We start from the raw sequence: 57671 nt of genomic DNA on the forward strand, positions 1-57671 counted from the left end.
CGTGTATTTAATTGACATATCTATTCCTTTTTGTACTAAATATTTAACTACTTCTTTATGCCCCCCATAAATTGCTCCAAAAAGCGGATTTCTCTTCGCTAAGCTCACATCTAGTTCTGCTCTAGATTCTATTAAATACTTTACTATCTCTAAATTGCCAGACCCAGCTGCTAGATTTAACGCAGAAGCATCAAATGTCCCGCCTTTCGCATTAACGTCAATTCCTTTTTCAACTAAATACCGGACGATTTGAAGGTTCTCTTTTTTAACCGCTACATGTAACCACGTACCAAATACAGTCATGGTATTTAAAACCTCTATATCATCACCTATTAATTTTTTCACTACATTGATATCGCCAGTTTTAATGGCATTTCTTATCGCTTTCTTACTATAGTTTCGGTCCACTATGCAAACTCCTTCATTATCATCTACTCAAATAGGATCATTCGGAAATTCACTATCATATTTCGCAATTAATGCTTTATCATTTTCTTCACTTGGTTCTTCACCTAGATATTTACGTTTCCAAATCATCATTTGGTCACTAAAACTATACTTTGTATCAAACCAATTCGTATAATCATAGTGCAAGTTAAACTTCCCGCTACTATCTACAGACATTGTAAATGAATACCAAAGCTCTTGATGATTATTTTCAAAACTGTTTCTTAATTGATCGCTCAATTCAAACAGCTTTCTTTTACATTTTTTAAATTCTTGTTTATCCACATGATACTCAAACGGGATTTTCAAACTATACGTAAAGTTTTGTGTATTCTGAGGTGTATTATAAAAAAATAAGTGCCTCCTCCAGTTTCTGATATTTGAGCATAAAAATAAAACTTTTCCCATTCTTCTGGTATCATTTCATTCACTGTTTCAGCTATTTCTTTATGTAATTGCTTCATTTCATTTTCCACTTTTAGCAACCTCCGATACATTTGGCCTTAATGAAACACCAACAAAATGGCCTTCTCTGCCCGCTATCTTTGCATTCCTTCATTTCGCTCAAATGCTATAACTCATTGATTATTACTGTTAAAACCTTCTTCATATCTTTTCATTTTCATCATTTGTTCTTTATCTTTTTCATCCGCTAATTCTCTACTTAAATATTTGTACTCAAAATACTCAATTCGATCTGAAGGTCCAAATTGTGAGTCATTCCAGTTTACATAACTAAAATGCACCTCTAATTTTGTTTCATCATTTACTATCATTGTAACTGAATACCAAGGTTCTTGTTGATTCTCAATAAATACTTTTTGTAATTGAACCGTTAAATTAAATAATTCATGAAGAGAATGATTGTACGCTTTTTTTTCAACTTGATATGTTCGAGGTATCAAATGTGAATATTGATATTCGTTTTCTTCTCCTACAGTTGTATAAAAGAAGTATACTCCACCTTCTCCGTCTTTCACTTCACCATTGAAGTAAAAACCGCTCCATTCAACAGGAATCATATCGCTTACCTTTTGAGCAATTTTACGATAAAGTGTATGAAGTTCGTTTTCAAAAGACATATTATTCCCCCTGCTTCATTTAAAATTTCACGTATAACAATACGTTTTATAGTCTATCATGAAGGAAGTAAGTCTCACTGACTGCCAGCTGCACATCGATTCCATTTTCACTGACTCTTTTTATTCAGTATCATCATTAGACATTAAGCTATCCACTTCTTCCCGATCTTTTGCAACGTCTTCTATCGTTTTGATTGAATTTTTTACCATTTTAAGTGTAATCTCTTCTTCATCTTCATAAATTTTGATACTTGCTCCCATTAGAAGTAATTCCTCAGCAGACGCTACTAAAAGTTCCAATTCTTCTGCATCATAATAATCACATTCAATCACAGGGTTTCTCATACTGATATTTTGTTTTATGTCGCTTATAAATTTAAATGTTTTTTGTCTTAACAAAGGAATATATTTATTAACATTTGAGTCATTAAGAACTACTAAACTAATGGTGTGCATATGTGCTATTCCCTCCACTCAGTAATCAAAAGATCCATGGTCACTTGCTGATGTAGTATTTATACATTACTTAATAAAACAACTGAATTCGAAAGCACTATTAATAGATAGTTAGCTATCAAATTACAGACTTTCTATTAACATTAAAAGGATCTACATTACTTTCTTCTAACAACTCTTCAAATTTTTCCGCTCCGTATTTTTAAAAAAAATCATATTCAGCCTGAGAAATAAAGAAACCTAACAAGACTTTCCCCTTTTGTTTTTTGCTCTCAGTATGTAGCTCATGATATTCTTCGGGAAAAGCAAACGGTTCAGTAAAATAAACTGCATTTTTATTGTACTTTTGGTAAAATGACTGTTCAATACTTTCAATACCACTAACTGCTGTTCCACGCCCTATTTCTATTTCATTACCTAGACAATAAAATAACACATTAGCAAGGATATATCCTGTGCTATTGAATGCTCCTTCAACTACCATTGAAATTTCCATATTATCTCTTAAAACTTCTTCATATTTACTTAATCCTAATGTATTAAAAACTAAACATTCTTCAAAGACATTTTCATATTTTAAAATTTGTATACTGGGAAGCTCTTCATTATTTCTATAAAGTTCTCGGTCTATTGGCTCACCTAAATATTTACTATAATGATCGTAATAAAGTTCTCCGTAGTTAATCATTTTTTGACCTCTCCTCTATATTTCGTATTTATGTCTGTTGCTACTCAAGCTAGGTTCTCTAGTTGATTACAAATTAAGACTTTGAAATTTATATATCCTTAGACAAAAGAAAGCACTTAATACTCATATAGAATATCAAATGCTTTCTATATCTACGTTCTATTAACTTATTCAAATCCTATAACCATCCATTCATCTACTACATCCCAAAAGTTTAAGTTATACTCTGGCTCTTCTTTTGAAGACCACAAAGTAGCATTGTCATCGAGACTGTTTTTGTAGTCAACTACTACATAAGTTCCCATTCCATTACTGAAAAATCCATATGAAGATGCGAAGTCAATTTTCAAATTATGTTCTCCAATTTCATCAACAATTTCCCATTCATAATCGTCTAAATACGTAATATCTTCTAAGGACTCTAACCCCATTGACTTACTTGGATAGTAATAAAATCCATTATGAACATTTTCATAAAAGCTTCTAATTTTATCTGGAATTTTACTCCAGTCTTCTTCAAGCTGTTCGTTGTTAAAGTACTCTTTAGGATTTCGACCTTCATAATATAAAATTTTTCCTCTCGCATTTTTCACCGAATATAATATAGAATACCTATCACCAATAGCCATTAATTCAACATCCACCAAAAATTCCTTCAAAAAAGATATGGTGTTGCTCATTTCATTACTTACAAATCTTTTCCATATGTTTAATATCTTACTTATCTTACTAGATTTATCGTTCTCTTTAAAAATTTCTCTCCATTCATTAAGAATTAAATCCTTTTGGATATGATCAATGTCATTAGGTTCTATTAAGCTTACAGATAGTTTCTTACTTAATGTATACTTATTTAAGAAATCTAATTTATCTTGAAGCATCATTCCTACCAACTCCCTATTCTTTTAAAAATCCAGCTATTAAACCCTGTATTTTCACTTGCAATTCTTTTTCATCAACCCTATTATGGTACACTCACTAGGAGTTCTCGATTCTCAAACAAATTTACCCCTTTACATATTAGCTGATGTAGAGTGAAAAATCTGGAACACATGTAGCCAATCAAATATTTGTTAAAATACTTTCACTTTGTTTTTACTGCTTCCTTCATTTGTTCTACTAATTTATATAGCCACTGTAGAGGAGTTAATTCAGTAGCTGAAAAATAAATTTCTGCACTCTTTTGAATAAGATTTTCTTTCTCTTGTTTGGTTAAGTTACTATTCAAAAGTTCTTCACAATCTCTTATTGTAGACAACAGACATTCTTTACTGACTTCGTTTATAAACTCTTTTAATGCTTGTTCAGGAGAACTGATGTCTTGATGAAATGTCCCTCCTAAAAAACCTTCCACTTCCTCTATGTAATCATAACTTTCATCCATAAACCTTCCACTTCTTTCCATTTAACTCGTGTGCAGCTAAACCATCACCTGGTGCTAAAGAGCTTTTGTCTCCTTGCTTAACGTTTTCTATACCTTTAGAAACAGCCGACATTTTCTCAAACTGCAGAAGACTTGCTCTGCACTGCTCGTCACTAACTTTGCTTCCAGACATCTTTCGTCCGATCCATTATAAAAAACACACTGATTTTTCACAAAAAAGTGTGTTTACTTATAACCTTAATAGTTATTTAAATAGGATTATTTGGATACTCTTTTAAATATTGATCTATTAAACTTTTAGTTTTTTCATCCGTTGGTGCTTCATCTAAATATTTGTACTTCCAAATCTTTTTCTGTGCTACAAATCCGTAATCTGTATTAAACCAATCTGTATAATCGAATGATACAGAGAACTTCCCTGTTTGGTCCAACATTAGCGTAAAAGAATACCATAGTTCTTGGTTATTTTCTTTAAAGATTTCTCTAAGCTGTTCACTAAGATCAAAAAGCTTATCTTCTTCATTATTAAATTCTAGTTCCGATAGGTTAAAGTGTTCCGGTATATCTAGACTATAGTTGTAACTATGATCTCTAATGGATTTATAAAAAAAGTAAGTTCGTCCTCCAGATTCATCAATCTGCGCATAAAAATAAAATTTCTCCCATTCTTCTGGAATCATATTATTAACTGTTTCTGCTATTTCTTGATAAAGGTTCTGTAATTTATCTTCCATACTCATATTTACCCTCCAGATTGATTTCTAATTGTTCTTCTAATTTTGGGTTCACCTTCAATTTGATACTCTATTCTAAATTTAATAGGGCGTATTGAATCCCCTTGATAAGAGGGAAATATTTTTACCGATACTTTTTTAGGAGGGACTTCCTTCAAAGCATTTGCCCAATCTTTCTCCATACTAAACCAGACTCCACCAGAACGATTGTTATCTATTTTACCTGCACTAAGTTGTTCCTCAACATATCACGTCCATTCATGTATTTTCCTAAGCCATTTTGAACAACAAAACCATAGAGGACTTTTTTGGTTTCAATAGATTGAGTTAATTTGTTTCACAATCTCACACTTATAAAAAATGCAAGCACCATCCGTATCTTTTCACACAGATACTTGAACTTTTATCATCCCATGATTTTTAACAAAGCAAAAGATCTTGAAAGGAATATTACCCATCAAGATCTTTTATCATTTCATTTTTTCCATTGATACTTATGACTGTAAAGCTAATTTCAAGTTTATTCTTTTTCATTCATCTTCTGCTTTAAATATTCAGCAATTTCGGTCTGCCCGAACTCCCTAGCATATTCGTAGGCATTCATATTCTTAATATTTTCCCCAGTATATCTAACTGAAATATCTATTCCTTTTTCAACTAAACATTCAACTACTTCTTTATGCCCGCCATAAATTGCTCCAAATAGTGGATTTCTCTTAGCTAAACTCACATCTAATTCTGCGCCTTCCGCTATTAAATATTTCACTATTTCCAAATGTCCTTCTCCCGCAGCTACCCTCAGAGGAGCAGCATCAAATATATCACCTTTTGTATTAATATTAATTCCTTTATGTAGCAAATATTTCACTATTTCAAGTTTCCCTTTTTTAGCTGCAACATGTAACCACGTCCCAAACGGTGTTATTGAATGTAAAGATTGCGGATTGTCATCTATTAAATGTGTTACCTGATTAATATCACCGAGCTTGATAGCATTTCTTATGACTTTATTTAAACTTTTTTCATCCATAACGTTACCTCCCATATTCAACTATCTTGTACTAGCTATATCTCCTAAATCTTTAAGGGCTTCAACAATATCATCAAAGTCTCCGTCCATTTCTTCAACAGCCCTTAATCTATGAACAACAATTTCTAAGGCGTCAATACTATGTTGTCCTACCACAGCATTCGGTGCCCAGACAAGATTTTCTTGCCCAATTATCGGATCAATTCCATATTTTCTTAATATTTCTTGCCCTTCTTGCACAAGCTCTTTTTGCTTTTGACCAAGACCTTTCTTAAATAAAATATGATGAGCATGTGGATTTATCATAGCCTCAGGTGGGCCACCTATTAACCCTGTGAGATATTTTCCAAAATCAATTTTTAAGAGTACTTCATTATATTCTTTTGTAATGCCTAGTTCAGACATCTTTTCATTAATTTCTGAAAGTTCCTCTACATTAAACCTATTATTTTGAATAGCATTTTTAAGCTGATTCATTTTATCCTTATTGACCCTACCTGATGTAGTTATATCATTAAGATATTCGCTCACTGGCTTATCTTTAACAGAAACCTTACCAATCATATGCATCGTCTGCTGCTTCACATTCTGCAAGGTCTCCCTCACCGTCTGCTGGGCAAGTGCCGGACCGGCCGGCACAAGGTCTGGAAGCAGTCTTGGCATGCTGCTATCTAGGATGTTGTTATACGTTTTATGTAGCGACTGCGTCCAAGAGGCTGGCGCGTTTTTGACGCTTTGGTAGGCTTGTTTTGTGACGTTGGCAACGGCGCTTGTGCGAAGCGTGTTGCGCATGTTGTTGAGCTTTTCGGTTCCTTTGGTCACAAGGCTTTGTCCCATTTTCCCCGCTACTTTCGTAGAAAGCGCCCCAGCTCCAGCAATTCCTAATGCTTGCAGAAGACTTGCTTTACGCTGCTCTTCACTGATTTTATTCCCGAACATATCGCGTCCGGTCATGTATTCTCCTAGCCCGTTTGCAGCCACAAGACCGTAGAGGCCTTTTTCGGTTTGCTCCAGGACTTTGAAGGATTTGGCGGATTTGTAGGCGTCTAAGGCGTGATCCGCTGCGCTTAGGCCTTTAGCCGTTTTGTAGATTGCTTTTCCGCCTTTTGCGGCTCTTCCTACCCAGCCGACGACCGGAATGAAGCCGGCTGCTGCCATGGCTCCTGCTGCGACGCGCTGTGAGGTAGAAAGTTTTTCACCCGTAACAGGGTCAACGCCTTCTGCTGCTCGTTTATAATCATAATATCCGCTGACCTCTCCTGTAAAGGTAGAAACCGCGTCCCACGTTTTTTCATACCACGGTTTGTTTGCTTCTTCTTCTTGCTTTTTTTCCAGCTCGTATACTTCTTCTTGCTGCTTGTTGTAGTCAACATACGAAGTCGCATAGTCGTTTAGCTTTGTTTGAACTTTATACAGCTCGCTGTCGTGATACGCTTTTTCGTTAAAAGCAAGCTGATAGGCGCTTCCTCCTTGACTCGTAGCAAGCTCTAAGCCGCTCACTAGCGTATTTACTACCGTATAGAAGTCGTCCATTTCGCTGTATTCTTTTGACCATTCAGCATCAAGCTGGTTCACCGCTTCAATTGTATCGGTGCGTTTTTTCTCTGCTTCTTCTATTTTATCGTTAAACTCACTCGTTGAAAACGCTGAAATAGAGACAATATCATCGATGCCGTTTAAAATACTTTGCAGATCTTCGTGCTGCTGAGCAACCATTTCTTTAGCGTTGCTGTTGACGTTTTTTAACTCTGTTTCTAAAAACGATTCATTTACAACCGTGCTTCCGGCTAGCTTTGCTTTTTCAGCTTTGACGTGAAGCGCTGAAAAATAGCTTTTTTGCATTTTAATTAAGTTTTCCCACTGTCCGGCCGTATCGGCGTGCTGCTTGTAAAAAGATTTTATATTGTCAGCGCCTTTTCCTTCTAAGCTGCCTTCTAAGTCCGCTACGCCCTGCAGTGCTTTTTTCAGTTCACCCAGCTGGCTCAGTAACTCATCGTAGGCATTTTCCCTGTCTTTTGCTACGTCAAACAGCGCTTTTGCATCGTATACCTTTTCCACAGTCATCCCCCCTTGCTGCTACGAATGGATAATAGATTCGTCTTGTTCTTTTAACAAGTCTACATTGGATTTTGTATCTTTTACGTTTTTGTTTAGCGCTTTTATATAAGTAGAAACAAGCGTTTGAATTTCTTCTTCGCGCGCTTCCCATTTCTTTGTAGTATCAAGGCTGTTTTTTCCGAGGTCAGGCATTTTATCGATAGATAAATTTCCAATCGCTGTGCTGACTGCTTCAAGCTTTTTGATAACGTCAGCGTGATCAAGCTTAATTGTCATGAAAACAGCCCCCTTCTAATAGCACTGATTCTGCTTTCTACTTCTTCGTAGGCTTCTTCACCTTTAGCTAACAGAGAATCAGCTTCTCCAATAGCCGCGTTCAAGCCGCTAAAAAATCCTTTTTCGGCTTCTAACAGTCCAATCTTTGTTTCAATTTCACGGATATATCCATCATAATCACCGTTTAAAATGCTTTTTATGTTGTCGTAGGCTGCCGTACGTTTTTCTTCAAAATCATCCGATAACGTACCCGTCCACTTTTCTCCTAGCTCAGGCTTTTTGATGTGTTCGATTTCAGTTAATGAAGTAGCCTGTTCATGCTCAATTTTACTTTTGGCCGTTTTTAGCTTAGAAATCTTTCCTTCTACATCTGAAACTTTTCCAGATACTTCACCCAGCAATCCATCTAATACGCTTCCTAAACCCATATCGTTCCTCCTGTTCCGCACATTTCGAGTTTAATCCAATAATTATAAGTATAAAATTTGTCTCATTATAGCTAAATAGGAAAAAACTCTCTTTTTTATACTTCTAGTTTCATGAATTGAGATAAAAATAAAAAATCAACGAAAAAAGACTCATGTCTAAATACGTTATCCAACAATATACCGTTATCTAAAACAAAGAATAAGTAGAATAAAACCATTTCTTTGTACCCATACCCGTTTTCTGCCATAAATTAAAGATTTTTGCGTAAAAAGACTGATCTACGTTTCACTTTTTTACACAGCAAAAAACCTCTGCACATTCTGCAGAGGTTTTGTTTTATACTTGAACCGGCGTCGGTTCTTCAGCTGTTTGTTCGTGCTGCACAAGTCCGTAGTTTTCCCACGCTCGGCTTTTCCAGCGGAAAAACATAATAACTGCGCGCGTCCATTCATCGGCTGCAATGGCAAGCCAAATGCCAGCGAGCCCCATGTCTAAATGAAAAACGAAGAAATAGCCAAGCGGCAAGCTCATCATGACCATCGACATCGCGCCAATTAATACCGGATACTTAGCATCTCCCGCTGCCCGCAGCGAGTTAATCAGCACAATGTTCATCGTTCTTCCCGTTTCAAGCACAATACTCAGAAGCAGCACCGTCGCCCCAAGCTCAATGATATGCGGGTTATCTGTGAACACGCTAATTAGCTGTGTTCTAAATGTCATCACAAGAACAACCATCATCATCGTTACGGCACTGGCCCACTTGACGCTTTTCCATACGCGATGGTACGCCTCATCTTTTTCATTTCCGCCTACTAAGCGGCCGACAATAATCGCTGTGCCCATTCCGATTGCAATGGCAAATAAGTAAATGAACATCGAAATATTCATCGCGTACTGTCTAGCAGCGAGTGATTCTGCTCCTAGGTACGTGGCATAATATAAAAAGACAATTTGACAGCCTTGATACATGACCTGTTCAAAAGCCGACGGAATACCGATTTTTAAAATTTTACTGATATATTCTTTTGAAAGCGTAATGTAGTATTGAAATTTCACTCTATATTCCATCACTTGATACAGCAGCCAAAAGAACACAATCAGCGCCACGAATCGGCTGAACGCAGATGAAATCGCTGCTCCTTGCACGCCCATTTCCGGAAAGCCGAACTTCCCGAAGATTAAAGCATAGTTTCCTGCAATATGAAAAATGTTCATTCCAAGTGATACAAACATCGCCTGCTTCGTAAAGCCGTGTACGCGAATAATCGCTGCAAGAGAGTTAATAATCGCTTGAAGAAAAATAGCTCCTCCGACGATGGATAAATAGCTTTGTGCATACATCAGCACGTCACCTTGCAAATTCATCGCTTCCATCATATGTCTTGAAAACAAAAGAAAACCCGCGCTAATGACTAGCCCGACTCCTAAATTTAACGTAACGGCCAAAGCAGAAATCTTTGACGCTTCCATATAACGTTTTGATCCTAAATACTGAGACACAACAATTGCGGCCCCGTTACCAATAACCTCTAACACTAAAATCGCAATGTGAAGGTATTGATTGGCTGCTCCGACTCCCGATACGGCATCATCCGACAGCGCACTTAGCATAAAGGTATCAGCAATCCCCATCAACATAAAAAGAAACACTTCTAAAAAGATCGGCCACGTTAAGAAAAACAAATTTAGCTTTTCTTTTGGCCCTTTTTTTGTTTCGACCGCGGTCATCCCATCACCTTCTTTACCGATATCCAATTTCAAACAAGAAGTATCTTACCACACATTTCCTTTGTATACATCCCCTTTTTAGCACATTTTTTATTTTATTTGTTTAGGCATAAAAAAAGCCGTTTCCTTGAAGGAAGCAGCTTTTTTCCGTTATTAAATTGAAATTTTCACTTCTGCGTTCATACCTGGAAGAACTTTATCTGATGCATCATCAATTGAAATTTTCACCGGTACTTTTTGCGTTACTTTTGTGTAGTTTCCTGTGTTTTGAGCCGGAAGCATAGAAGACACTGAGTTTGTTGCGCGGCCGATTGCTTCAACATGACCTTTAAAGACTTTACCTGAATCTCCGTCCACTGTAATGTCGACGCTGTCTCCTTCTTCAATATCACCTAGGTCTGTTTCTTTAATGTTTGCCGTGATATAGATTTTAGATAAATCAGCTGTTTGTGCTAATACATCGCCAGCTTTTACTAATTGATTTTGAGAAGCATTGTTTTTAATGATTGTTCCGTCAATCATAGACGTCACGTCTGTTGATTTTTCGCCTTCTTTTAAGCTTCCAACAGAATCACCTTGAGAAACGCTGTCTCCTTCTTTTACATTCCATTCGCTTAACTGACCGTTAGCTGAAGCAATAACCTGTGAAAGCGGTGCTTCTACCTGCGCTTCATCGGTTTTAACATAATTTGCTTTTTCGTAGAAATAATATCCACCAAAACCTACTAGTAATAAAATCACAATGATTCCAACAATGTTAGTAACCAATAAACGACTTTTACTCATCGGAATTCCTTCTTTCTATAGTTAGTATATTATACAGATGTTTCTTCTGTTTGAGGCGCCGGCAGCATTTTTCTTTCTTCTTGCGGCTCAGCTTTTTCTTGCACCTCTTCTTTTTGAACAAGAATTCTATTTTGACCGCTCCACGCTTTACTTAGTGAAGCAATGAGCATGATTACGCCTAAAATACCAAGCATGAAAAATAAGTTGTGATACGCATGTAAAATCGACGCTTTTTTAGCGCTTGCTACAACAGCTGTCACAGCCGATGTTTTTGCGTCCGCTTGGCTCATTCCCATACCCATATAGCGTTTGATCATTTCAGACAGCTGCAGCTTCACCTGAGGATCTACTGAGCTAATTTGACCTCGAAAATCTTCATAATAAATCGCGTTTTGTCGAACAACAAACCATCCTATTACAGGTGCTATAATGGCTCCTAGTAAATTTCGAATGGAGTGCAGTGAAATCGAACGCATCGAAGCTTGATGTAAATCTCCGGCTAGTGCCGCTCCTAGCGCACCAGATACCAGTGCCATACTAACACCCATACCAAAGAGCATAATGTAAACATATAAACTTACTAGTGATGTATCGGCTGATACGTTCACCCAGCTAAATCCTACAACGACAATGAGAAGTGATCCAATCGCTCCAAGGTAACCTGGACCAAACTTGTCATACAAGAATGTCGTGGCAAATGCTGAAATCAGTACCCCAACAAAAAAGTATAAATAAAAATAAGAAAGCGTGGTGTACGATGCATTTTGCACATTTTGCATGACGCCATTAATGCCTGCAATCGCTAAGATGTATGCCATATGACCGCCAATTGCCATAATTGTACCTGCAACTGGTTTTACGGCTAGCAGCGATTTTAATGGTACTAACGGATTTTCAGCTGCTAAATCAACTAAGACAAAAATGACAACTAATCCTGCTGCAGCTAGTAAGAAAGGCCACACTTGAATAGAAGCGAATCCTTCGTATCTTAGTTCATACAGTGGATACACTAATAAAATCATAATAAGACTAAGAATAAAGATACTTTTCTTATCTACTGGACGCTCTTCTTGCTGACTCGGATCGTGAGCAGGCAATACCTTATAACCAATAAATAGACATATAAGAGAAGCTATTATTCCTAAAACAAAAACCCAGCGCCAATTATCCATGCTAAGAGATACAGCACCTAAAAAGGCTCCAATCGCCGTTGAACCGAACAGTCCGCCGATCGCTAACACTAAAAAGAAGTTTCGAATTTTATTCGGAAACGAGATCAGCGCAGCTGGAATAATGGTTAAAAACAGCATTCCTGAGCTTAAACCTTGAATGAGACGACCAAGGGATAAAAACGCAACGTTTTCAGAAAAAACGTTGATAATCGAACCTGCTAAAAAGACTAAAACGAACGTTAAGTATGCTTTACGCACGCCATATTTTTTCGTGAGCATCGGACCAATAGGTACCCCAAGTCCAAATGCCAAGTTAGAAATAATAGATGGCAATAGTAAGCTTTGTGTACTCGCATCAAATCGATTTTGAATTAATACTTGATTGACCGTGTAGGATAAATTCAAAAAATACTGAGGGCCAATCGAAAATAGCGTTAAAATCGCCATAATTAAGTATTTAGGTACGCTTAAACCTTGTTTGTCGGAGGCTACTGCTGGATTATTCTGACTCATATTTATTCCTCCTTTTATTAAATTCTTTTTATAAGACTAACAATTCCTTACATATTTTATTGTACAAGTTGTATAATGCAAGTTATAGCAGCACTACATATTATACATCTTTTAATGAAGAAATCAACTTCTTTGTTTCAACTTAAAAAGACTATTTTTCAATAGCCTTCTTGTCCATCTATATGTATTCGCTTTAACATCCATTACTGCGCCATTTTTTAAAATCGTGATTCAAGCGGGATAAGCTTTTTTCCAGTGCTAAAATCTCTTCTTCCGACCAGTCTTCCAATACTTCAGCATAGGCTTGTTTACGCTTGTTTTGTACATGCTGCAAAATATCTTTTCCTGAATCCGTCATTTCAATTAAACTAATCCGCCCATTTTCTGGACTTGGAAAGCGGCGAACAAACTGTTTAGTCTCAAGGGCAGATACTTGCCGGCTAGCTGTAGATAAGCTCAGCTTTAAATTTTCAGCTAATGCATTAATCCCGAGCGGACTGCGCTGATCTAGCTCGCTTAACAGTAAATATTCGGACCGATCCAAGCTTCCAAGCTTAGGACTGTGCGTCGTTGTTAGACGAACAAGCAGCGCAATTTCGTGCTCAATGGTTTGCAGCGAGTCTCGCTTCACTTCTATCTCCCCCTTTATCTCATAGAACATTCTGTAATTTTCGATATGTTTACTATACCGCAACCGTTCGCGTGAACCAACCTTTTTTCCGTTTTTCTTCTATTATATAGAAAGAAATCATAGATGGGGTACATTTAATTCTAGCATCACAGGACAGTGGTCGCTTCCCATTACATGCGGATGAATAGCAGCTTCTTGAATAACGTCTTTAATTCTCTCTGATATGATAAAATAATCAATGCGCCACCCAATATTTCGTTCTCGCACTTTGTTCATATACGACCACCATGTATAAGCGCCTTCTCGATCCGGATATAGATAACGAAATGTATCAAGAAATCCGCTAGCAAGAAGCGTCGTCATTTTCCCTCGCTCTTCTATTGTAAAACCAGAATTGCCTCGGTTTGACTTTGGGTTGCGCAAATCAATCTCTGCGTGTGCTACGTTTAAGTCTCCGCATAAAATCACCGCTTTACGACTATTTAATTTTTTCAAGTACACAAGCAGATCATCTTCCCATTGAAGCCTTTCTTCAAGTCTCGCTAAATCTCTTTTAGAATTTGGCGTATACACATTTACTACATAGCATTGTTCAAACTCGAGTGTAATGATACGCCCTTCGTCTTCTGATTCTTTATCCACACCGTATGAAACCGATAAAGGCTTTTGCTTTGTAAAAACAGCCGTTCCGGAATAGCCTTTTTTCACGGCGTAATTCCAGTACTGATAATATCCTTCTAGCTGCAAATCGATCTGCCCCTCTTGCAGCTTCGTCTCTTGAATACAAAATACATCCGCATTCACTTCTTGAAAATAATCTAAAAATCCTTTTCGCACACATGCGCGAATGCCATTTACGTTCCACGAAATCAACTTCATAAACTCTTCACGTTCTCCTCACTCGATTTATGTATCAGTGTTTAGTGTAGACAATTTCTTGCATGAGTTCAAATAATTTAAAGCGTATACTTTTCTTTTCAAGGTATTCCTAATATTTCTTCTTATTTTATTTTCTGTACCTCAAACACTAGATATAAGAGGTGAAAAGCAATGTCAATAAACAATCGATATGACAATACCGAAGAAGTTTCTGCTGTTTCTAAAAAAGAAGAACATCCTGCTAAACAATGTGAAACACAAGATCAAACGGCGCTTACTAAAGAAGATTTTTCTTTAAATGATTCTGCTATTAAGCACTTCAGCAGGTAATCCATAAAAATAAAAACCCGTTAACTGGTAGCAAGACTTGCTGTCCCAAGCTCTTGCTATCCATTTCTTAAAAATAAGGTGGTCGTATGCTAAAAACCATTCAAATGATAGAAGCCATTAAAAAACATTCTATGCCTTTTGCTGATGTCGATGACTTACTGCCGCTTATTAACACAGCAAGCCGCGCTCAATACGTACTTCTCGGCGAAGCATCTCACGGCACATCTGAATTTTACGAAATTCGAGCAGCTATTACGAAAGAATTAATTCAGCATCATGATTTTTCCTTTATAGCAGTGGAAGGAGACTGGCCTTCGTGTTTTGAAGTTAATCGCTATATTAAAGGATATACAACTCAATACGCGAATGCCGAAGATGTCTTAAAATCTTTTAGCCGCTGGCCTTCATGGATGTGGGCCAATCAAGAAATAAAAGAATTGATTGAATGGCTTCGTGATTATAACAACAACTTGCCAGCACATCAGCCAAAAGTAGGTTTTTACGGCTTAGATGTATACAGCCTGTGGGAATCGATGGAAGCTATTATTGAGTACTTAGAAAACAACCACGCTTCTGATGCAAAGAAAGCGAAAAAAGCCTTTGAATGCTTTGAACCTTTTCATCGTGAAGCACAGATGTACGGAATTTCTTCTGCTCTTTACGGAAAAAACTGCATGGTAGAAATCTTAGAGCTTTTACAAACCATTCAGCAAAAGAAAGATACCTATACTCATGAGCCTGAGGCTGCGCTTAGTATGCAGGTAAATATGCTGGTAGCAAGCAATGCTGAAGCTTATTATCATACGATGATTACCAATGACAATGAATCGTGGAATATTCGCGATCGTCATATGGTAGAAGCTTTAAAATATATTCAATCTTACTACAAAGATAGCGCCAAAGGAATTGTATGGGAGCATAACACTCACATCGGAGATGCAAGAGCAACGGACATGAAAAGCAGCGGCATGGTGAATGTAGGTCAGCTTACCCGTGAAGAATACGGACAGAAGCATGTTTACGCCGTCGGATTCGGAACTCATCACGGCACGGTCATTGCTTCTGATAGCTGGGATAATCCTCAGCAGGAATTAACCGTTCCTCCAGCTATGGAAGGAAGCTGGGAAGATACCATTCACCGAGCAGGTGCTTTTGATCAATACCTCATGTTCACAGAAGAAAACCGAATATTTTTTCATTCAACGATAGGCCACCGCGCCATTGGTGTTGTATATGACCCAGAGATTGAACAATACGGAAATTATGTTCCTTCTCGCTTGTCAAAACGATATGATGCTTTTATTTACGTAGAAAAAACACACGCCTTATCGCCACTCATCTTTTAATTAAATAAGCGGACTTCCAACGAAGTCCGCTTATTTTTATTGCAAAAAGCTACGAATCGTATCGGTCACCAGTGCATGGTCTTCTTCTTGTGACATGCCTGATACGGTGATGCTTCCAATTACGCCAACGTTTTTAACCGAAATCGGAAATGACCCGCCTACCGCTTCGAATTCCTGAGGGTTAGCTGCATAAAACTGCGCGTAAGAACGATCTTTTAACTCGCAGTACAGCTTCATATAATACGAGCTGTGATGGTGGCGAAGAACGGTATTTGATTTTCGTTTAATCCATTCTTCATGGTCGGGAATGGCCCCTTCCATCGCATGTTGAAAGAGAGTTTGACCATTTCGTTTAATATTTACTGTAACGGCTTTCCCCTTACTTTTTGCTTCATTAATAATTGCTGTTCCTATCTGCAAAGCTTGGTCATTTGTAAATTGATGAAAGATTAGTTCTTTTTCCTGCTGAACTACTTTTTCAAGTAGTTTCTCTACCGAATGATTACTCACTGTTTCTCGCTCCTTAGTTAAAATAAACCGCTCGTTTTTCTTGGCTGCTTTCAAATGCCGCTTCGATAACTTTAACTACGTCACGAGCTTCTTCTGCTGAAACCGGAAGCTCTTCTCCTCGAAGCAGGCTGTCGGCTATTTTTTGATAATACGTCACATAAGAACCGTGCAGCGTTTGAATTTCTTCCGTTTCGCCTTCGCCTGTTGTCAGCTTCCCGTAGTGCTCAGGGCTGTCAGCTCCCCACGTATCATCCACAGGCTTCTTGCCGGCTCTTAGCATATCTTCTTGGCCGTCAATGCCGTATTTAATATAGCTTGCTTTTGTTCCGTGAACTTGAAAGCGCGGCCCGTTGCTTGGCACAATGGCACTTGAATGTAAAATAACGCGAAGAGAACCGTATCCAAGCACTACGTGGAAGTAATCATCCGCACGTGCATGATCTCGCTGACCAAACACATCAGCTTGAACAAATTCAGGCATTCCAAAAAGGTGTAAGGCCTGGTCAATTAAATGAGATCCTAAATCGTAAAGCGCTCCTGAACCAGGTCCTTCATTCTCTCTCCAGCGGTCTCGAACAGCTGGACGATAGCGGTCAAAATGAGCTTCATACATTTTAACGTCGCCTAATTTTCTTTCTTCAATCAGCTGCTTCACTGTCAAATAATCGTTATCCCATCTGCGGTTATGATAGACGCTTAGTTGCACATCTTGTTCTTTTGCTAATTGAATTAATTCATTTGCTTCTTTTTCCGATACGACCATCGGCTTTTCAATAATTACATGCTTGCCTGCACGCAGTGCGTCTTTCACCATTTCATAATGCATGCCGCTAGGCGTTGTAATAATAACTAAGTCAATGCTGTCATCTTCTAGAAGTTCAGATAGAGTGCTCACTACTTCAACATCTTCTAAGTCACTCTTTACTTTTTCAGGATTTGAACTCATTACTTTTGAAATATGAAATTCGTCTAACACGCTTAAAAGCGGCGTGTGAAAGACCGTTGCTGAAAATCCGTATCCTACTAATCCTACTTTTATTTTCTTCATTGTGTTTCCTCTCCTTTATCAAAATCTGTTACGATAAGCCGCACTTGATTTTGTTCTATTTTTTCTTTTACATCTGCTTCTGGCGCTTTATTCGTAATCAGGATATCAATGTCGCTCATATCACATACTCGGTGTAAGAATTCACGTTCAAACTTTGTATGATCCGCAAGCATAATAACTTGTCTTGCGCATTGAATCATCTGTCTTTTTAAAAACGCTTCTTCTTCACTTGGAGATGTAATACCATCTGCACCAACGCCGCACGTACCTAAAAACAGCTGATCTACTTTGTATTCCTGCAACGTAGAAATCGTTCTTGGCCCGGTGACGTTACGGTTTTTCCCGTTAAACTTGCCCGGCAGCAAAAACGTATCACTTGTCGTATATTGATCCAGCAAATCCACATTATCAATGGAATTCGTAATAACGGTTACATGCTTTACATCCATATACTTTGCCATCAGTGCGATGGTAGAAGACGTATCTAAAAGCACGTCATACCCCTCCGACATTAACGAAGCTGCTTCTTTAGCAATTTGTTCTTTGGCTTTGGTAGGCGTTCGCTCACTGTAATCAATGATATGACTTGACGATAGCGTCGCTCCGCCTTTAACTCTCATAACCTCACCGTTTTCTTCAAGCTTGACTAAATCACGTCTCGCCGTATCTTTTGAAACGGTAAACATATCGCACATTTCGTCTAACGTAATTGTACGGTGTGTATGAAGGTATTCAACAATCGCACTCATGCGCTGTTCTTGATACATTGAAATACCCTCCTTTTTTACTTTAATATGAGCTAATTGTAGCGCAAAGAAAAACTAAAAACCACTAAAAAAACTTAAAATGATTAATTTTTTTAAGTTTTTAACTTAAATTATAAAAGATTATTTAAACAAATTCGAAAAAAAGCATAAAAGTGTACAAACGCTTTTTGGAAATAACTATCTTATTTTGGATAATACTTCTTTTATATCTGATACCCTTTCATGCTTTTCACTAATCTCTTCTAAGCGATTCGGACTTCCAGCAAACGTATATGCAAAAAAAAAGCGGGAATCTTTACGATTCCCGCTTTTTCGTTACATCTTATGTTCAAGCGCCTTGAAGTTTTCTTGAAATTGCTCTAAGCAAACAAGTCCTTCTTCACGAAGGCGTTTGTTTTCTTCTTCGATAGCTTTTGTTTCCTGCATTCCTTTCATAATAATATTCCACGTTTGTTCCATCGTTTCTACTTTTACGCTGGGCGCACCCGACATTTTGGTAATTTTAACGCTTTGCTGTGAAATATTTTCTGCATTTCGAATGAGCAGCTCATTTGTGCGTTTGTCTAATTCGTTCATCGACTCCGCTACTAAATTTTGACGTTTTGCTGCGATTGCGTTAATAAGCCCATTTTTAAAAATAGGAATCGTTGTAATAAACGCAGAATTAATTTTGCCGATCAGCTTTGTATTTCCTCGCTGCAGCATACGGATTTGAGGAGCGGATTGATAAGATACTTGTTTTGCCATTTCTAAATCATATAATCGCTGCTCCATCAGCTCAACCGCATTTTTTAAGGTTTGAAGCTCCATTGCCGCCAGCTGATTTCCACTCGACGCTCTTTCTTCAAGCACCTTTAGCTCTTGTTTTAACTCTTCTACTTTCACTTCGCCCGCTACAATGTATTTTTCAAGCTCCATATAATACTGATAGTTTTGCTCGTAAAGCTGTTCAAGCGTTGTGGTTGAATGCTTCATTTCGGTTTCATATTTTGTAATCTCTACATATACTTTATCAATTTCAGAGCCCATCGTTTCATATTTTTGAAACAGCTTATCCACTATTTTTTGACCGCGTTTAAAAAGCTTAGAGAAAAACCCTTTATCTTCAACAAAATCCTTTGCATCAAATTTATCCATAATCTTTCCAAGCTGCTTTAATAATTGACTTGACTCTTCCATGCTAGACGATTTAATTGTACTAAGCACTTTTCCGGAAAACGAGGAAATTTCATTGGCTGTTTCTTTCCCATACTCAAGTAAAGCTAGCTGATTTTTATAATCAATTTGTTCTGCTAAGCGACGTACTTCCGGCTCTTCTCGCAGTTTTGCTTTTACTTCATTAGGCTTTGTTTCTAAAACTTCTTCGGCTTCGTTTAAATCTAAAGACTGTAATTCGTTTGTTGCCATTTAAAAACCCTTCTTTCTTTAAAAGATTCGTTTTAACCATTTTTGAATGAGCGATGGCTCTTTGAATTCTTCATTAAAGCTAATATCTTCTAGCCAATGTATATCGAAATATTTTTCTTCGACAAACGCTTCTATATCTATTTGACCGGTCGGATTAAAAAGAACAATATCAACGCCAAATTCATTTAACAGAAGCAGTAAAGCTGCATCTTCACGCGTAAACGTTTCATGTTCATTTCCGTGATAAATAATTACCCGAGGGACGTGCTGCGTATAATCAAATTTTTGAAGCATGCGAAGCACGTTGTTTGGAAGCTTCAAAGACTGATTAAACAAGTACATTTGATGCTGATACGCATCTTCATGATCCAACCGAAGGAGCTTTGAATGTGCACAATATCTGGAAATGGCTGCAGCTAGCCCTTGCTGAAGCCCGATAGGCAGTTCTTTATAGCGCCACCAGTTGCTTTCAATCATTTTATCAGGACTGAGCGTTCCATCACTTCCGAGAGCTCCTTGATAGTGAAAGTGATTATTTCCTTCTATTTTTTTGGCAAAAGGAACAGAATCAACAGGCAGAGCTAACTCATTTTCCGTTTGCATGAGCTCATGCACTTTACTCCAGTACTCTTTTCGGTTTTTAGAAATACCAAGTACTTTTGAAAATAGGACCGGCACGTGGACATATGGCTTTGACACTTCAAAATTAGGACGGATAAACGCCCGTTCTCTCATTAATAAAAAGATCTCATCATACGTCGTTTTGAGAGTAACTGAAGTTGGAAAATACGAACGAAATTGCCAAGGTTTATACAGCATGGACTCCTCTGAATGAAGCACTTGCTCAATTTCTTGAGACGCTCTAAATGCTACCGTACCTTTTCGAACCGGTTTATCCGTTGGAAAAGGTACAAGCGAGCTAGTAGAAGGAAACGTATAAACTGTTGTTAAATGTTGATTCTTATCTACTTCTTTTAAATTATCCTTTCCCTCTGGATGAAAGGTAAGGACGTCAAAACCTAGTAAAATTAAATAATAGAGAAAATACTGCTCGCTTTTATTTGCATCTCCGTACCACATGATGCGAGGCACGTGTTCAGGAAATGCTTTATCCAGCAGCCAAGGTTTTACATGATTCCACTGCCACTTTATTAAATCGATTAATACGCGTTGAAAATGCTCGTCCATAAAGCCCTCTGCATGCTGTTCTTTAAAACACGTTAACGTTTCAATAAATTTTTCACGTACTCTTCTATGTATAGCGGGACTTTCTGACTTTACGATCAGCTTTTTTCCTTCTAAAAAAGCAAACAGTCGATTGACAGAAAGGCCGCGTTCTTCTTGATTAATTTTAAGGATGGTTTGTACTTCTTTTAATCTATCATTCGAAATGGACTTATCAAGCTTATCGTGCAGGACAAGGATCGATGATGATGAATGTGCAAGTTCATAAAGAAAAGCTGCGTACTCGTCCGCATCAAGATGAGTGCCTAAATACCTTCCCGCCACTTGCTTATAGGAAGTTTGCTGCTCATTTTGTATAAAGTCACCTCGCAGAGAAACATCTTTAGAAAAAAGAGAAGTTCCATTCTGCTCGTTAAGATTAATGATATGAGGATCAATTAGTTTACTCACGCCTTACAGCTCCTTTCTTTTCAGACATATACATGCTAAAAAGAAAGGGTACTTGTTAAAGCACCCTTTCTTTTTCATTTATCCCATGCCTTTTTTATACGGATAATCCGTAGTTGCGGCAAAGGTCGGCCAAGCCACCGGAAAATCCGCTGCCAATGGCATTAAACTTCCAGTCGTTTCCGTGCTTGTATAGCTCGCATACAACGACAGCTGTTTCAATTGAAAAATCTTCGCCTAAATCGTAACGAAGCACTTCTTCATTTGTTTCAGCGTCTATCAGACGAACAAACGCGTTGGATACTTGTCCAAAGTTTTGTCCGCGAGCATCTGCGTCGTGAATCGTGACGCTAATTCCGATTTTTTCAACGTGGTCAGGAAGAAGGGAAAAATCAACGGCTATTTGCTCATCGTCTCCATCTCCTGCACCTGTACGGTTGTCACCGGTATGCTCCACAGCTCCATTTGGACTTTTTAAATTGTTGTAAAAAACAAACTCCTCTTCATTTACAACCTGACTTGATTTGTTAGCTAAAAATGCACATGCATCTAAATCGAAATCCTGAGATCCAGCATATTTATTTGTATCCCATCCAAGACCTACTATTACTTTTGTTAATCCTGGATTTGTTTTGGTTAGGTCAATGCGCTGACCTTTTGATAAAGAAATTGACATAAAAACATCCTCCGTACGTTTTCTTACTTCAATGATTAGGCGTTTAAACCAAAATCGTTTACAAGTGCCGCTAAGCCACCTTGATAGCCGCTGCCAATGGCATTGAACTTCCACTCTCCACCGTGTCGGTACAGCTCGCCTACCACAACCGCTGTTTCAATCGAGAAATCTTCACCTAAATCATAACGAATTAACTCTTCGTCATTTGTTGCATTTAAAATACGAACGTAGGCGTTGCTTACCTGGCCGAAGTTTTGACCGCGTGCTTCCGCTTCATGAATGGTAATGGTAAACGCGATACGTTCAATAGATTGAGGCACATTTTTCAAATCTACTTGAACCTGCTCATCGTCTCCTTCACCTACGCCTGTACGGTTATCTCCGGTATGCTCAACCGCTCCGTTTGCACCCGTCGTATTATTGTAAAAAATAAAATCAGATTCTGAAGCACATTTTCCCGCTCCGTTTAATAAAAAGACAGATGAATCTAAATCAAAATCGTTTCCACCATCATACTTATTTACATCCCATCCAAGACCTACTACTACGTTTGTTAATCCTGGATTCGTTTTTGTTAAATCTACTTTTTGTCCTTTTGAAAGATTAATAGCCATTTCGTTTCCCTCTTTTCAAGTTGTTTATTTTGTATATTTATTTGCAATTTCTCCTAATCCGGTATCTCTCGTTGCATCTCCAGTTGCTGAAAACTTCCATTCATTCCCGTCTCGGTAAATTTCACCTGCAAATAGAGCGGTTGCTCCTGAATGGTCTTCAGATAGATTAAAGTAGACAAGCTCTTCGTTTTTAGCGCTGTCTACAACGCGAATAAACGCATTTTTAATCATACCGAAATCTTGGTTTCGCTCAACACACTGATAGATGTTGACCACAAACACAAGTTTATGTACGTTTCCAGGAACCTTTTTTAAATCAACAAAAATTTGTTCATCGTCTCCTTCACCTGCTCCGGTAAGGTTATCGCCTGAATGCTTAACGCTCCCGCAGTTACTGTGACGATTTCCAAAATACACAACGGCTGAGTTACTTACAAGCTTATCGTTTGAATTTAGCATAAGAACAGATGCATCACAGTCGATACTTGGTCCGTTTCTTCCGAAACCAAAAAAGCTGCGTTTTTTTACAGGATCCCATCCTAATCCAACTGTAATAGAAGATAGGCCTTCTCTTCCTTTTGTTAAATCAATTTTTTGACCTTTTTGTAGATTAATAGCCACTTTTATTTACTCCTTTACTGTAACGAACACATTCTTTTTAAGGTTCTATATAGTTCTATATCATAGCGCAGATAAATGAAAAAATAGTGAAATCTTTTATACCATTTTTAACGTTTACGTAAATCTTCTTTCCATGGAAAGAATACCACAATTTGGTGATTTCTTCAAAAATTAAGCTGTCTGTTATGGCGTAAATTAATTGATTTAAAGTTTGAAAGTGAAGATAATCTACTAAAAAAAGACTGTCTCTAAACCGGAAATCCGAGTTATGAGACAGTCTTTTTTGGCTTATTGAGCTATTTTTAAAGTAGGTTCTTGCTGTTCAGCTGTTTTAGCAGCTGCCACGTTTTGAATACGGCCTTCAGCTTGGTATTCAAACGGGCTGTTAAGTGTTTTAATATAGTTTACCGTTGCCTGTAAATCTTCTGGTCCCACTTCCATATCTGAAGAAAGTGCGCCAATACCGTATTTTTCATTTCCGTACATATAGTTATTGACTACTACTGTGTATTCTTTTTCTTTGTCAATTTTACTTCCATCTGGAAGCGTGATATCGACTACTTTATTCGTGCTTCCATCCCACGTATAGTTAAAGCCTGCAATATGGAAATCTAGTCCGGATGATGTAATTTGATTGTTTAACACCGTTTCTAAATCCGCTCCGCTTAGCTTTACTTTATTTAAGACGTTGCCAAACGGCTGAATCGCAAACAAATCACCATATGTCACGTCACCAGCACCAAGCTGTGAACGAACGCCTCCGCCATTCATTAAAGCAAAGTCAGCGTTCATTTCTGCTTTCATACCGTCAGCAATTAAGTTTCCAAGCGCGATATCGCCTGTTGGCCCGCTAGACGGATAGCCTTTTGCCAAATCTGTAGATGACTTCCCAACCACTTCTGCTTTAATAGGTGCTGCTAAGTCTTCGTACTTTTTCATAATGCTTGAAACTTCAGGATCTGGCGTATAGTCTTTCTGATACACGGTCACAATTTTTGCATCTTTTTTTACGACGTCACCCGTATTATCAATTTCAACATCTACGTCAGAAAACGCTGAACCGTATGAATAAGCTTGAACAATTAGTTTGTCATCTACTACTTTGTTATTGTATACGTGATTGTGAGCTGAAAAGATAACGTCAACTTCATCATCAACTTTTTTAGCTATATCCGCTGCATCAAATTCAGTAGGTGTACCGTTTTGATTAGATGGATTATGAGCAAGTACCACAATTGCTTTGATACCTTGCTTTTTCAACTCTGCAGTATATTTATCAATCGCTTCTGCTTCGTCTGTAATTTTTAAGTTTTCATTTCCTTTACGAACGATCATGCTTGGCGTTTCTTGTGTTACAACGCCGATGAAGCCGATTTTCTTGCCGCCTACTTCTTTTATTGCATAAGGTTCTGTAATTAATTTATTAGTTGAAGTATCATAAGCATTTGCCGCTACAACCGGGAAATTCATGCCGTCGTAGCCTTTTGTTCCTTTCGTATGATCTCCGCCTTCAATCATACGATGAAGCTCAGCAATGCCTTCATCAAACTCATGATTTCCAAGCGTGCCTACATCAAAGCCAAGTGATTCCATCACTTCAACCGTTGGCTCATCTTGAAACAGCGCTGAAACTAACGGGCTTCCGCCAATCATATCTCCTGCATGAACTAAAAGCGTATTCGGATTTTCTGCTTCTTGTTTACGGATAGCTGCTGCTGTATATTTCATATTTCCAGCTAAAAGCGTTTGGCCATTTGAATTGATTTTTGTATCTGTATCGAGCTGACCATGCAGGTCGTTCATCCCTAACAGCTGAATCTTTGTATTATCTTTTGATTCGCCGTTTAAATTAATTTTGTAAATACCAAATCCTTTGTCATCCGTTTTATTTGTATACGTAATGTTACTTCCTTCAGTTAAATAGCTTTCTCCGCGCGGTGAGCTTGTGAACGTCACGTTAGCCGTTCCGTTAATTGGTGCAATGGACCAGTTATCGTCAGCTGTTGGCGTGATTTCTTTTTGCTCTGTAATGTAGTCCATTAAAATTTGACGGTTTTCATCCGCTGAATCCACTACAAGCTCGCTTCCTTTGAGACCAGGGAAATTTCCACCTCCGCCAGCTCGGTAGTTATTTGTCACAACGATAAACTCTTGGTTTGGATCAACAGGTTTACCGTTATACGTTAAGTTAACAACGCGGCTTGAATCTTCGTGAATCACGTTTCCATTCACATCGTATTTTGCTGGTTTTGTTACGTCGATTTGGTATTGAACGCCGTCAATGACGTCAAAATTGTAAACAGGGAAGCTTGGGTTTAATAATTCCTGCTCTTCTGTTTTATTCGGTGTAATTTGATTAAATTTACCCGCAGACATTTCAATCCAGTCTTTTACAACAGAACCTTTTACTTTAACGGCTTTTAATGTGTTGTCATATAGATACAGGTCGCCAGCGCTTCGAATTGTTAAGTCACCTTTTTTAATTTCCGTATATTCATCTACGCCGTTTCTTCCTGCTTTAAAAGGTGCTCCGACTGATAAAATTGGAAGGTCTTTATATTCCGGCTTGTTTTGAGAAACGTATTTTTCTACGTAATCTTTTTGTGCGTTTGTCACAACTTGAATAGATGGATCATCTTGCACAAGAGAAAAATAGCTGTGGATATCATCCGTTGTTTTACCGATTGGTGTATTCACATATTTCACCGTTGCATCGTGATCTTTTTGAACTGCTTTAACAACGCCTTTATCCGGTTCTACCGTACTTTGCGTAACCGTTTTCCCTGACGCGTCTTTTACGTCTTTATACGTTTCACGCGTGGATGATTGAGAGCTTACTACTTTCCATTTTCCTTTTTCTTCTTTTAACGTTAAGTCAATTAAACCAAGTGACCCTCCGCCATAACCTGCTTGAACAGCCGGAACGCCGTTGATCGTTCCTTTTGCATTATCAACGCCAGGAAGAGGTTTTTTATCTGCTCCGAGGAACAAACCGTCTAGCGAAGCTTCCGTTTTAGCAGGGAAGACTTTATGCGTGTGTGAAAACGTAATAGCATCAATGCCTTTTACTTCACTTAATGAGTAAATGACATCTTCCGTATTTTGCTTGTTGCCGCTAAATCCAGAGTGAGCCATTGCAACAACTACGTCCGCACCTTTTTTCTTCATTTCTGGAATGTACTTATTGGCTGTTTCAACAATACCTTTTGTAATGACTTTTCCATCAAGATTTGCTTTATCCCAGTCGTTGATTTGAGGAGGCACAAAGCCAATAAAACCCACTTTAATCGTTCGTTTCTTACCGTTTTCATCAACAACTTTTTTATTCATAATTTTATACGGCGTAAATTTGTTTTTGTCGTTTTTCGGGTTGTTGTCATGATCGTCAACGTAGACATTGGCATTTATGTAAGGGAAGTTCGCATCGTTGTAGGCTTCTTTTAAGAAGTCTAATCCATAGTTGAACTCATGATTTCCAAGCGTTGCAATATCATAATCCAGCTGATTCATCGCTTTAAATACAGGATGAACTTCGCCTTTTTTTGACGGATCAATCTTGGCTTTATACGTGCCTAGAGGGGTTCCTTGAATGAGGTCTCCGTTATCTACTAATAAGCTGTTTTTTACTTCTTTTCGAGCATTTTTAATTAAAGTAGCGGTTTTAGCTAAACCCACTTTTTCATAAGGAGCGTCTTTGAAATAATCATAGTTTAATAGATTTGTATGAACATCAGTTGTTTCCATCAGGCGTATGTTCACAAGCGCATCTTTTTTATTGTGGCCTTGATGCTTGCTTTGCTGTGAGCTTTGTCCTGGATGACGTTCTTCCGCTCCTGCCTGTGTAGTTAAAAGAGGCATAGATAATAGAGAAAGTGCCAGTGATGTGGATAGGATTTTCTTCGTTTTACTGCGTGTATTCTTTTGCATCTACCATTCACCTTTCAAGTAAGTTATCATCGCTATAAATCTAGCAACTGTTCAAAAATAGTATAGCAGAAAAGATTTATAAAGGATGTAAATTTTTTGATTTTTTAGTAAACCATTTGTATGCGCTTTATTAACTTTTTGTAAACCGAAAAAATTTTTTTAGTTCCTCTCTTTAAAACCAAGGACTATAGTTTTTATTAATTGGATGAATCCTCCTTTTTAAATGAGTCTTATTACCTAATACATCAAGGTTCCCACGCCCTCTTTTAATTCAAAAGAAATTTATTTCAAGCGGTGTGTATATATGTACTATACATAGGATATGAAAAGCAGACATTAAGTTTGTCACAGCTTCTAACAAAATTTCGTAGATGTAAAAAAGAAAGAGAAGGTTTTTGCCTTCTAATAAATAGATATATTTATATACTTTTACATTTATAACAAGAAAACGAGGTTGAGTCATAAGACATAACTACATCAATCGAATCTAAAGGCCAACAAAGAGGATCAATGAGCTAGTATGAATCGCTTGTGACACCGCTGTGGATTTCCGTGCAAGACTTCGCTTTCCGCGGGCGGCCGATGAGCCTCCTCGTCGCTTGCGCTCCTGCGGGGTCTCATCTGTTCCGCTTTTCCCGCAGGAGTCTTCGTCTTGCCCTCCAATCCACAGCTAGAAGCACCTATACACGTGAAGCCTACGTTCACCCTACAAATGAAAAAATCCGAACGAAGTTGATTCTCCATCAAGAATCTTGATTCATCGTTCGGATTTTCTTCAACTAACACACTTTTGTCCCAGGCTTGTTTTCTTACTGACCTAATTCTTTAATTTGGTTCATAATACTTGATACATCTTGAATTGATTGAAATAATTCACTGTTTTTTAGCGCTTCTGGATTGAAGCTGCCATCCTTTATATTGGCTTCATATGCTTCAATTCCACTAATGATTTTTTCATTTTGTTGAACAAGCTGATCGTGCACATCAGAAGCGACGTCAGGAGCTTTTGTTTTATTAAATTCTTCAGCTTTCCCTTTCATTTCCTGCAGCTTTTGCTCTAGCTTTTTTATTGCCTCGTCGTCATTAACAGCTTTTTCCGCTAGAGGCGGTATTTCTTCAGCAAACTTTTGTGCTTCACTCACGTAATCTTTCGCATCGTTTGCGTAGTTCAAAGTACTGCTTGTATCTTCAAGAAAAGAACAGCCGCCGACCATAAAAAGAACAGCAGTTGATATCACTAGCATCCACTTTTTCACTTAGCACTCAACCTCTCTTATTTTCTTTTCTGCTATCTTCTTTTCGATTTTCGTTTCTTTAACTCTTTCATAATAATGGGTACAGCTTTTTTTATTCCTTTTTTTACAGCGGGGCTTTTTAACAGTCTCGATAGTTTTGACATTTTCAAGCTCCTCTCTCATTTTGAAATAACAAAAAACACCTTTACCACATTTGGTAAAGGTGTTTTTATCCAGACCTTTACCAATGGCAACATTGGCAAAGGTCTCGCTAACAATTTGCATTGTCAATAAAGCCGGAGATAATAATCTCGAAATGACGACTTTACTGCAAGAGCTACTCCCCTTTGAGCAAAACAGCATTTTTTGTTAACACAATCATAACGCACGTTCCTGATTATCGTCAACTTATATGGAATTAGTACACATCTTTTTTGGTAAATACCAGAAAAGACACGAGCAGCCCGGCAAGTCCCCAAATAGTTAAAACACCCAAGGAAAACCCTAATGTCATTCCTTCAGTCGGAGGAGCTGTGCCTTGCAGATAAGAAGTTAAATTTAAATTAACCATAAACAAATACTTAGCCGAATGCCATGAAGAAACCATGCTGCTTAAAATCGTACCTGCAATCAAACAAGCAAGCATCACACCCATACCCGCAGCTGTACTTTTAATTAAAACAGACAGCATAAAAGCAAGCGTTCCAACAACAAGTGATACAAACCAAGCAAGACCAAACTCCATTAAAATATATCTCCACTGCGAAATTAAATGGACGTCCGCTGTATTTAAGTCATTTCCCTGCACGCTAAACCCCGTAAGAATAGGGGCTGTCCAGCCTTTAAATCCAAATACAACGCCAGAAATGAGATACGACAAAACGCCAAACATTAAAATTAAAAACGAGACGGACATGACGAGCGTGATATATTTACTAAGCAGGATTTTCCACCGTTTCACAGGCCTCGTCAACAATACCTTGATGGATCCCAAGCTGTACTCTGAAGACACTAAATCCGCTGCAATAATCATAATCATCAGCGGCAGCAAAAGCTGAATGGCGTTTTCAATGAACCCTCGCACAAACGTTGGCGCTCCTGGTTCTGAAGGATTGATATCGTTATCTAAGTAATACTGTTGCTGCGCCACGCGAATTTCAAGCTGCTTGCGCCAATCATCTGAAATTTGGCTTCCGCTCAGCCGGTTTTGCGTATCGATAATTTCTTGCTGCAGCGTACTGCGCCAATCGGTCGTTCCTAGCTTTTCTTGAAGGCGCTGCGTTTCGCGAAGCTGAGCATATGTGAACATGGAAATCAAAACGCCCATAATAAGCGTAACGATTAAGAGGCGCTTTTTTCGAACAAGCTTGATCATTTCATTTTGAACCAAACTAATCAATCGATTCGCCTCCTGTCATTTCGATAAATAAATCTTCAAGAGTTGGAAGCTTTCGGTTCATTTCTTTTACCGTTACTCCTGCTTGAATGAGCTGTTTGTTCCACTCTCCCACTTCAGCTTCTTCATAAAACGTCGTGACATACTTCCCCTGCACTTGCACAAAGTCCGTCACTTGTTCTAAGACATCTATTCCTGCAGGCTGCGGATCTAGCTTCCACAGTAAGCGCTCTTGCTGAGTTAACAGGGTCTTCACCGATTCTGTGTGAATAACTTCTCCTTTTGCAATAATCGCTACTCGATCACACATTAGCTGAATCTCGCTCAGCAAATGACTCGATACTAAGACGCTTAGACCTTCACTTTCAGCTAAAAAGCGAATAAATTTACGCATATCCCGAATCCCAGAAGGGTCTAGTCCGTTCGTTGGCTCATCTAAAATGAGCACTTTTGGTTTTCCGAGAAGCGCTTGTGCAATTCCTAAACGCTGCCTCATACCTAACGAATAAGTGCGAACTAAATCGTGGATACGCTCTTGTAAGCCAACTAACTCCACCACTTCGTGAATACGTTCTTCCGTCATAGAAGGAATCATGCGTGAAAAGTGCTGCAGATTTTCCCAGCCGCTTAAGTATGGATACAGCTCAGGGTTTTCAACAATACAGCCGATATGCTCCATCGCTTTTGTAAACTGCTTCGATACGCTGTATCCACAAATAGAAATGGAACCAGCCGTCGGGCGAATCAAGCCGACAAGCATTCGAATCGTTGTCGTTTTACCAGCTCCATTGGGTCCTAAAAACCCAAATACTTCGCCTCTTTTTAGTTCAAAATCAATATTTTTGATGATTTCACGTTTTCCTATTACTTTTTTCAGTCCTTTTACTGAAAGCGTTACTTCACTCATATCATTCCCTCCCTTACCACGTAATAAGCGATGCTACACGCTCTGCGATCAGCTTGTAGCCTTTTGCATTCGGATGAAACTTATCAGTATATAAGTAGTCATCTACCTTTAGCTGAAACAAATCAAAGGTCGGAACAAAAACAGTTTGCTTATAATTAGCGCTTAATTCACTGCTTTTGTAATTCCATTCTCGTACAATAGCCGTTGTCGTTTTTGCATCTTGCAGGTTACTAAACGGATTATATAAACCAATTAAAAAAATCGTCGCGTCTTTATTTGCCGAACGGATGCTTTTTAAGATGCTGTCTACGTTTTTTAAATAGTCATTTTCTAGCTTTTGAATATTGTTTTTATTTAAGTTTTGCAGCGTTTGGCCCCCTTGAAATAAGTCATTTCCGCCAATCGTAATCAACACGGTGTCTGCAGACTTAATCTGCCGCTGAATTTGCTGCTGCTTTACTTGACTTGCCAGCTGCGAAGATGTTTGACCTTTTATTCCAAAGTTACTTAAGAGAATTTTCTTCTTCGTTTTTTCTTCAAGATTATCTTTTAAATATCCAACGTATCCTTTTCCCGCTGCATCTCCTGTTCCTCTTGTCAGTGAATCTCCTAAAGCGACAATCGTATAATTCTTTGTACTTTTGTTACTGATGCTTGTTTCTTGCTTTGGCTTTGGCATTTCTTTTACAGTAGCTTTTGAGGCGCTAACATAATCATAAATAGACATTCCAAGCCCCGCTGCAAACAGCAGACACGAAATAATCGAAATAAAGGATACAATCCATACCCACTTTCCTTTCGCTTTCACTGGCTGCACTCCTTTTCGTCTTTTTAGTTATCTTTTTTTAGAGCTTCAACTGTTTTTAGTAAAGCGGACCAGTCTAAATGACCCCAGCCATTTTCGATTCCTTGTTCATAATGACCTTTCACAAGCTCTCCTAACGGAAGCGGAGCGGACACTTTTTTGGCTGCATCAATAGCCAGGTTTACATCTTTTAGTCCAAGCTCCAGCTTGAACCCGGCTGGATCAAAGTCTCTTTTAGCAATTAAATTGCCGTAATTTTTATACACAGGAGATGCAAATAAGCTATTAACCACTTCAAGAAACTCCTCCGCTTGCATGCCATACTGCTCTACCATGACTACTGCTTCAGAAACAGCTTCTAACATCGATACTAATAAAAAATTATTGCCAAGCTTAGCTACATTTGATAAGTAAGGCTCGTCTCCTACAGTAAAAATAGTTTGACCAATCGCTTCAAATAGCGGCCAAACTTGCTCTCTTGCTTCTTTATTACCTGCAACTATTACTTTGAGAGCCGCAGCTGCTGCTGCGTCGGGGCGACCTAAAACAGTCGCTGCAACAAAATGCTGTCCTGATGCAGCATGTGCGCTTGTTAATTTTTCCGACAAATCTACGCTAATAGTACTCACTGAGACGTGAATACCACCTTCTTGAAGGCCTGCAAGTACACCAGCTTCTGAAAGCGTTACTTCTTCTAAAGCCTCATCATTTGAAAGAATCGTAAAGACAAGATTCGCTTCTTGTGCTGCTTGAGCAGGTGTCTCTACAACCTTTGCTCCTTTTTTCACAAGACTCTCCGCCTTTGAAGCAGTGCGGTTATAAATGACAAGTTCATGACCCGCTTTTATCATATTTTCCGCCATCGGTAATCCCATATTTCCTAAACCAATCAAACCTACTTTCATCTTTACCACTCCATTTCAGTACTCAGTATGTACGTTTATACTTGTTCTCTATCTTTAGAAAAAACATATTTTCATTATTATATAACTACAGTAAAAGTGAATACAAAGAATAGCCTTTCTAAAATGTTCAAAATGTGACATTTTTTAGACACGGTTTATGAAAAACTTGTCAAAAAAAATACGAATGGTTTTTGAATAAAGCGCTTGCAAACATAGGAAATTTCTGCTAAGATGTAAGAGAATTATTTTTGTTCGGTGGGGATGTATGAGTATTGTCACTTTTCGTCTTTAGATTTGAGCAAGAATAGTACCACAATGTGCGAGTCCGCACGAGGAGGCAACAATTATGGAACAAGGTAAAGTAAAATGGTTTAACGCAGAAAAAGGTTTTGGATTCATCGAGCGCGAAGGTGGAGACGATGTATTCGTACACTTCTCAGCAATCCAAAGCGAAGGCTTCAAGTCTTTAGACGAAGGTCAAGCTGTAACATTTGACGTAGAACAAGGTCAACGCGGACCTCAAGCTGCTAACGTTCAAAAAGCATAAGAAACACAACATATCAAAAACAGATCCTTTAAAGGATCTGTTTTTTTGCGTACAAACATAAAAAAAGCCCTGTTTTTCAACAGGACCAGTCGGTACAAGTACAGAAGTAAAGTTAATGGTACTCTTAGTATAGCACAAGATCATAACAATCTATACGAAATAATAAAATAAAACTTTCATCCGGCACGTTTACCTATGTTTATAGCTATTCCAGACTCTTTAGGGCGCTCGCAAAACGTTTAATTCCTTCTCGAATGACCTCTTCTTCCCCTCTGCCAAACGTAAAGCGAATAGCTCCGCTTTGAGAACTCAGCACGCTTCCCGGAACAAAAGCAACTCCTCTTTTAAGTGATTCTTCCAATAAACGATAATCGTCGACCGGCTGATTCACCTTGCACCATAAGTGAATCCCGCCTTGAGGCGAATCGAAAGATACTTTTGACCCGAGCAATTCGTTCAGACTCGACGACAGGGCATACTCTTGTTTTTTGAGCTCTTGTCTAAGCTTTTCAATATGAGAAGAAAACGTAGGGGAATTTAAGAATTGATAAGCAATCCATTGCGGAAAGATGCTGTGACCAAAGTCAATTTGCTGCTTAGCATCTGCCAGGCGCTGAATCACTTGCTCTGGCCCCACTATCCAGCCAATTCGAAGGCCCGATGCAACAATTTTAGAAAGCGAGCTGATATAGAGGACATTTCCGTTCTCGTCCATCGATTTCAGCGTTTGATGTACATTTCCGTCAAATGCCGTGAGTGAATAAGGATCATCTTCAATAAGCGGAATGCCGTATTCTGAAGAAAGCTCTAAAAACCGCTTTCGACGCGCTTCTGATAACACAATACCGGTCGGGTTTTGATAATACGGATTTAAAAAAACCATACGAATGCGATGCTTTTTATGTAATTCTACTAAGTCGTCCGGGTTGGCTCCATTTTTATCTACAGGCAGCAAAAACGTTCGTAAACCTGCTGATTGAAAAAGCGGCAGTGAATAGCTATAGGACGGATCTTCAATTGCTACTGCATCTCCTGGTTTTAACAGGCACTGCACAATCAAATGAAGTGCTTGCTGTGCACCTGATGTAATTAAAATGGAATTAGAGTCCGTGGAGATTTTCCGGTACTCATGAACATGAGCAGCAATAGCATCACGCAGACGTTCATTGCCGTGAGGATGATCATAGCCTAAATGCTCATTAAACGGCATGCCCGCTAATATTCGCTGAAAATCTTCACTTGGAAATAAGCTAGGAGCTAATTCTCCGCTGGCTAAGTTTACAAAATCTGTTCGCAAAGCTTCGCTTCTTATTCGCTGTACGAGAGGTAAATTAGGCAAAAATGAACCGTCTTCTACATATCTCCCCCAGTTTGGAATACGTTTACGGGAAATTCCCCAGATGCTCGAACTAACTCGCGTGCCGCTTCCTTTTTTACGTTCTACGATTCCAAGTGCCTGCAGCTCTTCATAAGCAGCTACTACCGTGCTTCTGTTCACATTTAGCTCAGCAGCAAGCGTTCGTTCTGATGGCAGCATAGAATCCGGCGGAAACGCTCCCGATGAAATACAGCTTTCAATATATTCTGCAATTTGTTTATAAATCGCTTTTTTGCTAGCGCGATCTGGTCTCCAGTTCATGCGGCGTCAGTCCTTACATTTAAACTTTCTTATTAGTAGTTTATCCTTTATCTCTCTTATCTTAAAGCAGTTTTATAAAAAAAGACCATCCAATTCGATGTTTTTTTGCTCATCCACTTTACAAAATAAATATGATATCACTACTTTTCATTTGTTGGTATTTAAGTTTACATAATAAATTTATAGTTAATTAAACTACATTCACCATCACAATAAAAAAATCCAAACGAAGTTGATTCTCCATTAAGAGTCTCAGTTGTTCATCGTTCGGATCTTTACTAAAATACTTTTGTCACAGCCTCTTTTTTATAGAGGAGGTAAATCTAGCTTGCCTTCTTGAAACAATTCTTTCACCATATGCTTGGCATAACCCGTTGCTTGCCCTAGCGTAATCTTAGCTGGCATAGGCGCTTCATTTGCATCAACGATTACATCGATAATGCACGGCTTATTTTGTCTAACAGCACTTTCAAAAGCCGGCAGCAGCTCTTCTTCTTTTTCAACCCGGTAGCCAACACCTCCGCAAATATCTGCATACTTAGCAAAGTTCGGATTTGTTAAGTCTGTGCCGAATTCAGCATTTCCCATTACTTCTTGTTCAAATTTAATCATACCGATTTTATGGTTATTAAATAGCACCACAACTAGCGGAAGATTGTATTTAACAGCTGTAATAAAATCTGCCATCGTCATCGCAAAGCCGCCGTCTCCACAGACCGCAAACACCTGCTTCTCGGGATAAGCAATTTTTCCAGCAAGTGCGCCCGGCAGCCCGCATCCGAGAGTCGCTAGCCAGCTTGAAATCACAAACTGCTGATTTGTCATACGAAAATGACGCGCCATCCATACTGTGACGTTTCCTACATCTACAGACAAGACCGCGTTATCAGCTGCTACGTGCTGAAGCGCTCGAATCACTCGCTGAGGCTTGATAGGTAGACTTTCTTTTGCTTCTTGGGTATCAAGCTGACTCCACCACTTTTTCATACGTTCTTGACTTTGCTCTAAAAACTGGCGATGCTCTGAGCGGCCAACGTTTTCTAAGAACCACTGAATTGTTGTTTTTGCTTCTCCGGCAAGCCCCGCATCTACAGGATACCTTTTGCCAATTTGTGCAGGATCAATATCAATATGAATCGTTTTCGCATGGTCTGGCAAAAAGCCTGTAAACGGATAGGACGTTCCAATCATGATGAGCGTATCCGCTTCTTGCATCGCTTCATACGCTGGCTTTGTCCCGATTAACCCAAGTCCTCCAAGACAATATGGATGTTCATCCGGTATTGCGCCTTTTCCAGGAAGCGTAAGGACAATAGGTGCTGCGATTTTTTCTGCAAACGCAAGCAGCTCTTCTCTCATTTCATGTGTGCCTCGACCGGCTAAAATAACCGGACTTTCTGCTTTACCAATCAAATCTTTTGCTTTTTCAAGGTCTTCTTTGTGAGGAAAGACGTCTTGTTTAACGATTATGCTTGATGTTTCTCGTGCTTCTGATCCGACTTCAAAACGAGGAATATCATCGGGAATGGTTAACACAGCCACACCTTTTTTAGCATAAGCTGTTCGAATCGCTTGATTGACAACAGTGGGAAGCTGTTCAGCGGACATGATTCGCTGGTTATATACAGCCACGTCATCGAACATTCGTTCTAAATTAATTTCTTGAAACGCATCGCTTCCGATAAGATCGGACTCCACTTGCCCCGTAAGTGCTAAAACGGGAGCTTTGTCTAACTTTGCATCATACAAACCATTCAGTAAATGAATCGCTCCCGGTCCGGCAATAGCCGTGCATACACCGATTTTACCCGTTAGCTTTGCATATGCAGCCGCTGCGAGAGCTCCCGCTTCTTCGTGCCTCACTTGAATAAATTTAATTTTGTCCTGGGCTTTGCGAAGCGGTTCAATAATTGAATTAATGGAGTCTCCTGGCATGCCATAAATATGATCAACGCCCCATTCAATTAACAGTTCAATCAGTTTTTCCCCTGCTTTTTGTTTAAACATATGACTGACCCCTTTCTTCTTATATATAGAGATAGTGTGACCTGATACGCTCTTTCTTACTTATTTTCACTCGTATAATTTTCGTTTTCTTTCATTAAATGAATAAACCATCTTCGTTAAATTTTCTTCATTCCTTGCAATTATCATTAACTTTTGCTATTCTATAAGAAGAATTATTTTTGTTCGGCAACAATCGATAGGTGAATACTTTCGTCTTAAAGATTTTGATCATGAGCAAGGATAGTAATACAATGTGTGCATAGCACACGAGGAGGCAACATTCATGGAAAAAGGTACAGTAAAATGGTTTAACGCAGAAAAAGGTTTCGGATTTATCGAGCGCGAAAATGGCGACGATGTATTCGTACATTTCTCAGCAATCCAAAGCGAAGGATTCAAATCTTTAGACGAAGGTCAAGCTGTAACATTCGACGTTGAAGAAGGTCAACGCGGACCTCAAGCTGCTAACGTTCAAAAAGCATAAGTAGAAAAAGACTCTGATTTCAGAGTCTTTTTTTTATGTAGAACCACGCATAAAATCTTTTTAACGTGTAGTTTGTACACGTTATTATAAATAATAAACTAAAAAAGTCTCTTCATCCCGAAGAGACCTTTTGTGGAAGAAATAGTTGAAGAAATAAAGTGTGGATGTTGCGTCGTCATCATTTTTTAATAATTAGCACCAGCCGCCGCCGAAGCAAGAAGCGCCGATGATGATTAATAAGATGAAAAGTACAATGATTAAAGCGAAACCGCCGCCGCAGCCACCGCCGCCATAACCACAACCGTATCCGTAACCTCCGTAGTATCCCATGTGTTTCACCTCCATTTGCTATACTTTAAGATATGTGGATTTAGTTAAATTGCTCCTAATAATTCCATAGAACTTTTGAAAATGTTTGTCATACACTAAAAATACTGCGTTTTTCAAACATGTCCCACAAAGAGATAAAACATTTGATTTTATGGGCATTTACTCCTCTTTTCTTTATCTTTTAAAAATGTAATCGCTCCCTTTTTCATGAATGTACACCGTGCTGAATACCTTTAGTTATGTACACTCACACAGGAGGGATTCAATATGTTAACACTCGAAATTTCAAAGCAAATCGTTAAAAACGTCTACCCTATTGTCTTATCGAATCGCAGTAAAATCTTTCAAGAGGAAGTGAGCGTCGCCGCTTTGCAAGACTACTTTGGTCTTGATCATGCCTTTAGCGTGTATGCAGCTGCCACCATTATTTATCAGCTAGAAGCCGACGGGTATGTATCCAAACCTCTGAAGCGCAATGAATACAAGCGAATTTTGCTCAAATAAAAACAAGCATCCCCGCAAGGATGCTTGTCTTATTTATAGCTATACCTGTCGAATAACTGCTCGACTCTTTTGTGGTAATCGGCAAGGTAGTCAGAAAGCTCAGTTTCACTCAATTTATTTGCCTGTTCCTCAAATAGTGACAGCAGCGAAATTTTAATCATTGCCATTTCCGTTTCCGAGCGATTTTCATTTCGCAAATCTTTTCTTAAATTCCACAGGCTTTGCTCCATTTCATGCTTTAATTGTTCTAGTGAGTGTGGTTCTTCAGATCCGGCACGAATGTCTTTTTTAAATCCACTCATCTTATCACTCCTCGCATTTGCACCTGCTAGATAGTATCTAATGTATACTATACCATAAATAACTATACGAGGCTTAAGCATGCCTTTTAAGCAATTGGTCACAAAATAAAAAACATCTCTTTGGATGTCTTTACGTTACCTTTTATCTTACTTCGTCTTCTTCACCTTTTACGTATTTAAAAAATGAATCAATCATTTCGTTTAAAAAATCATTGCGATCTTCAAAATTCATAATTTCTAAAAATTCCACAATATCCTTATCTAAGCTAATAGAAGCGGGAACATAAGCAGCCGCTTCCCTTCTTTGCGGGAATGGAATCACATTATCTTTCTTCTTCATAAAACACCGTCCTTTTTCTGTGCTTTACTAGTGTAAGCTTTCAAGGAACGATTTGCAAGTCCCTCTGATGTAAAATTTTATATAAACATTCTTCTGAAAAGACAGGGTATATCTTTAGCTACTCAAGTAAGCTCATTTGACATTAGCTTTTTCATGTTCTGGCGTCATATTAATAATTCGCCGCTGTTTTCTCTTTTCCTTTTGGCATCTTTTAGCAAATTTAAATACAAATATTTCAAAAGAGGTTTTTATTTCCTTTGTATAGGTTAAAGAAAGGAAACAACATTTTTATATGGAGGGGTTACAAATGATTGCATTAACTGGAAAAGTTGCGCTTGTGACGGGAGCGGCGTCTGGAATTGGACGTGCTTCAGCCATTACATTAGCTGAACAAGGAGCGCGCGTTGCTCTTTTAGATTTAGAGGAAGAAAAATTACACGAAGTAAAAGAGACCATCATGTCTAGCGGCGGAGAGTGTATAGCCATTAAAACAGACGTATCTGACTCTGAAAGTATAAAAGAGAGTATCGAAACGATTAGCAGCTTATGGAGTCAATTACATATTGTTTCTATTAACGCAGGCATCAACGGTACGTTCTCTTCTATTGAAGAACTATCACCAGAAGATTGGACAAAAACGATTGATACAAATTTAACAAGTACTTTTTTAACGGTGAAGCATTCTATTCCTTATTTGAAAGCTCAGGGAGGAAGCATTATTATTACTAGCTCGATTAACGGCAACCGTACATTTTCAAATATCGGCATGAGCGCATACAGTTCCTCAAAGGCTGGCCAAATGGCCTTCGGCAAAATGGCAGCTCTTGAACTTTCTACATATGGAATACGGGTAAACGTCATTTGTCCAGGAGCAGTTGATACAAATATTGAAAGCAATACATTCCGTCAAGAAGACAAATTAAAAGAAGTAGCGATTCCAATTGAATATCCAAATGGCAATCAGCCGCTTGCTAAACGCTCTGCTAAGCCCGAAGAAGTAGCAGACTTAATTTTCTTTTTAGCTTCTGACGCGTCCAAACATATTACCGGAAGTGAAATGTTTATTGACGGCGGAGAATCGCTGCTGTAACGTACAAGCCCCTGCATTATCTGCCAGGGGCTTGTTTTTTGCTTTTATGAACAACGTCTACTCCACCCGAAGCGGATATAATACTGCCTGTAATCATATCTGAGTTTTCATCACAAAGAAACTCAATAATACGCGCAATGTCTTCTCCTGTCCCTGATCGACCGACAGGCGTTGCTTTATCTTCTAGTAATCTTGCTTTTATGATATCATTTTCTTTCATGTCTCCTACAATATCTCCGGGACAGACCATATTGGCCGTAATCCCGTATTCGGCTACTTCTAGAGCAAGCGATTTGGTCAAAGAAGCTAGCCCTGACTTAGCGGCACTAAAAGCCGCGCGGTACATCCATCCAGGGGTATGCTCTACATCTTGAAAACCATATGTAATAATTCTTCCAAACTGCTGCTTTTTCATAACAGGAACAACAGCTTTTACAAAATGAAAAACGGAGCTTAAATTCCCTTCCAGCATTTCATACCATTCACTGTCTGTGTACTCTATTAATTTTTTTCTTTCAAATACATACGGACCTGCATTATTAATTAAAACATCAATACGTCCAAATTGCTCCATAGCCCGCGCAACGACATGTTCAATATCTGCTTTATTCGTTATATCTCCTTCTACAAACTGTACGTTGTCTTTATATTGATACCATTCTTTTTGCAGTTCTCGCACTTTATTTTTATCACTGCGAAAATGGACGGTAACGGAATACTGCTTTTAAAAAAACTGTTCTGTTACCTTCTTGCCAATACCTTTATGACCCGCTGTAATCAATACATGTTTCATCTACCTTCACCTCTTTTACTCTACTTGTCTACTATATATATTAGACAGCTCCTTAGTTTCTCCTTTACTAACAGAAAAAAGCCCTTGACTAAAGGGCCTTTCTTTTACGGTCTTAACAAAATTTTCCCTGTGCTTTTTCGGCTTTCAAGAAGCTCATGTGCTTTCGCTCCGTCTTTTAAGTCAAATACGACAGGATCGGTTAGCACAAGCTGACCTTTACTGATCCACTCAAACAGCTGCTGTGAACGTACTTTACGTTCTTCATATGACACAAGCACGTTCCACAAGTCTCCGCCTGTAAGCGTTTTAGAGGTATCCATCAGCATACGCGGGTCGACCGGGGCCGGATCGCCTCCTGCCATTCCGTAAAATACCACGGTTCCGCCTGTTTTTACGGCTTCAAAGCTTTTTTCTAGCGTAACCCCTACAGATTCGTAGACAACATCTGCGCCTCGCTTCGTTACTTCTTTCACTTGTTCCACCCAGTTATCTTCGTATAAAAAGACATAGTCAGCGCCTACTTGAGCCGCTGCTTTTGCTTTTTCAGAAGATGACGTTAAGCCAATGACTTGTCCGCCTAATAGCTTGGCAATTTGAACTAAAAGCTGACCTACGCCTCCAGCAGCTGCGTGAACAAGCACATAATCGCCGGGCTGAATGCTGTAGCTGTCTTGTGTTAAATAGTGCGCCGTTAACCCTTGTAAAAGCACAGAAGCAGCTGCATCAAACGAAATATCATCGGGTACAGCAATCATTTTATCTTGTGGCACGGCAACAAGCTCTGCATTTGCAAAAGGGACGTCAGCAAAAGCAATACGGTCTCCTACGTTAACGTGACTTACTTCTGCTCCTACTTCTTCTACCACACCTGCTCCTTCATATCCTAAAATATACGGAGGTGTACCCGTTAAGTGGTAGTTCCCTTTTCTTCGGTACACATCAGCAAAATTAAGTCCAATTGCTTTTGTACTTACTAGTACGTCTGTTGGACCAATAGAGGGGTTCGGTATATCTTGATAGTGAAGAACGTCAGGTCCTCCAAACTTTTCAAATACTAATGCTTTCATATATAAGTTACCTCGTTTTCTTTATGTATTCCCTTTCATCGTAAGTCAAAGAGATAACAAACACAAGTTTCTTACTCAGCAGAAAAACGCTTTGTCTCGTCATGAGACAAAGCGTTTTTTTAATTTGTTTGCGCTACAACTTCTCGCATCGTTCCATTTTTTTGATAAGACGTATGAAAAGAAAAGGCTTTTTCAAGAACGTGCGGTGTTTGGCCTCCTCGTGTGAGCGCTTCTTCGTAATACGCCATAAGCTGGTCGCGGTACATTGGATGGGCACAATTTTCAATAATGCGTTTTGCACGTTCTCTTGGAGCGAGTCCGCGTAGGTCTGCATACCCTTGCTCTGTTACAATCACATCCACATCGTGTTCCGTATGATCCACGTGTGAAACAAACGGCACTATACTTGAAATATCGCCGTTTTTGGCAATTGATTTTGTCACAAAAATACCAAGGCGCGCATTTCGGGCAAAATCCCCTGAACCTCCGATTCCGTTCATCATTTTTGTTCCCATCACATGCGTTGAATTAACGTTTCCGTAAATGTCTAGTTCTAGCGCGGTATTAATTGAAATCAGCCCTAAGCGACGAATAATCTCTGGATGGTTTGAAATTTCCTGCGGACGAAGAATAAGTTTATCTCGATATGTTTCAAAATTAGAGAAAACCTGCTCCATTTTATCCGCTGAAAGCGTAATTGAGCAGCAAGAAGCAAACGTGACTTTTCCTGCGTCAAATAAATCAAACACAGCGTCTTGCAATACTTCTGAATATACTTCTAAATCGTGAAACTCTGAATCTAACAAACCGTGGAAAACAGCATTTGCTACGGACCCAATTCCAGATTGTAAAGGAGCAAGCGATTCAGTTAATCGCCCTTCTTTAATTTCTTCGCGTAAAAATGAAATCAAATTTTGAGCCATCACAACCGTTTCTTTGTCAGGTGCTACAATCGTAGACGGTGAATCTAGCTGATTTGTAAATACAATACCCTTTACTTTATCCACATCAATTGGTATGCCTAACGAACCAATCCGGTCATCAGATTTTTTCAAAGAAATTGCATCTCGCTGTCCTTGAACGCCTGGGTCATACAGGTCGTGGATACCTTCTAACAGCTCTGGCTGTGCTGTGTTAATTTCAATAATAATCGATTTTGCATGCTTGGCAAACACCATTGAATTGCCGATTGACGTTGTTGGAATCATCATTCCGTCATCCGTGATAGAAACCGCTTCCAAAATAGCGAAATCTATTGAATCTAACACGCCTGAACGCACCCATTCAGAAGTATGCGATAAATGCTGGTCGATAAACTGAAATTCACCTTCATTAATTTTTTTACGCATTGTTGGATCAGCTTGAAACGGCAGGCGTTTGTTTAACATGCCTTTTTCTGCAAATAGCTTATCCACATCTGATCCAAGCGAAGCACCCGTATATACGCTGACTTTTATCGGTTCTGTTTCCGCTCGTTTCGCTAGCGCAAACGGTACAGCTTTGACATCCCCCGCGCGCGTAAAACCGCTTAAACCAAGGGTCATTCCATCTTGAATCCAAGACGCTGCTTCTTCAGCAGATACAACACGATTCTGTAGTGCTTGATGCTTAATTCGATTGCAAACGTTTTCCATTCTATTCACTCCTTGTTTTTGCTCTTTTTACCATTTTACTGTAAAGCAAGCGGCCACAAGAGTTTTCGGAATGAAATGGACAAAAATAGCGATAAAACAGCATATTTGATGATAATTAAGCAAAATGACGGTTAAAACCCAAGCAGCTTTCGAAAATAGCTGGCGTACGACTGACTGACTGGAATTTTTTCTCCGTTGTTCATCACTAATAAAAAGGTTGAATGTGTATCAGGGTAAATTTCTTGAATCTGCGTCACATTGACGATAAAGGAACGATGACAGCGCACAAACTCTTCTTTTGGAAGCACATAATCAAATTCATTTAACGTGTATTTATGCGTACCAGTATACTTCTGTGCGTACACATATGTTTTTCGGTCACGCGCTTCCACGTAGATGATTTTTGAGAAAGGAACCGGTATCCATCCCTCATTCACCTTTAACGTCACAACTGACTTTCCGCTCGTTAACGCAGGAAAAATCGCCGTCACGCATCCTTGAACATCTCCTTCATCTAAGAAAGGCACGGCCATGCCGTAGTAAGGCGTACCGAACACGTCTCGGTGAATAAATTCCGATACTTTTTGCTTTCGTTCTAATGCTTTATATGTAATCGTTCCTTTTTTAATTTGATCTCCAGGGCTGATTTTTAAATTAATTCGTTTACTTGCCCTGTAATATACGTACGTTTCTAGATCTGAAACGGCAATCGACGCTTCATCAGAGAACAATTCACTGATGACATCTAATAATGCTGATGCTTTAAATGGTTTCATCTTTTCACCTTCTTTTGTCTAGTCAAACATGCTGCTTCTTTATTGTAGCGCAAAAGCAAAAGCGATTGGGAAAGAAGCATGGAATTTATCTTTTCAACTGCATAAAATTTCTATTTTTTCACAACATAAAACAACGAAATGAAGGAAGGGTGAAATGTATGGGCTATGCTGAATCGACGTTTCGAATCGCCTGTTCATTTTTTGTGCTGCTTCTTTTAACGCGGCTCATGGGAAAAACAGAAATCAGCCAGTTAAATGTGTTTACATTTATTACGGCGATTACGATTGGTAATATTGCTTCTTCCCTCTCCACTGATAAGCGAGTAGAGATTGATAAAGGAGTTTATTCACTGCTAGGATGGACATTTTTAACGATCGCTATGGGCTATATTGGAATGAAATCGAAAAAAGCACGGCATCTTATTACCGGTGAGCCAAAAATTGTGATTAAGCAAGGAAAAGTGATGGAAAAGGCGTTAAAGCAAGTACGGCTAGATATTGAATCTCTTTTAGGGATGCTGAGGCAGCAAAACGTATTTTCCATAAAAGATGTCGAGTACGCTATATTAGAAATCAACGGAAATCTTTCCGTTATGCAAAAACAAGATAAAAAGCCAAACTCGTGGTCAAAAACGCTTTTATTTCCAACTTCAACCGGCGTTATTTACGATGGCAAAGCGAACGAAGATTCGTTGAAGGACCTGCACGTAGATCATAACTGGCTGCATAAACAGCTAGAAAAAGCGGGAGTCAACTCAATTGATGACGTCTTTTACGCTGAGGTTCAATCGGACGGATCGCTTTATATTGACTATAAAAAAGACAAATTTAACTCATAAAAAAAATCCGTACCAAAAGGCACGGATTTTTTATTAGCTTGCTTTTTTCACACGATTTGTAATGGTATCTTCTTTTGGTGATGTTTTGCGAATAAAGAAGGCTAAAACAAACGCGATCACACTTAAAATCGTTGCGATCATAAACGCATCGTTAATGCCCATTGCCGTACCTTGATTCACAGCTACAGCCATACTGCCTTTATCTGTCGGCAAAATTTGCTGATTCATTACGATGTTTTTCACATGTTTTTCACCTTGATTCATCATAATGGAGACAAAGAACGCCATTCCTACAGCTCCAGCAACCATTCGAAGCGTATTAACCATCGCTGTGCCGTATTTATTTAAGCTAAGCGCAAGTTCATTTAACCCTGCTGTAAAGATTGGCATCATGAGCAGCGACATACCAAACATACGAACAGTATAAACAATCATTACATACATAAATGTTGTTGTCGTTTCAAGTTTTGTTAATTCATATGTTGTCACAACGGTAATCGCTAAACCAATAACAGCAAGCCATCTTGCGCCGAACTTATCAAACAGCCGTCCTGTAATCGGAGACATAATCCCCATTACAATTCCTCCTGGCAGTAACAGCAGGCCTGAAAGAAACGGTGAAAAACCGCGTACGTTTTGCATATAAATCGGCATTAAAATCATACCTGAAAACATTGCCATTGTCACAATAACGTTAATGATTGTTGTTAAAGTGAACATACGGTAACGGAAAATACGGAATTCAAGAAGCGGCTGATCGATTTTTAACTGGCGGAAAATAAAGAACAGAATTGAAATACCGCCTACAATGAACATGGCTAATACTTCAGTGCTGGTCCAGCCCTTTGTACCGCCCGTAGCGAACGCATACAGCAAGCCGCCAAATCCAATTGTTGATAAAATAACGCCAAGCACGTCTAGCTTCGGTCGGCTTGTTTCTGTCACGTTTTTCACTAAAATAATTGCCGCAATTACGTTAATAAGTGCAATTGGAAACATCATAAAGAATAAAACGCGCCATGAGTAGTGCTCAACTATTAAACCAGAAAGCGTCGGACCTACTGCCGGTGCGAAGTTCATCGCTACACCAAAAATCCCCATCGCAAAACCGCGTCGGTCAGGCGGGAATAACGTAAAGATAACGTTGGTAATTAACGGAAATAAAATCCCTGCTCCTGCTGCTTGCACGACGCGTCCCACTAAAATAACGGAAAATGTCGGTGCGATACCGCAAAGCAGTGTTCCTACTGTAAACAGACCCATTGCTGTAATATACAGCTGCCTTGTAGTAAATCGATTCATTAAAAATGCTGTAATTGGAATAACAATTCCGTTTACTAACATAAAGATGGTTGTTAACCAGTTGCCCGTAGCCGCCGTTACATGGAAATGATCCATCATTTGCGGAAGCGCAATGTTAATCAGTGTTTGATTTAAAAAAGCGACGAGCGCTCCCATTATCATTACGCCAAAAATAGACCGAGTTCGGGCTTGATCGGACTGTTGTGTTTGTGTATTCATTTTAACAAGACCTTTCCCTTTAAAATTATCTGTATGTAAATCTTCAGATGACAAACAGGTTAAGAATATATTTTATGTGTTCATTCTATTAATTTATGTCACGAATATTTAATGAACTTAATTATATACCGGATAAATATATCTGTTTCCGAAATATTTGTCAACAAATATGATCATTTTCGTAAAACTTTTCCATCAGTATATATAAAGTAGCATGCCCTTTAATGAAGAAAAAAATGAGAGCCTTTCAACGAAGGCTCTCATTTCCTTAAAAATACTTATTTTAAGATTTGAACTTTTACTGTTTTTCTTCCCCATTTTAACGCTTCTTTTTGCGAAGGAAGAAGAACATCAATTTTATTTCCTTTAATCGCACCGCCTGTATCAGCTGCGATTGCTGTGCCGTAACCTTCTACGTATACTTTTGAACCAAGTTTAATCACTTTTGGATCGACAGAAATAACTTTTTGATTTGGATTCTTTTTCAAGTCAATTCCAATCGCTGTTTTTCCGCTGCAGCCTTTGCAGTTCGCTGTGTACGCTGTTGCTGTTACTTTAAATTCTTTCACAACGTTTGAAGACTTCGCAGGCGCTGCTTTAGCAGGCGTGCTTGATTTTGCTTGAGATACTTTTAATACTTGTTTTGGATGAATGTTATCTGATTTTAAGTTGTTCCACTGTTTCAGCTGACTAACCGATACTTTATATGTCTTTGCAATTTTGTATAGCGAATCTCCGCTTTTTACTGTATATGTATTTGTTGCAGCTGATGCACCACTTGCCACTCCGAACAGTGACATTAGAACTAAACTGAACGTAATCATTGTCTTTTTCATGTAATTGATTTCCCCTTTATCTACCAATACATAAAAAATAACACATGAATATTACAGTTATATTTCAGTAACATGTCAATAGTTTGATAGTTTAGTTACAGTAAAAATAAAGATTCTTCCTTTTAAACTAGTAAATTAATCACCTTTACTCTTCAAAAACATACATATTTAGGTATATGACGGTGCTTTTACACATATTTATACTGGATTATTTCATTTGTAACATTTCACTGGTTCTAGAGGCTTATATTTGGTTTTTATTGATTATTTAGAACATAGTTTATGTAAAAAATGAAGAAATGAGATAAAGGACTAGTATAGATCATTTATCACACCGCTGTTGATTTCCGGGCAAGACTTCGCTTTCCGCGGGAGTCTTCGTCTTGCTCTCCACTCAACAGCTAGAAACACCTACATATGTAAAATTCACGTTCTCCCTACCAATAAAAAAATCCGAACGAAGTTGATTCTCAATCAAGAATCCCGCTCGTTCGGATCTTCCTTCAATTAAAATACTGTTGTCCCAGCTTCTTTTATCTTTAAATTATAATGGTTACACTAATTTTCAATATGGCTGCCACTGAAGCATTTTAGCTGCCTCAAACCTTTTTTCTACATTCGGCCAGTAAACTATTTTCCACCAATTGTCAACGTACGGATCACGTTCATTTTTGTACTGCAAATAATACGCGTGTTCCCATACGTCTAATACGAGCAGCGGAATCGTATCCCACTGCGTGAGAAGCTGATGACGCTCCGCTTGCAGAACTTCAAGCTTGCGCGAACGCGGGGACCATACTAAAATTGCCCATCCGACACCTTCTACTTTTTTAGCCGCCTGAGAAAAGTGCATCATGAACTTTTCGTAGCTGCCAAAGTCTTTTTGAAGCTGCTGCAACAGCTGGCGTCTCGGTCTTCCTCCTCCTTCTGGACTCATAATTTCCCAAAAGATTGTATGCAAATAATGACCGGAGCCATGAAAAGCAGCTTCCCGTTCCCAATGTTTTATGAGGTCAAAATTATTTGTGTTACGGGCTTGCTGCAGCATGAGCTCTGCTTTATTTAATCCATCTACATAGCTTTGATGATGCTTGCTGTGATGAAGACGCATAATTTCCCGGTTAATATACGGCTCAAGAGCTGAATAGCTATAGCCAAGCGGCGGCAGCTCGTGTCGTCCCGGCGCTATAGATTCCCGCTCCCTGCCATCATCTCCAAGTCGCTCCTTTAAAACTTTATCAATATGCCGCACTGCATTATTGATTTCTTCTAACGTATATTCGTTAACATCTTCTTCACTTAAATATTCAAGAACGTCTTCTTGCGTGCGCGTGATATATGACGTTATATCTACTTCTGTAATGGCTTCTTCAAATACAGGGTCACACACTTGTTCAAGCCAGGTCTGAACTTCCATCAAGTATCTTTTTCTCTCATCTTGATCGGCCATACTTCCCCTCCTTACACCTCATCTTCACTATCATATTCAAAAAAAAAAGCAACATAACTGCCTACTTGTATCTATTGAGTTAGAAAATTCGACATAAAAAAGGCAAGGGTTCCTTTGCACTTGAACTCTTGCCTTTTTTCTTATATATTCTTTGCCATATTCACATAATCAATCGTTTCTTGCTTACTAACAGCCGCGTGCTTCAGCTTTGGATTGTAATAAAGGTCCACTTTTATATTATTGATTTCACAGCCGTCTGGCATATGCTGCAAATCCGTTAAAAATGGAAGCAAGTGATTGTTCATATCATATTCAAACGCCCCGTTTTGCAAATAATATATCTTTGGCACATAGTTAATATGGCGAAAAAACTTCACTACGTTGATTCGCTCACCGTATGAGGCTATCACTTCCTCTTCTGTCAGGTTGGGATAAGATAAATTAAACACTTGCCGAACCGGCGTTTTCAGCCACTTGGTCAAGCAGGTCTGCGGATTATTGACAAGCGCTTTTGCTCCTTTTACGTACCCCGCCAAAAACATCGACATAAAGCCGCCGCCTGAAGATCCGTAAAACAGCACGTTAGACGAATTCACCTGCGCTTTTTTCATGAATTTTTCAATTAAAACGGCAATGTCTTTTAAATAAAAACGATCGCTCGTCCCTTGTCCCCATGCAAGCGACACTTTTCCTAAATAAAGAGTAGGATCGTTATAATAAATAATGGAATCTTCGAATTCATTCATCCACGAATGCCGCTGAAAATATGGAGGTCCTGCCGGCATTTCCTGACTTGCTCCTCCGCCTGAACCAAACACAAGCAAATGAGAAGACTCTCTTTTCAGCCTTATTAAAAACTCAAACAGCACTCCGTTCCACTCGACTTCTACTAAAACCGGCTTGTCAAACGGCAGCTGAAGTTCATCTAGCTTCTCGTACGTACTATTTATTTTTTCATATTGATCAAGCAACAGCTCTGCAACTCACTTTCCTTAAAATGATCTGTCGTATGTTCCTGACATTGATCATGGTTCTGTGAAAAAAACCTGTTACAGTATATGAAAACCAGCGGGCAAATGATTGTACACTTTATCCAAAAGAGGCGGTTACCTACATCTTCCTAGGCTTCTGTCACGAAATAAAACTCTCTACATACAATACAGCATCATGAAAAATTCAAGGATAGGAGCTGAAGACCCTTGTCAACGTCCTATATGGATTACAATAATCCGAACGTACAATACTTTTCTGATGTGAATAAAAATAGACTCAATACGCGCAATGGCGAAAACTATATTAACCGGCTAGGAAGAGATGTGCTAAATACCCTTGGAAACGTATCGTTACTCGATATTTACTTAAGCGAAAGCCGCGTGGTCGAACCGCACTATCATCAAAATGCCGCTGAGCTTGTCTACTGCATTTCGGGCTCAGCTGTCGTTTCATTAATCAATCCGTTTAACAATGAAGTGACAAACATTCCGATTGTTCCCGGTCAAGTAGCCAATATCCCTCAAGGCTGGTGGCATTGGGAAATCGCTTCTGAAGACAATACCCATTTACTCGCCATTTTTGACGCTCCGTACCCGGAATACATTTTTGGATCAGATATTTTAAATAAGACGCCTATTGAAGTACTTGCTCACACATACTGCTTAGATCCGGAGCAACTAAAGAAAACGCTGGCTCCGTTAAAAAATCAAACCATCGTAATTGGACCAACGGACGAATGCGGAGAAAAAGAACATTATAAAAAGAAAAAACAAGCAGGCCCCGTTCACCACCAGACGCCTCATTATACGTATCCTCCTCCTCAGAATTCTTATTATCATTCTCAAAATCCTTATCACTATCGATATTGGTAGAGACAAAAAACCCCGCTGCCGATGCAACGGGGTTTTTAACGAATACATAACGTTATTGTTCTTCTATATACGTGCTATGAAAGGCTGCTTCAATATATGCAACTTGGAAATGATAATGTCCAATTAAATATTTCACAATGTCCACTTGGTCGATTTTGCCGGGCTTATCGATCATCGCTTCTTTTACCATTTCTTCAAATGCCCCTTGATCAAACTGTTCTTCATGGATAACAATTGTCTCAGAGTACGTTTCGTCTTGTCCTTCTGAAATGCGATAGTAATACAATTTTTTCACCTCGATTTGTCTTAAGTGTATGTATACCCTTAACTGATAATTTTAAAACATTTTTTCAGCGTTCTTTTTCCGCTGTACGATATGCTGCGGCTTTTGCTTTTACAAGCAGCCTTGTAACCCAGTACGCCACTAGCGTTATTCCTATATCAATAAGGAAAATATAAAACAAACTCATTCCTTTTCTTGAATCAATAAATTTAAAATGATGTTCAAGAGGCGCCAGTCCAAACGAAAAAACAGCGCTCAACAGGATTGTATATAGATAAAAATTCTTTTGATGATTTGTACAATATTGATAAAGCAGCAGAAATCCTACCGGCAAAATAGATGCCGTAATGTTCGTTGCGTTCGGAAGCAGAGGCGTTAAGAAAAACGTGTGCGTTAAATGACCGCTTCGTCCAAGTGCAATATCAATATATGCCCAAAGCATATGCACCGTGTAACCAAAGAAAAACACCTCAAAGATCCTCGTCCGGTCTACGGTAAAATACAACAACACAAGAGGAAGAACGAGCGAAGCAAGCACCACCCAAAACTGCCAGTTTCCAAAATCTGAATACTGATGCCAATACGACGATAGTAACTCCTGCAGCTTATCGCTTTGTTCATGTATGTTTCCCCAGTATTGTTTATAGCTCACTGAAGTACCCTCCTATATAGAATCTCTGCTTATGTATGCTCTAACAAGTAAGTTTCTATACAAAAAGATTATAGATACATCATTTCTTAGTACAATAAAAAAGGGAATTAATAATAACTGCTTTGTCCTAACATAATAGCTATACATGATACTTGTTTTTGTCAATCAACTAATACTTTTCTTAGGCATATGTAAAACATTTTCCTTCTCTTTTTAGTTTTTTCTTATCCATTATGTATGTCTACGATTGCCAAAACGTATTTTCCTCGTAATAAAACTTACAATCACTACGAAAATAATAGATCGGACAATAGCAGGATAACGGCAAATCCACTAATGTCTGGTCCCCAGTCTCCAAAGATAAGCCCACCTAACCATGCACCAATAAAACCAGCAATAATATAACACTATGCTTATTTTGATTATTAAATTATTGCCTGTATTTTTTTTGAAAATAATTGGAATGCTAAAGTTATACGACTACTACAAGGAGTGAAAACAAGAGAAAGAAAAGAAAATATTTATTAGGTCTCCTATCAACGATTTTATCTGTAGGATTCCTTTTTGGATGCAATGATAAAAAGGATGAAGCTGAACCCGATCCAACTGAAGAACCTTCTGAACAACGTGCAGAGAATGCCCGTAACAACAATGGGCCATGAAATGTTGGATTTGAACCTAATGAGGAGAATAATGATAAAAACCAAACAAAATTAGAAGTAGCTGATGAGGCTGCAAATCGCATTGCCAAATTAGACGAAGTAGACAGCGCAAACGTAATCGTAACAAACCGGAATGCCTATGTTGCAGTTGTTTTACAAGATGGAACAAATGGAAAGGTAACAGACCGTTTGGAAAAGAAGATTGCAGATCAAGTAAGGGCGACAGACTCGGATATTCAGGAGGTATATGTATCAGCAAATCCTGATTTTGTGAACCGAATGAAAGATTATGAAAAAAGAATTAATGAAGGTGCTCCAGTAAAAGGATTATTTGAAGAGTTTACTGAAACAGTTCAAAGAGTATTTCCTAATGCTCGTTAAATAAGAGCGATTGAGCGCAGCAAGTTAATCTACTATGTTCCAGCAAAGAGAAACCTCCTTATAAATTAAGGAGGTTTCATATGCGTTTATTTCTCAATTGAATGCCATATACATTATAATAATTATTTTACGTTCGACTTTTTTAGTTACCGTCACAGCAAAGTTAATACAATATATTTCTCGTTCAGGAGGAAATATTGCATCTATCTAAAAAGTAAGGAGACAAGTTTTATGGACTATAAAATGTTTAGAACAATCAATCAACTGGCTGGTCGTTATTCTACCATAGATATGCTGATGATATTGATTTCAAAAAAGGTTCGTTATGTATTTATGTTTGTATTGATTTTTATGTGGTTTCGAAACTATTCGCAAAAAAAAGTGACAATATATGCAGTAACATCTTCGGCCTTTACTTTATTTATTAACACGTTGATTAAATGTTTTTACTTTAAGCCTCGCCCATTTATAAAACGCCGTGTCGGCATACTTATTCCTTCAAAAATGGATTCTTCATTTCTAAGCAAACATACGCTGCTTACTTTTGCGGTATCTACTTCTATCTTTCTTCATGAACGTGTGATCGGGTCAGTTATGTGGGGACTGGCTTTGTTAACGGGGTTCTCAAAGATTTGGGTCGGACATCATTATCCTTCTGATATCATCCGAAGTGCCTTTATTGGCAGTGTGACAAGCATCACCATTGACAAAACTGCACGTTTCTTTAATTCTTTTATTCGTCTATAACTGACATAAGTATTAGTCTAAGATTTTATAGTAAAAAAACAGAATATAGCTAGAGAAATTACACTGTAACATAAAAAGACTGGCTTTAAGTTTTTTGTTCTTCTTTTCAATTAGTCAGAATTGCCAATTTGTAAACTAAAAGATTTATAACCAAAAAGCCTTCACTCAAATGAGCGAGGGCTTCTCTTTTCTACCAGAAAACAGAACTGGATTCGTTAAATGGACATTTTAGCCGTTGAAAATAGCTTCATTCCCTCCTTACTTAGCTTTGCAAACTCCCCTTTAACCAAGGGCGAGGTCGGTAGGGGCCGGTCGGAATTTGGATTAGACTGGTTTTTCCTTGTTGCTCCATTTTGTAGATCTCGTCACACAGGTTGGCATCAAATCCGAGTAGTGGGTGTCCTCCCATATCGATGGCCGACGCCGCTAACAGTAATCGTTGCACGAGCATACCTGCTTCCATTTGCTGAATACGATAGCCTCTGTATCCCAGTTCCGATATGAAGTGATCTTTATCCCCTGCCACATGAAAGCAGAATGGCACTTGGGATAAATTAACATTCCCTACAGGCATTCCATATTGCAAACTGAGTCGATGATCACCGAGATCTACCTGTCGTAACGCATGATTAGCACTATCATAATGATAGGCTCCATCGGGAATACCTTCAATATTATTCAAACAGACATACAGTGAGACACGGGGCTCGTTCTTCTTATGTGCTTCATCCAGATCATTTCGATACAAGTACGCCGACGTTGCTTCCTGCAGTAAAGTGGCCAACTGCAATTGACTTACCTTTCCAAAAATGAAATCCATGTCCGGTGAAAATCTCTTTTGACAAACCGAAGCTAGATCATATGATAATCGCTTCATGTGAGGAAGAGTGACCACTTGACTCTTACAATTCACCTTCTCCCTCACCTTTATTTGCCGAAACGATTGCTTTGATTCTAGCATGGACGCTTCATTCATCTTCTTTAACATCGGAAACGCTTTGATCCTCTGTGATCGGACGTAGTGATTATTTTGAATGACTGGCAACTCTCGACACAGTTCGATAGCAGAAACAGGCTCTTTCCCACCCCGATTAGTAAACCAACTTGTAGGTTCCACTGTTAGAGGGATAACTGCATATACACTCTCCTCTTCTTCGTTTAGTCCAAGCAGATGGTTGATCGCCCGATCTAGATATTGAAAGTACACCCCAGAAGCAAAACCAAACCGTTTTGCTACTTCCAGTAACTGTCCAATCAGCACGCCAGCATCTAGCCCTTGTAGACGATAAGCAAAGTTATTGTATTTATAGAAGTTTTTCCAAAACATTGTCGACACAAAAAACGTACCAAAACAAGCGGACACATCACAGCGATTGCCAAGAGCCTGGGCTATATATGAATCGAAGTTACCTTCTCTCAACAGTACTAAGCGATGGTGTGCTACATCATAATGGTACATCCCAACCGGCAAATCCTCCGTCTTCAGATATACGTACAATTCGTTTGGGTACAACGCCCCGCCAGAAGGAACAAAACGCCGATACGACTGCATTAGTTCCGGCTCTTGATCTGTAGTAGAAAAGGCTGACTGGGAAATTTGAGTAAGACCAAATACATACCAGAGAAAATGACTCATTCTCTGAAGGTTAGGCTGTTCTGGCGCTGCCCATTGTTCAAGCGACAGCGGTACTTCCAGAGATAATGGGAAAACGGGCAAGTCACGGTAGAGCTTATACGGAAGCGGGGCATCTTCCCAATCCACTTCCCAGTCCGTTGGGCTTGCCTTATCAATGTCAAAATGCAGATTGTACAGAAATGTCTCGAGACCCATCCTCTTACCCTCCTAGTTACCGCTTATGGAAACGGATGCGGATGTGGATTAAGCTGTTCAAATGTCAGCGGTTTCTTTTTATATCCAAGTTCCATTGGTACCCGCAGCACTCTCTCCAGTCCTGTTACTCTCGTAAGGTGATGTCCGAATGTCATTGGCAACATTCCCGGAATCAGCACTTTAACACAATACAGTCCGTTTCGTTTAGTTTCCGGTGTCGACTGATCCACCACAATCACATCGAGATTCAATCGACGAAACTTCTGAAGAATGTCCTGTAGATCATCAGTCAGATCTGCAGAATTCGATTTCCACTTGAATTCCTCAGCAAACGATCGCAATGGACGATTATCATCTAGCAAAAACTGTAGGCGCTCTTGCGCTTGCGGCAAACCGTACAGCATGCCATGATCATCCATCTTCTGCACCAAGGAAGAATCTTGCAGCATTCGCACAAACTCCTCCTGGTTCGTCTCTAATTTCTCATCAAGCGTCAGCATCATGGCAGCCAGCTCGTGAATCGTGCTTTTTACCGCCCGTACTGGATCAAGATGAGCTCCAGCTGCACAGATGATATTCAAACCCTTTTTCTTTCTGTTTTTTGCCATCGCCCAAACGCTTGGAATTCCGTGCTCCATCGTCGAATTATAAAAGTGCAGATCATATCCCCCTATTGCCCGTACACGATCGATCATCAGCTCTAATTCTTGATCGTTAGCGGAATAAGGGTCAAGACGCGGGAGAGGCAACTCTGCGTACCAAGTCATTAAGAACGAATCACGTTCTACCACTTCCAGAATACCGTAGAAAATGGCTTCTTCCAAACTTCCCCCTAATGCGCATCCGTTGGAAGTTTCATAGACAAACCCTTGGCCACATCCCAAACTGTAATAGGCAAGCAACTCAGGAACCAAAATTGGACGTTCTTGCAAAAACGAATAGCCCCATACCCATTTTATCGGACGGTCAGGGTGAAACTGTTCAAATGGAAAACCAGGCTCGGCATACCGTTCCTTCGCGTGCACTCCTACTTCAATAGGATTGATCGCTTGATCTTTCAGATTACGATAACTATCATATACGACGGTTCGTTTTCCACGAGGTGTCATACCGCAAGACCGTTCCAATCCCTCCAAAATAGCAGTTAACTCGCTTACCGCATATGAATGAGTCCGTCCTGCTACTCCTTCGTCTCCTGAGAATAACGGCAAATTTACAACTACATCAGCAAAAGGCGGGACAAGGTCATACATTTTTCCATTCAAAATGCCCATCCGTTGATCCAGATAGTCTTTAACCAGGACTTTATTTAGATCGTCCATCGAACGGCAGCGGTAACTATCAGTAATCTTTGGGCTTGATTTTAACGAAATTCTGGCCGCAGCTGGTGAATCGTCAGGTAATTGGCTGCAACCAGGACATAATGGATCAGACAAAAAAGTATGCCATGAACTCTTTAATGTTTTCAGATTAATTAAACATACCTGTCCTTCCGAGTGCACCTCATCACCTTGCACGATCCTCTGTACCTCCCTCCCAAGCAGGCAGGCGATCTGCAAAAGCCCCAAGCTCGATGCCCACGCGTCACGCGTTACTCCTCCGTCCGCAGCCAGCTGCTGTTGCATTTCCCACATCTCTTTACGGTCACGTCCTGCCATGAGATGTCGTATGTCCGCACATCGGGAGCACCCTGGTGTATCCGAACCAACTAGCGGTCCGATCACGCCTTCTCCAAATGAAACGAAGCCTCGCAGCCATCGGATGCCGGTTGAACGCAACACCTCTTCTGCTTTTTGATGAAGAGAAGGATTCCAAGCATCATCCAACACTAAAACTAAATCAGCCGCTTCAGGTAATTCTGCCTCGAAATCAATATGACGAACTACCTGGTATTGGTCTGACAATTGTTCATACACGTGGTCAGCTAGCATTCCTTCTCCAATAATCACTACGACTGCACTCACTTGGATTCCTCCTCTCGTAGCAACATACCATACACTCCTACCAGTTCTTTTTTGCAAAAGGGCTCCAGTGCTAGTTCGAAAAACAAGAGTCGCTTGCCATTCTGTTCTAAAACCTGCATCGCGGATCGCAAGACTTCAGAATGTGGTATTTCTTCACTCTTTTGGATTACAAGGCTTTTTGGTACCTTCTCTACCAGAAACACAGACGAATTCGGCAGCACTTGTGTCGCTTGATTTTCTTTATTCATAAGCGCTTGTTGTAATGCTTTTTGCAACGCCATTGTTGTATTCAAACCTACACTGCCATACCAGCGATCATTCGTACCGGCCCATACCACAGGGAAGCCGGATACTTCCTTTCCCAAACCTATAATCGGTGCACCCTGCGTCACGGTCAGTGCCTGTAAACAATACCGACAATATTCATCTTCTACATCACTTACCTGCACCCGAGAGACAATATTTTTCTGATCGATTAGCTGTTTGCTCAGTTCCTCTGTTAAACACTTTTGCAATCCACGGCAAACGCCCTCTGCAATTGTTTCTCCCGCTCCAATCCCAACAAATTCCTCAGATTCTACGATAACCCTCTCTGCTTTCTGTTGTGAAGGAAGAGTCGTAAGGAACGCATCAACCATTCTTGATACATACGCTTCAACTCCAGATAGACCCGCTTCTTTCCGTGCCTTCTCATGTGTCAGTTCT

General features: G+C 39.1%; 59 protein-coding genes and 4 pseudogenes (2 of these 63 only partly in view). 10 read left to right on the top strand and 53 right to left on the bottom strand.

What is annotated here, in order from left to right; translation table 11 throughout:
* The 19 genes and pseudogenes from LIS78_RS14055 to LIS78_RS14145 all read right to left on the bottom strand — a co-directional run.
* On the bottom strand, positions 1 to 408 hold the 5' portion of the coding sequence (locus LIS78_RS14055) for an ankyrin repeat domain-containing protein (protein WP_252283835.1). Its footprint begins 108 nt before the window's first position; only the first 408 of its 516 coding nucleotides appear in the window; the start codon lies at positions 406 to 408; its stop codon lies beyond the left edge, outside the window.
* Between the two features lie 27 nt (positions 409 to 435).
* Positions 436 to 923: pseudogene (locus tag LIS78_RS14060) on the bottom strand (antitoxin YezG family protein).
* 102 nt (positions 924 to 1025) lie between these two features.
* Positions 1026 to 1529 carry an immunity protein YezG family protein gene (locus tag LIS78_RS14065; RefSeq protein ID WP_252283836.1) on the bottom strand — a complete coding sequence of 168 codons (504 nt, stop codon included), beginning with the start codon at positions 1527 to 1529 and terminating at the stop codon, positions 1026 to 1028.
* Positions 1530 to 1649: 120 nt separating this feature from the next.
* Positions 1650 to 1985 carry a hypothetical protein gene (locus LIS78_RS14070; protein ID WP_252283837.1) on the bottom strand — a complete coding sequence of 112 codons (336 nt, stop codon included), beginning with the start codon at positions 1983 to 1985 and terminating at the stop codon, positions 1650 to 1652.
* Between the two features lie 202 nt (positions 1986 to 2187).
* Positions 2188 to 2673, bottom strand: coding sequence for a suppressor of fused domain protein (locus LIS78_RS14075; protein ID WP_252283838.1), 486 nt, complete (start codon positions 2671 to 2673; stop codon positions 2188 to 2190).
* A gap of 167 nt (positions 2674 to 2840) precedes the next feature.
* Positions 2841 to 3557, bottom strand: coding sequence for an SMI1/KNR4 family protein (locus tag LIS78_RS14080; protein WP_252283839.1), 717 nt, complete (start codon positions 3555 to 3557; stop codon positions 2841 to 2843).
* Positions 3558 to 3757: 200 nt separating this feature from the next.
* The gene (locus LIS78_RS14085) at positions 3758 to 4057 is read right to left on the bottom strand and encodes a contact-dependent growth inhibition system immunity protein (RefSeq protein ID WP_209149874.1); all 300 of its coding nucleotides are present in this window, start codon (positions 4055 to 4057) and stop codon (positions 3758 to 3760) included.
* On the bottom strand, positions 4050 to 4229 hold the full coding sequence (locus LIS78_RS14090) for a hypothetical protein (RefSeq protein ID WP_252283840.1): 180 nt from the start codon (positions 4227 to 4229) through the stop codon (positions 4050 to 4052). The genes LIS78_RS14085 and LIS78_RS14090 overlap by 8 nt, the downstream gene beginning before the upstream one ends.
* Positions 4230 to 4305: 76 nt before the next feature.
* On the bottom strand, positions 4306 to 4791 hold the full coding sequence (locus LIS78_RS14095) for an antitoxin YezG family protein (RefSeq protein WP_209151743.1): 486 nt from the start codon (positions 4789 to 4791) through the stop codon (positions 4306 to 4308).
* Positions 4792 to 4799: 8 nt separating this feature from the next.
* A complete protein-coding gene (locus LIS78_RS14100) occupies positions 4800 to 5009 on the bottom strand; it encodes a DNA/RNA non-specific endonuclease (RefSeq protein ID WP_280640320.1) in 210 nt (69 codons plus the stop codon).
* A gap of 302 nt (positions 5010 to 5311) precedes the next feature.
* Complete coding sequence (locus tag LIS78_RS14105; RefSeq protein ID WP_209149876.1) at positions 5312 to 5821, bottom strand: ankyrin repeat domain-containing protein; 510 nt, start codon at positions 5819 to 5821, stop codon at positions 5312 to 5314.
* Positions 5822 to 5842: 21 nt separating this feature from the next.
* The gene (locus LIS78_RS14110; protein ID WP_245210584.1) at positions 5843 to 7879 is read right to left on the bottom strand and encodes a T7SS effector LXG polymorphic toxin; all 2037 of its coding nucleotides are present in this window, start codon (positions 7877 to 7879) and stop codon (positions 5843 to 5845) included.
* Positions 7880 to 7897: 18 nt separating this feature from the next.
* Positions 7898 to 8155 (bottom strand): YwqI/YxiC family protein, encoded by a 258-nt coding sequence (locus LIS78_RS14115; RefSeq protein WP_209149877.1) that lies wholly within the window; start codon positions 8153 to 8155, stop codon positions 7898 to 7900.
* Entirely contained in the window at positions 8152 to 8583 is a 432-nt protein-coding gene (locus tag LIS78_RS14120) for a YwqH-like family protein (RefSeq protein WP_209149878.1), read from the bottom strand. Before LIS78_RS14120 ends, LIS78_RS14115 begins: the two co-directional genes overlap by 4 nt.
* Before the next feature lie 337 nt (positions 8584 to 8920).
* A complete protein-coding gene (locus LIS78_RS14125) occupies positions 8921 to 10315 on the bottom strand; it encodes an MATE family efflux transporter (RefSeq protein ID WP_209149879.1) in 1395 nt (464 codons plus the stop codon).
* 153 nt (positions 10316 to 10468) lie between these two features.
* Positions 10469 to 11101 carry an HlyD family secretion protein gene (locus LIS78_RS14130; RefSeq protein ID WP_209149880.1) on the bottom strand — a complete coding sequence of 211 codons (633 nt, stop codon included), beginning with the start codon at positions 11099 to 11101 and terminating at the stop codon, positions 10469 to 10471.
* Between the two features lie 29 nt (positions 11102 to 11130).
* Positions 11131 to 12786 (bottom strand): MFS transporter, encoded by a 1656-nt coding sequence (locus LIS78_RS14135; protein ID WP_209149881.1) that lies wholly within the window; start codon positions 12784 to 12786, stop codon positions 11131 to 11133.
* Positions 12787 to 12979: 193 nt separating this feature from the next.
* Positions 12980 to 13417 (bottom strand): MarR family winged helix-turn-helix transcriptional regulator, encoded by a 438-nt coding sequence (locus LIS78_RS14140; protein ID WP_057236015.1) that lies wholly within the window; start codon positions 13415 to 13417, stop codon positions 12980 to 12982.
* Between the two features lie 117 nt (positions 13418 to 13534).
* Positions 13535 to 14296: an exodeoxyribonuclease III gene (locus tag LIS78_RS14145; RefSeq protein WP_252283841.1), complete on the bottom strand. Its 762-nt coding sequence runs from the start codon at positions 14294 to 14296 to the stop codon at positions 13535 to 13537.
* A gap of 171 nt (positions 14297 to 14467) precedes the next feature.
* Here LIS78_RS14145 and LIS78_RS14150 point away from each other — a divergent pair, with 171 nt between their 5' ends.
* Entirely contained in the window at positions 14468 to 14626 is a 159-nt protein-coding gene (locus tag LIS78_RS14150; protein WP_209149883.1) for a hypothetical protein, read from the top strand.
* Between the two features lie 86 nt (positions 14627 to 14712).
* Positions 14713 to 15972, top strand: a complete 1260-nt coding sequence (locus LIS78_RS14155) for an erythromycin esterase family protein (RefSeq protein WP_209149884.1) — start codon at positions 14713 to 14715, stop codon at positions 15970 to 15972.
* Positions 15973 to 16008: 36 nt separating this feature from the next.
* Here LIS78_RS14155 and LIS78_RS14160 read toward each other — a convergent pair whose 3' ends face one another.
* The 15 genes from LIS78_RS14160 to LIS78_RS14230 all read right to left on the bottom strand — a co-directional run bounded on the left by LIS78_RS14160 (position 16009) and on the right by LIS78_RS14230 (position 32422).
* Positions 16009 to 16482 (bottom strand): heme-degrading domain-containing protein, encoded by a 474-nt coding sequence (locus LIS78_RS14160; protein ID WP_209149885.1) that lies wholly within the window; start codon positions 16480 to 16482, stop codon positions 16009 to 16011.
* 13 nt (positions 16483 to 16495) lie between these two features.
* The gene (locus LIS78_RS14165; protein ID WP_252283842.1) at positions 16496 to 17530 is read right to left on the bottom strand and encodes an oxidoreductase; all 1035 of its coding nucleotides are present in this window, start codon (positions 17528 to 17530) and stop codon (positions 16496 to 16498) included.
* On the bottom strand, positions 17527 to 18297 hold the full coding sequence (locus LIS78_RS14170) for a DeoR/GlpR family DNA-binding transcription regulator (protein WP_252283843.1): 771 nt from the start codon (positions 18295 to 18297) through the stop codon (positions 17527 to 17529). Before LIS78_RS14170 ends, LIS78_RS14165 begins: the two co-directional genes overlap by 4 nt.
* Positions 18298 to 18612: 315 nt before the next feature.
* Positions 18613 to 19704 carry a toxic anion resistance protein gene (locus LIS78_RS14175; protein WP_252283844.1) on the bottom strand — a complete coding sequence of 364 codons (1092 nt, stop codon included), beginning with the start codon at positions 19702 to 19704 and terminating at the stop codon, positions 18613 to 18615.
* A gap of 18 nt (positions 19705 to 19722) precedes the next feature.
* A complete protein-coding gene (locus LIS78_RS14180) occupies positions 19723 to 21339 on the bottom strand; it encodes a YceG family protein (protein ID WP_252283845.1) in 1617 nt (538 codons plus the stop codon).
* Between the two features lie 94 nt (positions 21340 to 21433).
* A complete protein-coding gene (locus LIS78_RS14185) occupies positions 21434 to 22012 on the bottom strand; it encodes a TerD family protein (RefSeq protein WP_252283846.1) in 579 nt (192 codons plus the stop codon).
* A gap of 35 nt (positions 22013 to 22047) precedes the next feature.
* The gene (locus LIS78_RS14190) at positions 22048 to 22626 is read right to left on the bottom strand and encodes a TerD family protein (protein ID WP_013057396.1); all 579 of its coding nucleotides are present in this window, start codon (positions 22624 to 22626) and stop codon (positions 22048 to 22050) included.
* Positions 22627 to 22650: 24 nt separating this feature from the next.
* Positions 22651 to 23247: a TerD family protein gene (locus tag LIS78_RS14195; protein ID WP_252283847.1), complete on the bottom strand. Its 597-nt coding sequence runs from the start codon at positions 23245 to 23247 to the stop codon at positions 22651 to 22653.
* Positions 23248 to 23535: 288 nt separating this feature from the next.
* Positions 23536 to 27174, bottom strand: coding sequence for a multifunctional 2',3'-cyclic-nucleotide 2'-phosphodiesterase/3'-nucleotidase/5'-nucleotidase (locus LIS78_RS14200; RefSeq protein ID WP_252283848.1), 3639 nt, complete (start codon positions 27172 to 27174; stop codon positions 23536 to 23538).
* An 809-nt stretch (positions 27175 to 27983) separates the two neighbouring features.
* A complete protein-coding gene (locus LIS78_RS14205; protein WP_252283849.1) occupies positions 27984 to 28430 on the bottom strand; it encodes a DUF6376 family protein in 447 nt (148 codons plus the stop codon).
* Positions 28431 to 28694: a hypothetical protein gene (locus LIS78_RS14210; protein ID WP_252283850.1), complete on the bottom strand. Its 264-nt coding sequence runs from the start codon at positions 28692 to 28694 to the stop codon at positions 28431 to 28433.
* 133 nt (positions 28695 to 28827) lie between these two features.
* Entirely contained in the window at positions 28828 to 29808 is a 981-nt protein-coding gene (locus LIS78_RS14215; RefSeq protein ID WP_013057401.1) for an ABC transporter permease, read from the bottom strand.
* Complete coding sequence (locus tag LIS78_RS14220; RefSeq protein WP_252283851.1) at positions 29801 to 30712, bottom strand: ABC transporter ATP-binding protein; 912 nt, start codon at positions 30710 to 30712, stop codon at positions 29801 to 29803. Before LIS78_RS14220 ends, LIS78_RS14215 begins: the two co-directional genes overlap by 8 nt.
* A 13-nt stretch (positions 30713 to 30725) precedes the next feature.
* Complete coding sequence (locus LIS78_RS14225; protein ID WP_195782972.1) at positions 30726 to 31520, bottom strand: GDSL-type esterase/lipase family protein; 795 nt, start codon at positions 31518 to 31520, stop codon at positions 30726 to 30728.
* A gap of 23 nt (positions 31521 to 31543) precedes the next feature.
* Positions 31544 to 32422, bottom strand: a complete 879-nt coding sequence (locus LIS78_RS14230) for an NAD(P)-dependent oxidoreductase (RefSeq protein ID WP_252283852.1) — start codon at positions 32420 to 32422, stop codon at positions 31544 to 31546.
* Positions 32423 to 32768: 346 nt separating this feature from the next.
* Between LIS78_RS14230 and LIS78_RS14235 the strand changes: the two genes are divergently transcribed.
* The gene (locus LIS78_RS14235) at positions 32769 to 32969 is read left to right on the top strand and encodes a cold-shock protein (protein WP_013057405.1); all 201 of its coding nucleotides are present in this window, start codon (positions 32769 to 32771) and stop codon (positions 32967 to 32969) included.
* Between the two features lie 205 nt (positions 32970 to 33174).
* Here LIS78_RS14235 and pdxR read toward each other — a convergent pair whose 3' ends face one another.
* Positions 33175 to 34608: a MocR-like pyridoxine biosynthesis transcription factor PdxR gene (gene pdxR, locus LIS78_RS14240; protein ID WP_252283853.1), complete on the bottom strand. Its 1434-nt coding sequence runs from the start codon at positions 34606 to 34608 to the stop codon at positions 33175 to 33177.
* Positions 34609 to 34914: 306 nt separating this feature from the next.
* Entirely contained in the window at positions 34915 to 36615 is a 1701-nt protein-coding gene (locus tag LIS78_RS14245; RefSeq protein ID WP_252283854.1) for a pyruvate oxidase, read from the bottom strand.
* 283 nt (positions 36616 to 36898) lie between these two features.
* Here LIS78_RS14245 and LIS78_RS14250 point away from each other — a divergent pair, with 283 nt between their 5' ends.
* Complete coding sequence (locus LIS78_RS14250; protein ID WP_013057408.1) at positions 36899 to 37099, top strand: cold-shock protein; 201 nt, start codon at positions 36899 to 36901, stop codon at positions 37097 to 37099.
* A 192-nt stretch (positions 37100 to 37291) separates the two neighbouring features.
* Here LIS78_RS14250 and yjcZ read toward each other — a convergent pair whose 3' ends face one another.
* Complete coding sequence (yjcZ, locus tag LIS78_RS14255) at positions 37292 to 37429, bottom strand: sporulation protein YjcZ (protein ID WP_013057409.1); 138 nt, start codon at positions 37427 to 37429, stop codon at positions 37292 to 37294.
* Positions 37430 to 37696: 267 nt separating this feature from the next.
* On the opposite strand from yjcZ, the gene LIS78_RS14260 reads away from it, so the two are divergent.
* On the top strand, positions 37697 to 37933 hold the full coding sequence (locus LIS78_RS14260; protein ID WP_013057410.1) for a hypothetical protein: 237 nt from the start codon (positions 37697 to 37699) through the stop codon (positions 37931 to 37933).
* 29 nt (positions 37934 to 37962) lie between these two features.
* Here LIS78_RS14260 and LIS78_RS14265 read toward each other — a convergent pair whose 3' ends face one another.
* Positions 37963 to 38235: a hypothetical protein gene (locus tag LIS78_RS14265; protein WP_116071735.1), complete on the bottom strand. Its 273-nt coding sequence runs from the start codon at positions 38233 to 38235 to the stop codon at positions 37963 to 37965.
* A 142-nt stretch (positions 38236 to 38377) separates the two neighbouring features.
* On the bottom strand, positions 38378 to 38575 hold the full coding sequence (locus tag LIS78_RS14270) for a hypothetical protein (RefSeq protein ID WP_014459743.1): 198 nt from the start codon (positions 38573 to 38575) through the stop codon (positions 38378 to 38380).
* Between the two features lie 307 nt (positions 38576 to 38882).
* On the opposite strand from LIS78_RS14270, the gene LIS78_RS14275 reads away from it, so the two are divergent.
* A complete protein-coding gene (locus LIS78_RS14275) occupies positions 38883 to 39665 on the top strand; it encodes an SDR family oxidoreductase (RefSeq protein WP_097823188.1) in 783 nt (260 codons plus the stop codon).
* 16 nt (positions 39666 to 39681) lie between these two features.
* On the opposite strand, the pseudogene LIS78_RS14280 reads toward LIS78_RS14275, so the two are convergent.
* The 4 genes and pseudogenes from LIS78_RS14280 to LIS78_RS14295 form a co-directional block, all read right to left on the bottom strand.
* A pseudogene (locus tag LIS78_RS14280) lies at positions 39682 to 40458 on the bottom strand (SDR family oxidoreductase).
* A 104-nt stretch (positions 40459 to 40562) separates the two neighbouring features.
* Positions 40563 to 41525, bottom strand: coding sequence for a quinone oxidoreductase family protein (locus tag LIS78_RS14285; RefSeq protein ID WP_252283855.1), 963 nt, complete (start codon positions 41523 to 41525; stop codon positions 40563 to 40565).
* Between the two features lie 119 nt (positions 41526 to 41644).
* Positions 41645 to 43159, bottom strand: coding sequence for a succinyl-CoA:acetate CoA-transferase ScpC (scpC, locus tag LIS78_RS14290; RefSeq protein ID WP_252283856.1), 1515 nt, complete (start codon positions 43157 to 43159; stop codon positions 41645 to 41647).
* A gap of 131 nt (positions 43160 to 43290) precedes the next feature.
* On the bottom strand, positions 43291 to 43935 hold the full coding sequence (locus tag LIS78_RS14295) for a LytTR family DNA-binding domain-containing protein (protein ID WP_014459738.1): 645 nt from the start codon (positions 43933 to 43935) through the stop codon (positions 43291 to 43293).
* A gap of 158 nt (positions 43936 to 44093) precedes the next feature.
* On the opposite strand from LIS78_RS14295, the gene LIS78_RS14300 reads away from it, so the two are divergent.
* Positions 44094 to 44774, top strand: a complete 681-nt coding sequence (locus LIS78_RS14300) for a DUF421 domain-containing protein (protein WP_116071723.1) — start codon at positions 44094 to 44096, stop codon at positions 44772 to 44774.
* Between the two features lie 33 nt (positions 44775 to 44807).
* Here LIS78_RS14300 and LIS78_RS14305 read toward each other — a convergent pair whose 3' ends face one another.
* From LIS78_RS14305 to LIS78_RS14320, 4 genes are all read right to left on the bottom strand, one after another.
* Complete coding sequence (locus LIS78_RS14305) at positions 44808 to 46295, bottom strand: DHA2 family efflux MFS transporter permease subunit (RefSeq protein WP_098277972.1); 1488 nt, start codon at positions 46293 to 46295, stop codon at positions 44808 to 44810.
* A gap of 278 nt (positions 46296 to 46573) precedes the next feature.
* Positions 46574 to 47131 carry a 3D domain-containing protein gene (locus LIS78_RS14310; RefSeq protein WP_195782962.1) on the bottom strand — a complete coding sequence of 186 codons (558 nt, stop codon included), beginning with the start codon at positions 47129 to 47131 and terminating at the stop codon, positions 46574 to 46576.
* A 565-nt stretch (positions 47132 to 47696) separates the two neighbouring features.
* Positions 47697 to 48581, bottom strand: coding sequence for a superoxide dismutase (locus tag LIS78_RS14315; protein WP_098314995.1), 885 nt, complete (start codon positions 48579 to 48581; stop codon positions 47697 to 47699).
* Between the two features lie 140 nt (positions 48582 to 48721).
* Complete coding sequence (locus tag LIS78_RS14320) at positions 48722 to 49552, bottom strand: glycosyl transferase family 2 (RefSeq protein WP_252283857.1); 831 nt, start codon at positions 49550 to 49552, stop codon at positions 48722 to 48724.
* A 228-nt stretch (positions 49553 to 49780) separates the two neighbouring features.
* Between LIS78_RS14320 and LIS78_RS14325 the strand changes: the two genes are divergently transcribed.
* Complete coding sequence (locus tag LIS78_RS14325) at positions 49781 to 50446, top strand: cupin domain-containing protein (RefSeq protein ID WP_195782959.1); 666 nt, start codon at positions 49781 to 49783, stop codon at positions 50444 to 50446.
* 52 nt (positions 50447 to 50498) lie between these two features.
* Here LIS78_RS14325 and LIS78_RS14330 read toward each other — a convergent pair whose 3' ends face one another.
* From LIS78_RS14330 to LIS78_RS14340, 3 genes and pseudogenes are all read right to left on the bottom strand, one after another.
* On the bottom strand, positions 50499 to 50732 hold the full coding sequence (locus tag LIS78_RS14330; RefSeq protein WP_195782958.1) for a hypothetical protein: 234 nt from the start codon (positions 50730 to 50732) through the stop codon (positions 50499 to 50501).
* A gap of 64 nt (positions 50733 to 50796) precedes the next feature.
* A complete protein-coding gene (locus LIS78_RS14335; RefSeq protein ID WP_195782957.1) occupies positions 50797 to 51381 on the bottom strand; it encodes a hypothetical protein in 585 nt (194 codons plus the stop codon).
* A gap of 231 nt (positions 51382 to 51612) precedes the next feature.
* Positions 51613 to 51782: pseudogene (locus LIS78_RS14340) on the bottom strand (GlsB/YeaQ/YmgE family stress response membrane protein); the annotation flags it as partial.
* A 141-nt stretch (positions 51783 to 51923) separates the two neighbouring features.
* Between LIS78_RS14340 and LIS78_RS14345 the strand changes: the two are divergent.
* Together LIS78_RS14345 and LIS78_RS14350 are read left to right on the top strand one after the other, a co-directional pair.
* Positions 51924 to 52424 (top strand): annotated as a pseudogene (locus LIS78_RS14345) (YhcN/YlaJ family sporulation lipoprotein).
* 231 nt (positions 52425 to 52655) lie between these two features.
* Positions 52656 to 53171 (top strand): undecaprenyl-diphosphatase, encoded by a 516-nt coding sequence (locus LIS78_RS14350; protein ID WP_013057428.1) that lies wholly within the window; start codon positions 52656 to 52658, stop codon positions 53169 to 53171.
* Positions 53172 to 53433: 262 nt separating this feature from the next.
* On the opposite strand, the gene LIS78_RS14355 is transcribed toward LIS78_RS14350, so the two are convergent.
* The 3 genes in view from LIS78_RS14355 to LIS78_RS14365 are tightly spaced (at most 23 nt apart) and all read right to left on the bottom strand, a layout consistent with a single transcriptional unit that may run on beyond the window.
* A complete protein-coding gene (locus LIS78_RS14355) occupies positions 53434 to 55002 on the bottom strand; it encodes a SagB family peptide dehydrogenase (protein WP_013057429.1) in 1569 nt (522 codons plus the stop codon).
* Positions 55003 to 55025: 23 nt separating this feature from the next.
* The gene (locus tag LIS78_RS14360; RefSeq protein WP_195782956.1) at positions 55026 to 56966 is read right to left on the bottom strand and encodes a TOMM precursor leader peptide-binding protein; all 1941 of its coding nucleotides are present in this window, start codon (positions 56964 to 56966) and stop codon (positions 55026 to 55028) included.
* Positions 56963 to 57671, bottom strand: partial view of a putative thiazole-containing bacteriocin maturation protein gene (locus tag LIS78_RS14365; protein ID WP_252283858.1) — the 3' end only. It continues 1244 nt past the right edge of the window; only the last 709 of its 1953 coding nucleotides appear in the window; the start codon falls outside the window, past its right edge — the gene reads right to left on this strand; the stop codon is at positions 56963 to 56965. The genes LIS78_RS14360 and LIS78_RS14365 overlap by 4 nt, the downstream gene beginning before the upstream one ends.

It is taken from the genome of Priestia megaterium (genome assembly GCF_023824195.1).
Taxonomy (GTDB): domain Bacteria; phylum Bacillota; class Bacilli; order Bacillales; family Bacillaceae_H; genus Priestia; species Priestia megaterium_D.

What these genes read in the sequence shown, in the direction of transcription:
- LIS78_RS14065 (WP_252283836.1), bottom strand. Translation starts at nt 1,529, where the DNA reads ATGTCTTTTGAAAACGAACTTCATACACTTTATCGTAAAATTGCTCAA.
- LIS78_RS14070 (WP_252283837.1), bottom strand. Translation starts at nt 1,985, where the DNA reads ATGCACACCATTAGTTTAGTAGTTCTTAATGACTCAAATGTTAATAAA.
- LIS78_RS14075 (WP_252283838.1), bottom strand. Translation starts at nt 2,673, where the DNA reads ATGATTAACTACGGAGAACTTTATTACGATCATTATAGTAAATATTTA.
- LIS78_RS14080 (WP_252283839.1), bottom strand. Translation starts at nt 3,557, where the DNA reads ATGATGCTTCAAGATAAATTAGATTTCTTAAATAAGTATACATTAAGT.
- LIS78_RS14085 (WP_209149874.1), bottom strand. Translation starts at nt 4,057, where the DNA reads ATGGATGAAAGTTATGATTACATAGAGGAAGTGGAAGGTTTTTTAGGA.
- LIS78_RS14090 (WP_252283840.1), bottom strand. Translation starts at nt 4,229, where the DNA reads ATGTCTGGAAGCAAAGTTAGTGACGAGCAGTGCAGAGCAAGTCTTCTG.
- LIS78_RS14095 (WP_209151743.1), bottom strand. Translation starts at nt 4,791, where the DNA reads ATGGAAGATAAATTACAGAACCTTTATCAAGAAATAGCAGAAACAGTT.
- LIS78_RS14105 (WP_209149876.1), bottom strand. Translation starts at nt 5,821, where the DNA reads ATGGATGAAAAAAGTTTAAATAAAGTCATAAGAAATGCTATCAAGCTC.
- LIS78_RS14115 (WP_209149877.1), bottom strand. Translation starts at nt 8,155, where the DNA reads ATGACAATTAAGCTTGATCACGCTGACGTTATCAAAAAGCTTGAAGCA.
- LIS78_RS14120 (WP_209149878.1), bottom strand. Translation starts at nt 8,583, where the DNA reads ATGGGTTTAGGAAGCGTATTAGATGGATTGCTGGGTGAAGTATCTGGA.
- LIS78_RS14125 (WP_209149879.1), bottom strand. Translation starts at nt 10,315, where the DNA reads ATGACCGCGGTCGAAACAAAAAAAGGGCCAAAAGAAAAGCTAAATTTG.
- LIS78_RS14130 (WP_209149880.1), bottom strand. Translation starts at nt 11,101, where the DNA reads ATGAGTAAAAGTCGTTTATTGGTTACTAACATTGTTGGAATCATTGTG.
- LIS78_RS14135 (WP_209149881.1), bottom strand. Translation starts at nt 12,786, where the DNA reads ATGAGTCAGAATAATCCAGCAGTAGCCTCCGACAAACAAGGTTTAAGC.
- LIS78_RS14145 (WP_252283841.1), bottom strand. Translation starts at nt 14,296, where the DNA reads ATGAAGTTGATTTCGTGGAACGTAAATGGCATTCGCGCATGTGTGCGA.
- LIS78_RS14150 (WP_209149883.1), top strand. Translation starts at nt 14,468, where the DNA reads ATGTCAATAAACAATCGATATGACAATACCGAAGAAGTTTCTGCTGTT.
- LIS78_RS14155 (WP_209149884.1), top strand. Translation starts at nt 14,713, where the DNA reads ATGCTAAAAACCATTCAAATGATAGAAGCCATTAAAAAACATTCTATG.
- LIS78_RS14165 (WP_252283842.1), bottom strand. Translation starts at nt 17,530, where the DNA reads ATGAAGAAAATAAAAGTAGGATTAGTAGGATACGGATTTTCAGCAACG.
- LIS78_RS14170 (WP_252283843.1), bottom strand. Translation starts at nt 18,297, where the DNA reads ATGTATCAAGAACAGCGCATGAGTGCGATTGTTGAATACCTTCATACA.
- LIS78_RS14175 (WP_252283844.1), bottom strand. Translation starts at nt 19,704, where the DNA reads ATGGCAACAAACGAATTACAGTCTTTAGATTTAAACGAAGCCGAAGAA.
- LIS78_RS14185 (WP_252283846.1), bottom strand. Translation starts at nt 22,012, where the DNA reads ATGTCAATTTCTTTATCAAAAGGTCAGCGCATTGACCTAACCAAAACA.
- LIS78_RS14190 (WP_013057396.1), bottom strand. Translation starts at nt 22,626, where the DNA reads ATGGCTATTAATCTTTCAAAAGGACAAAAAGTAGATTTAACAAAAACG.
- LIS78_RS14200 (WP_252283848.1), bottom strand. Translation starts at nt 27,174, where the DNA reads ATGCAAAAGAATACACGCAGTAAAACGAAGAAAATCCTATCCACATCA.
- LIS78_RS14210 (WP_252283850.1), bottom strand. Translation starts at nt 28,694, where the DNA reads ATGCAAATTGTTAGCGAGACCTTTGCCAATGTTGCCATTGGTAAAGGT.
- LIS78_RS14220 (WP_252283851.1), bottom strand. Translation starts at nt 30,712, where the DNA reads ATGAGTGAAGTAACGCTTTCAGTAAAAGGACTGAAAAAAGTAATAGGA.
- LIS78_RS14230 (WP_252283852.1), bottom strand. Translation starts at nt 32,422, where the DNA reads ATGAAAGTAGGTTTGATTGGTTTAGGAAATATGGGATTACCGATGGCG.
- LIS78_RS14235 (WP_013057405.1), top strand. Translation starts at nt 32,769, where the DNA reads ATGGAACAAGGTAAAGTAAAATGGTTTAACGCAGAAAAAGGTTTTGGA.
- pdxR (WP_252283853.1), bottom strand. Translation starts at nt 34,608, where the DNA reads ATGAACTGGAGACCAGATCGCGCTAGCAAAAAAGCGATTTATAAACAA.
- LIS78_RS14245 (WP_252283854.1), bottom strand. Translation starts at nt 36,615, where the DNA reads ATGTTTAAACAAAAAGCAGGGGAAAAACTGATTGAACTGTTAATTGAA.
- LIS78_RS14250 (WP_013057408.1), top strand. Translation starts at nt 36,899, where the DNA reads ATGGAAAAAGGTACAGTAAAATGGTTTAACGCAGAAAAAGGTTTCGGA.
- yjcZ (WP_013057409.1), bottom strand. Translation starts at nt 37,429, where the DNA reads ATGGGATACTACGGAGGTTACGGATACGGTTGTGGTTATGGCGGCGGT.
- LIS78_RS14260 (WP_013057410.1), top strand. Translation starts at nt 37,697, where the DNA reads ATGTTAACACTCGAAATTTCAAAGCAAATCGTTAAAAACGTCTACCCT.
- LIS78_RS14265 (WP_116071735.1), bottom strand. Translation starts at nt 38,235, where the DNA reads ATGAGTGGATTTAAAAAAGACATTCGTGCCGGATCTGAAGAACCACAC.
- LIS78_RS14270 (WP_014459743.1), bottom strand. Translation starts at nt 38,575, where the DNA reads ATGAAGAAGAAAGATAATGTGATTCCATTCCCGCAAAGAAGGGAAGCG.
- LIS78_RS14275 (WP_097823188.1), top strand. Translation starts at nt 38,883, where the DNA reads ATGATTGCATTAACTGGAAAAGTTGCGCTTGTGACGGGAGCGGCGTCT.
- LIS78_RS14285 (WP_252283855.1), bottom strand. Translation starts at nt 41,525, where the DNA reads ATGAAAGCATTAGTATTTGAAAAGTTTGGAGGACCTGACGTTCTTCAC.
- scpC (WP_252283856.1), bottom strand. Translation starts at nt 43,159, where the DNA reads ATGGAAAACGTTTGCAATCGAATTAAGCATCAAGCACTACAGAATCGT.
- LIS78_RS14295 (WP_014459738.1), bottom strand. Translation starts at nt 43,935, where the DNA reads ATGAAACCATTTAAAGCATCAGCATTATTAGATGTCATCAGTGAATTG.
- LIS78_RS14300 (WP_116071723.1), top strand. Translation starts at nt 44,094, where the DNA reads ATGGGCTATGCTGAATCGACGTTTCGAATCGCCTGTTCATTTTTTGTG.
- LIS78_RS14305 (WP_098277972.1), bottom strand. Translation starts at nt 46,295, where the DNA reads ATGAATACACAAACACAACAGTCCGATCAAGCCCGAACTCGGTCTATT.
- LIS78_RS14310 (WP_195782962.1), bottom strand. Translation starts at nt 47,131, where the DNA reads ATGAAAAAGACAATGATTACGTTCAGTTTAGTTCTAATGTCACTGTTC.
- LIS78_RS14315 (WP_098314995.1), bottom strand. Translation starts at nt 48,581, where the DNA reads ATGGCCGATCAAGATGAGAGAAAAAGATACTTGATGGAAGTTCAGACC.
- LIS78_RS14350 (WP_013057428.1), top strand. Translation starts at nt 52,656, where the DNA reads ATGGACTATAAAATGTTTAGAACAATCAATCAACTGGCTGGTCGTTAT.
- LIS78_RS14355 (WP_013057429.1), bottom strand. Translation starts at nt 55,002, where the DNA reads ATGGGTCTCGAGACATTTCTGTACAATCTGCATTTTGACATTGATAAG.